The organism is Nostoc sp. LEGE 12447 (assembly GCF_015206985.1).
GTDB lineage: Bacteria > Cyanobacteriota > Cyanobacteriia > Cyanobacteriales > Nostocaceae > Nostoc.
On record NZ_JADEXT010000025.1, the window covers coordinates 1 to 57,671 of the forward strand.

43 protein-coding genes and 2 pseudogenes (1 of these 45 running past the window's edge) are annotated in these 57,671 nt (G+C 42.5%); 18 read left to right on the forward strand and 27 right to left on the reverse strand.

Annotation, left to right across the window (positions count from 1 at the left end):
* Nucleotides 1-245: 245 nt before the first annotated feature.
* The 3 genes from IQ274_RS22575 to IQ274_RS22585 form a co-directional block, all read right to left on the reverse strand.
* Nucleotides 246-2,177 carry an ABC-F family ATP-binding cassette domain-containing protein gene (locus IQ274_RS22575; protein ID WP_194143493.1) on the reverse strand — a complete coding sequence of 644 codons (1,932 nt, stop codon included), beginning with the start codon at nt 2,175-2,177 and terminating at the stop codon, nt 246-248.
* A gap of 71 nt (nt 2,178-2,248) precedes the next feature.
* Nucleotides 2,249-2,665, reverse strand: a complete 417-nt coding sequence (locus IQ274_RS22580; protein ID WP_194143494.1) for a DUF1824 family protein — start codon at nt 2,663-2,665, stop codon at nt 2,249-2,251.
* A 174-nt stretch (nt 2,666-2,839) separates the two neighbouring features.
* A complete protein-coding gene (locus IQ274_RS22585; RefSeq protein WP_012409195.1) occupies nt 2,840-3,688 on the reverse strand; it encodes a prohibitin family protein in 849 nt (282 codons plus the stop codon).
* Nucleotides 3,689-3,963: 275 nt separating this feature from the next.
* Here IQ274_RS22585 and IQ274_RS22590 point away from each other — a divergent pair, with 275 nt between their 5' ends.
* A complete protein-coding gene (locus IQ274_RS22590) occupies nt 3,964-5,505 on the forward strand; it encodes a phytoene desaturase family protein (protein ID WP_194143495.1) in 1,542 nt (513 codons plus the stop codon).
* Here the strand turns inward: IQ274_RS22590 and IQ274_RS22595 are convergent.
* The 4 genes from IQ274_RS22595 to IQ274_RS22610 form a co-directional block, all read right to left on the reverse strand.
* Nucleotides 5,492-6,166 (reverse strand): hypothetical protein, encoded by a 675-nt coding sequence (locus IQ274_RS22595; protein ID WP_163927424.1) that lies wholly within the window; start codon nt 6,164-6,166, stop codon nt 5,492-5,494. The genes IQ274_RS22590 and IQ274_RS22595 overlap by 14 nt on opposite strands.
* Before the next feature lie 500 nt (nt 6,167-6,666).
* Complete coding sequence (locus IQ274_RS22600; protein ID WP_194143496.1) at nt 6,667-7,128, reverse strand: hypothetical protein; 462 nt, start codon at nt 7,126-7,128, stop codon at nt 6,667-6,669.
* 23 nt (nt 7,129-7,151) lie between these two features.
* Nucleotides 7,152-8,990, reverse strand: coding sequence for a bifunctional serine/threonine-protein kinase/formylglycine-generating enzyme family protein (locus tag IQ274_RS22605; protein ID WP_194143497.1), 1,839 nt, complete (start codon nt 8,988-8,990; stop codon nt 7,152-7,154).
* Nucleotides 8,991-9,310: 320 nt separating this feature from the next.
* On the reverse strand, nt 9,311-10,114 hold the full coding sequence (locus IQ274_RS22610) for an ABC transporter permease (RefSeq protein ID WP_194143498.1): 804 nt from the start codon (nt 10,112-10,114) through the stop codon (nt 9,311-9,313).
* 695 nt (nt 10,115-10,809) lie between these two features.
* On the opposite strand from IQ274_RS22610, the gene IQ274_RS22615 reads away from it, so the two are divergent.
* The gene (locus tag IQ274_RS22615) at nt 10,810-11,895 is read left to right on the forward strand and encodes a glycosyltransferase family 4 protein (protein WP_163927420.1); all 1,086 of its coding nucleotides are present in this window, start codon (nt 10,810-10,812) and stop codon (nt 11,893-11,895) included.
* 153 nt (nt 11,896-12,048) lie between these two features.
* Here IQ274_RS22615 and IQ274_RS22620 read toward each other — a convergent pair whose 3' ends face one another.
* Nucleotides 12,049-13,680 carry a DUF655 domain-containing protein gene (locus IQ274_RS22620; RefSeq protein ID WP_163927419.1) on the reverse strand — a complete coding sequence of 544 codons (1,632 nt, stop codon included), beginning with the start codon at nt 13,678-13,680 and terminating at the stop codon, nt 12,049-12,051.
* Nucleotides 13,681-13,887: 207 nt separating this feature from the next.
* Between IQ274_RS22620 and IQ274_RS22625 the strand changes: the two genes are divergently transcribed.
* The 4 genes from IQ274_RS22625 (at nt 13,888) to IQ274_RS22640 (ending at nt 16,461) form a co-directional block, all read left to right on the forward strand.
* On the forward strand, nt 13,888-15,057 hold the full coding sequence (locus tag IQ274_RS22625; protein ID WP_194143499.1) for a cysteine desulfurase family protein: 1,170 nt from the start codon (nt 13,888-13,890) through the stop codon (nt 15,055-15,057).
* Nucleotides 15,058-15,061: 4 nt separating this feature from the next.
* The gene (locus tag IQ274_RS36680; RefSeq protein ID WP_228058308.1) at nt 15,062-15,253 is read left to right on the forward strand and encodes a hypothetical protein; all 192 of its coding nucleotides are present in this window, start codon (nt 15,062-15,064) and stop codon (nt 15,251-15,253) included.
* 112 nt (nt 15,254-15,365) lie between these two features.
* Entirely contained in the window at nt 15,366-15,542 is a 177-nt protein-coding gene (locus IQ274_RS22635; protein WP_163927417.1) for a hypothetical protein, read from the forward strand.
* 184 nt (nt 15,543-15,726) lie between these two features.
* On the forward strand, nt 15,727-16,461 hold the full coding sequence (locus tag IQ274_RS22640) for a DUF1995 family protein (RefSeq protein ID WP_163927416.1): 735 nt from the start codon (nt 15,727-15,729) through the stop codon (nt 16,459-16,461).
* 126 nt (nt 16,462-16,587) lie between these two features.
* Here IQ274_RS22640 and IQ274_RS22645 read toward each other — a convergent pair whose 3' ends face one another.
* Nucleotides 16,588-19,584 carry a zinc-dependent metalloprotease gene (locus IQ274_RS22645; protein WP_194143500.1) on the reverse strand — a complete coding sequence of 999 codons (2,997 nt, stop codon included), beginning with the start codon at nt 19,582-19,584 and terminating at the stop codon, nt 16,588-16,590.
* Between the two features lie 904 nt (nt 19,585-20,488).
* On the opposite strand from IQ274_RS22645, the pseudogene IQ274_RS38060 reads away from it, so the two are divergent.
* A pseudogene (locus IQ274_RS38060) lies at nt 20,489-21,079 on the forward strand (pentapeptide repeat-containing protein); the annotation flags it as partial.
* On the opposite strand, the gene IQ274_RS38065 reads toward IQ274_RS38060, so the two are convergent.
* Nucleotides 20,962-21,210: a hypothetical protein gene (locus IQ274_RS38065; RefSeq protein WP_416209846.1), complete on the reverse strand. Its 249-nt coding sequence runs from the start codon at nt 21,208-21,210 to the stop codon at nt 20,962-20,964. The pseudogene IQ274_RS38060 and the gene IQ274_RS38065 sit on opposite strands and share 118 nt — an antisense overlap.
* On the opposite strand from IQ274_RS38065, the pseudogene IQ274_RS38070 reads away from it, so the two are divergent.
* The 4 genes and pseudogenes from IQ274_RS38070 to IQ274_RS22665 all read left to right on the forward strand — a co-directional run.
* A pseudogene (locus tag IQ274_RS38070) lies at nt 21,092-21,883 on the forward strand (pentapeptide repeat-containing protein); the annotation flags it as partial. The gene IQ274_RS38065 and the pseudogene IQ274_RS38070 overlap by 119 nt on opposite strands.
* A gap of 165 nt (nt 21,884-22,048) precedes the next feature.
* The gene (locus tag IQ274_RS22655) at nt 22,049-23,119 is read left to right on the forward strand and encodes an LOG family protein (RefSeq protein ID WP_163927413.1); all 1,071 of its coding nucleotides are present in this window, start codon (nt 22,049-22,051) and stop codon (nt 23,117-23,119) included.
* Nucleotides 23,120-23,680: 561 nt separating this feature from the next.
* The gene (locus IQ274_RS22660) at nt 23,681-25,003 is read left to right on the forward strand and encodes a D-alanyl-D-alanine carboxypeptidase (RefSeq protein ID WP_194143502.1); all 1,323 of its coding nucleotides are present in this window, start codon (nt 23,681-23,683) and stop codon (nt 25,001-25,003) included.
* Nucleotides 25,004-25,317: 314 nt separating this feature from the next.
* Nucleotides 25,318-26,535 carry an HhoA/HhoB/HtrA family serine endopeptidase gene (locus IQ274_RS22665; protein ID WP_194143503.1) on the forward strand — a complete coding sequence of 406 codons (1,218 nt, stop codon included), beginning with the start codon at nt 25,318-25,320 and terminating at the stop codon, nt 26,533-26,535.
* Between the two features lie 168 nt (nt 26,536-26,703).
* On the opposite strand, the gene IQ274_RS22670 is transcribed toward IQ274_RS22665, so the two are convergent.
* From IQ274_RS22670 to IQ274_RS22695, 6 genes are all read right to left on the reverse strand, one after another.
* Nucleotides 26,704-27,606, reverse strand: coding sequence for an MBL fold metallo-hydrolase (locus IQ274_RS22670; protein ID WP_163927410.1), 903 nt, complete (start codon nt 27,604-27,606; stop codon nt 26,704-26,706).
* A gap of 11 nt (nt 27,607-27,617) precedes the next feature.
* Nucleotides 27,618-28,001, reverse strand: a complete 384-nt coding sequence (gene panD / locus IQ274_RS22675; RefSeq protein ID WP_012409102.1) for an aspartate 1-decarboxylase — start codon at nt 27,999-28,001, stop codon at nt 27,618-27,620.
* 136 nt (nt 28,002-28,137) lie between these two features.
* Nucleotides 28,138-28,650, reverse strand: a complete 513-nt coding sequence (locus IQ274_RS22680) for an inorganic diphosphatase (RefSeq protein WP_114084032.1) — start codon at nt 28,648-28,650, stop codon at nt 28,138-28,140.
* Nucleotides 28,651-29,004: 354 nt separating this feature from the next.
* Complete coding sequence (locus IQ274_RS22685) at nt 29,005-29,193, reverse strand: hypothetical protein (protein ID WP_114084033.1); 189 nt, start codon at nt 29,191-29,193, stop codon at nt 29,005-29,007.
* Nucleotides 29,194-30,099: 906 nt separating this feature from the next.
* Complete coding sequence (locus tag IQ274_RS22690) at nt 30,100-31,071, reverse strand: DUF362 domain-containing protein (RefSeq protein WP_194143504.1); 972 nt, start codon at nt 31,069-31,071, stop codon at nt 30,100-30,102.
* 104 nt (nt 31,072-31,175) lie between these two features.
* The gene (locus IQ274_RS22695; RefSeq protein WP_163927408.1) at nt 31,176-32,597 is read right to left on the reverse strand and encodes an aspartate ammonia-lyase; all 1,422 of its coding nucleotides are present in this window, start codon (nt 32,595-32,597) and stop codon (nt 31,176-31,178) included.
* A gap of 144 nt (nt 32,598-32,741) precedes the next feature.
* Between IQ274_RS22695 and pgsA the strand changes: the two genes are divergently transcribed.
* The 3 genes from pgsA to IQ274_RS22710 all read left to right on the forward strand — a co-directional run bounded on the left by pgsA (nt 32,742) and on the right by IQ274_RS22710 (nt 34,537).
* A complete protein-coding gene (pgsA, locus tag IQ274_RS22700; protein ID WP_163927407.1) occupies nt 32,742-33,269 on the forward strand; it encodes a CDP-diacylglycerol--glycerol-3-phosphate 3-phosphatidyltransferase in 528 nt (175 codons plus the stop codon).
* A complete protein-coding gene (locus IQ274_RS22705) occupies nt 33,253-33,489 on the forward strand; it encodes a type II toxin-antitoxin system HicB family antitoxin (RefSeq protein WP_194143505.1) in 237 nt (78 codons plus the stop codon). The genes pgsA and IQ274_RS22705 overlap by 17 nt, the downstream gene beginning before the upstream one ends.
* A 130-nt stretch (nt 33,490-33,619) precedes the next feature.
* Entirely contained in the window at nt 33,620-34,537 is a 918-nt protein-coding gene (locus IQ274_RS22710; protein WP_194143506.1) for a S66 peptidase family protein, read from the forward strand.
* Nucleotides 34,538-34,582: 45 nt separating this feature from the next.
* Here IQ274_RS22710 and IQ274_RS22715 read toward each other — a convergent pair whose 3' ends face one another.
* The 3 genes from IQ274_RS22715 to petH form a co-directional block, all read right to left on the reverse strand.
* On the reverse strand, nt 34,583-35,293 hold the full coding sequence (locus IQ274_RS22715) for a class I SAM-dependent methyltransferase (RefSeq protein ID WP_163927404.1): 711 nt from the start codon (nt 35,291-35,293) through the stop codon (nt 34,583-34,585).
* A 173-nt stretch (nt 35,294-35,466) separates the two neighbouring features.
* Nucleotides 35,467-36,753 carry a homoserine dehydrogenase gene (locus IQ274_RS22720; protein ID WP_163927445.1) on the reverse strand — a complete coding sequence of 429 codons (1,287 nt, stop codon included), beginning with the start codon at nt 36,751-36,753 and terminating at the stop codon, nt 35,467-35,469.
* A 245-nt stretch (nt 36,754-36,998) separates the two neighbouring features.
* Nucleotides 36,999-38,312, reverse strand: a complete 1,314-nt coding sequence (petH, locus tag IQ274_RS22725; protein WP_163927403.1) for a ferredoxin--NADP reductase — start codon at nt 38,310-38,312, stop codon at nt 36,999-37,001.
* 1,217 nt (nt 38,313-39,529) lie between these two features.
* Between petH and IQ274_RS22730 the strand changes: the two genes are divergently transcribed.
* Together IQ274_RS22730 and metK are read left to right on the forward strand one after the other, a co-directional pair.
* Nucleotides 39,530-40,534, forward strand: a complete 1,005-nt coding sequence (locus tag IQ274_RS22730; protein WP_012409283.1) for a phosphoribulokinase — start codon at nt 39,530-39,532, stop codon at nt 40,532-40,534.
* A gap of 348 nt (nt 40,535-40,882) precedes the next feature.
* Nucleotides 40,883-42,157, forward strand: coding sequence for a methionine adenosyltransferase (metK, locus tag IQ274_RS22735; RefSeq protein WP_163927402.1), 1,275 nt, complete (start codon nt 40,883-40,885; stop codon nt 42,155-42,157).
* A gap of 464 nt (nt 42,158-42,621) precedes the next feature.
* Here metK and IQ274_RS22740 read toward each other — a convergent pair whose 3' ends face one another.
* From IQ274_RS22740 to IQ274_RS22755, 4 genes are all read right to left on the reverse strand, one after another.
* Complete coding sequence (locus IQ274_RS22740; RefSeq protein WP_194143507.1) at nt 42,622-44,028, reverse strand: family 2B encapsulin nanocompartment shell protein; 1,407 nt, start codon at nt 44,026-44,028, stop codon at nt 42,622-42,624.
* A gap of 207 nt (nt 44,029-44,235) precedes the next feature.
* Entirely contained in the window at nt 44,236-45,642 is a 1,407-nt protein-coding gene (locus IQ274_RS22745) for a family 2B encapsulin nanocompartment shell protein (protein ID WP_194143508.1), read from the reverse strand.
* Between the two features lie 96 nt (nt 45,643-45,738).
* Entirely contained in the window at nt 45,739-48,000 is a 2,262-nt protein-coding gene (locus tag IQ274_RS22750; protein ID WP_194143509.1) for a family 2 encapsulin nanocompartment cargo protein terpene cyclase, read from the reverse strand.
* A gap of 1,114 nt (nt 48,001-49,114) precedes the next feature.
* Complete coding sequence (locus IQ274_RS22755; protein WP_163927398.1) at nt 49,115-49,996, reverse strand: DUF4231 domain-containing protein; 882 nt, start codon at nt 49,994-49,996, stop codon at nt 49,115-49,117.
* Between the two features lie 590 nt (nt 49,997-50,586).
* Between IQ274_RS22755 and IQ274_RS22760 the strand changes: the two genes are divergently transcribed.
* Entirely contained in the window at nt 50,587-51,756 is a 1,170-nt protein-coding gene (locus IQ274_RS22760) for a homocysteine biosynthesis protein (RefSeq protein WP_114084048.1), read from the forward strand.
* Between the two features lie 100 nt (nt 51,757-51,856).
* Here the strand turns inward: IQ274_RS22760 and IQ274_RS22765 are convergent, their stop codons facing one another.
* On the reverse strand, nt 51,857-52,882 hold the full coding sequence (locus tag IQ274_RS22765; RefSeq protein ID WP_194143510.1) for a hypothetical protein: 1,026 nt from the start codon (nt 52,880-52,882) through the stop codon (nt 51,857-51,859).
* Nucleotides 52,883-53,261: 379 nt separating this feature from the next.
* On the opposite strand from IQ274_RS22765, the gene IQ274_RS22770 reads away from it, so the two are divergent.
* Nucleotides 53,262-54,155 carry a tetratricopeptide repeat protein gene (locus tag IQ274_RS22770; RefSeq protein ID WP_163927396.1) on the forward strand — a complete coding sequence of 298 codons (894 nt, stop codon included), beginning with the start codon at nt 53,262-53,264 and terminating at the stop codon, nt 54,153-54,155.
* 104 nt (nt 54,156-54,259) lie between these two features.
* Here the strand turns inward: IQ274_RS22770 and IQ274_RS22775 are convergent, their stop codons facing one another.
* From IQ274_RS22775 to IQ274_RS22785, 3 genes are all read right to left on the reverse strand, one after another.
* Nucleotides 54,260-54,880 carry a TMEM165/GDT1 family protein gene (locus IQ274_RS22775; protein ID WP_194143511.1) on the reverse strand — a complete coding sequence of 207 codons (621 nt, stop codon included), beginning with the start codon at nt 54,878-54,880 and terminating at the stop codon, nt 54,260-54,262.
* Nucleotides 54,881-55,482: 602 nt separating this feature from the next.
* Nucleotides 55,483-56,445, reverse strand: coding sequence for a protochlorophyllide reductase (locus tag IQ274_RS22780; protein WP_163931646.1), 963 nt, complete (start codon nt 56,443-56,445; stop codon nt 55,483-55,485).
* Nucleotides 56,446-56,973: 528 nt separating this feature from the next.
* Nucleotides 56,974-57,671, reverse strand: partial view of a succinate dehydrogenase/fumarate reductase flavoprotein subunit gene (locus IQ274_RS22785; protein ID WP_194143512.1) — the 3' end only. The gene runs 1,030 nt beyond the window's last position; 698 of the gene's 1,728 nt are visible here — the last part of the coding sequence; the start codon falls outside the window, past its right edge; it ends in the stop codon at nt 56,974-56,976.

A 57,671-nucleotide genomic window follows, 5' to 3' on the forward strand; every position in this document is an offset into this window, starting at 1 on the left:
TGTAAAATCTCAATGCCCGTACCAGCCACCACCGAATCTAGCGCAGCGTTCCCCAGTTGCGTCAATGTTCACAGTTCCAGTTTTTTGTTAACGATCGCACTTGACATTCAAGACAGTCGCTACAAAATGTAATGCAACATTTTAGTCTTGCCACGCCAGTAAGGTGTGTTACGCGTAACCCCGTAACGCACCACAATAGATATTTAAATGCTGCGTTGCACTTTGTGACAACGCACCCTACTTAATTAAGACTCCATCTCTGCTAATTCTAACCAGCGTTCAGTTGCCACATCGATCGCGTGCTTGAGCTTTTCCACATGATCATACAATTTCTGCACTTCGCTGTAATTCCCCGGTGAAACATTCCCTAGTGTTTTCTCGGCTTCTTCTTTCTCAGCCTCTAACTCGGCAATTTTACCTTCCAACTGCTCAAATTCTTTCTTTTCCCAATTGGATAATCTCCGCCGCTTGGTATTCTCTACATCCTTGGGTGAAGCCGCACCATTATTTTGAACTTCGACATTTTTGGGCTTCTCCTTAGTGTTCGCAGCTTGTTGCTGTGCCTCTTCAGCCTTCTTATAGTCCAGATAAATCGAGTAATTACCTGGATATTGCCGGAGATTACCGCCTTCTTCAAAGGAAAATACTGTGTCGATGGTGCGATCGAGAAAGTAGCGATCGTGAGAAACTACAATTACACACCCGACAAAATCCTCTAAATAATCTTCTAATACTGCCAATGTCTGAACATCTAAATCGTTTGTCGGTTCATCTAAAATTAAGACATTAGGCGCACTCATCAAAACCCGCAACAGAAATAAACGGCGTTTCTCACCACCAGAAAGTTTATTAATTGGGGCATACTGTTGATTACCAGGAAACAAAAACCGCTCTAACATTTGCGAAGCAGTAATTTGAGTCCCATCGGTAATTTTGATAAATTCACCTTCTTCTTTGATGTAGTCAATCACGCGCTGATTTTCGTTTAAAGCTGTCAGCAATTCTTCCGAATGCTGGTCAAAATAACCGATGTGAATTGTAGTCCCAATTTCTGCAACACCTGAATCTGGCTGAATCTGACCAGTGATAATATCCATTAAAGTGGATTTACCAGCACCGTTAGCGCCGATGATGCCGATGCGGTCTTCTGGACTAAATTCGTAGGTGAAATTATTAATTAAGGTGCGTCCATTGTATGCCTTAGAAACGTTCTTTAATTCAATAACCTTTTTGCCAATGCGACGACCAACTGTAGAAATATCAACTTTACCCTGAACTTCTTTAAATTCAGTATCTCGCAGAGCATGAGCGCGGTCAATTCTAGCTTTTTGCTTAGTACTTCTAGCTTTTGGCCCTTTTTTGAGCCATTCTAACTCGCGTCGCAATAAGCCTTGATGTTTCCGTTGACTACTGATGGCAGATTCTTCAGCTAAAGCTTTCTTTTCGAGGTAATATGAGTAGTTACCTGTATAGGTGTAAATGTCGCCTCGGTCAATTTCCACGATCCGATTAGTGACACGATCCAAAAAATAGCGATCGTGGGTGATCAGAAAAAGTGCGCCGCGATAGCGATTTAAATAACTTTGTAACCATTCTACAGAAAGAGCATCAAGATGGTTTGTCGGCTCATCCATGAGCAAAACATCTGGTTCTGCTAGCAAAGCTGATGCTAAAGCAATGCGCTTGCGATAGCCTCCAGATAAAGTACCTATCTTGGCATCAAAGTCAGAAATTCCTAATTTTGTGAGGATGATTTTAGCATTAGTTTCTAGTTCCCAAGCATCATTTGTATCCATCTTTTGCATCACAGCAGAAAGGCGAGACATCAGTTGGCTATCATCTGGATAGTGAGCTAATTTATCTGAGAGTTCTTCATACTCACGCACCAAAGCTGTATGTTCGCCACTGTCAGCAAAAACTTGCTCTAAAACGGTGTGATTTTCATCTAAATCTGGCTGCTGGGGTAAGTAGATGATTTTAGAACCGGAGTTAATTATAATTTGACCGCTATCAATGGATTCTAACCCGGCAATCATTTTTAATAGGGTTGATTTTCCCGAACCGTTAGTACCAATTAAGCCAACTTTATCGGTAGCATCAAGGCTAAAACTGGCATCTTTTAAAACTTCTTTAATGCCAAAGTCTTTTTTAACCGACTGGAGTGTAATAATACTCATAAAATCTAGTAATTTTTCATTGATCGTTAGTTAGTAGGTAAAGCACATACCTTACCTACATTCGCCGAATTCTATACAAATAAATCCAAAGGTAAATGTCCATACATTTCGTTGATTCCGTCTTCGTGGTAAGACTGACAAGATACTAGTACTCCACGATGATGTCCAGCATAAGAATCAAGATAGCACAAGCCATTTTTACCATTTAATTTGATATAAACTGGCCCTTCAGGTGTGAGCAAATTGTTTGGTGGTTCATAACCCAAAGCCAAAGAGTAGGTCTTCATAGCCAGTATTCCTTCTTCTGCTGTATCGGCACAAATTCCTAAAATTTGATAATCAGCAAGTTTAGTTACCAAAATTAGGGCATCACGAATTACTGCTTTTTCTGATGGCTTGAGAATAGGCGCAATGTCTAGACAGTTAAATTTATTCAGTAATTTTTTCGCTTCTTCGGCGGTGAGATTGTGAGGATTGGAGGTTGACATAAACTTTGATTGATGAGCTTGTTGGTTTTTCTGTTGTGTTTGAGTTGGGACTAGCCCAACTTATACTATTGTGGATTTTAGATTTTAGATTGCAAATCGTTCAAGTATTGGAGAATTTGTCTGAAAGTCAGAGCAAATTCCATAATAGAGAGATTGTTATCTAATGCCAACTACTTACGGTTGATTTGGGACATTTCCCAGATTGAATATGAAGGGTACACCGCTTTTTGAGTCGCCACCCATAACGAGGACTTTGGGCATTTGAGCGCCGCCACTCTTCCAAGCTTCAATTGCTTCTTTTTGTAAAACTAACTGTCCTCCTTGGGCTTTGAGTGTCTCTGCTAAAAGTCTTTGAGCTTCTGCTCTACCTTTGGCGCGATTCACATCTGCTTGTGCTTCTTGTTCTGCTTCCCGTGCTACATAAACGGCTCTTTGCGCCCGTTGTTCAGCAATTTGTTTTTCTTCCACTGCTCTGGCAAATTCTGGTGAGAATGCTAAATCAACTACGCTAGTATCTAACACAATTATCCCATATTTGTCTAAGCGATCGCCTAACGCTTGATCGAAGTCTTCTTTTAATTCACTTCTTTTAGTAATTGCTTCTTCTACTGTTCTTCTAGCTGCTGCAATTTTAAATGCTTCTTGTGTCTGAGGTGCAATGATTTTTGATACTATATTTGCTAAGGTTCCTTGTTTTCTTCTAACTTCAACTACTTTGATAGGATCGAGGCGAAAGTTGATCGCAAATCTCGCAGATAAATTCTGCAAATCTTTTGTAGAACTCTCGGCTGGCACTTCAAATTTTTGAACAGTTAAATCATACACATCTATCACTGAGATAAAAGGCGGTTTCACGTGAATCCCTTCTAATAAAGCGCCATCTCTAGCTTTACCTAAGATGCTGATGACTCCTGCTTCCCCTGGGTTAATAATGATAAAGGAATTTAGTCCCAAAATCACTAGTGTTGCTAACACAATTCCTAAAACTGTGGTTTGCCAATTTCCAAATTGCTGATTTTTCAAATTCCTTTCTCCAATAAGAATTAGTCATTTGTCATTTGTCATTGGTCATTTGTCATTGGTCATTTATCATTGGGCATAATTATTCCCCTTCTCCCAATTCCCCATTCCCAATTCCCCATTCCCAATTCCCCATTCCCAATTCCCCATTCCCCATTCCCCATTGTCCATCCTTAGTGATGATATTAACCAATTAGAGCGGTTTCTGGATGGGGGAGTGAATGATATTATCCAAGTTTCCACAACTGTTTTAATTTTTTGTCGCAAACATCAGGGATATGCAAAACACAGATATAGTTGTTATTGGTAGCGGTATTGGCGGTTTGAGTTGTGCTGCTCTTTTGGCACGGTATGGCTTTGATGTGATAGTCTGCGAAAGCCACTCTATTGCTGGAGGCGCTGCTCATGGTTTTGAGCGCAATGGTTTTAAGTTCGACTCTGGCCCGTCTCTCTATTCTGGACTATCTTACAGCCCCTCTGCTAACCCTTTGCGACAAGTGTTAGATGCAATTGGTTCTGAATTGCCATGCGTCACCTACGATACTTGGGGTTGTTGTCTACCAGAAGGTGATTTTGACACGGCGGTTGGTGCAGAGCAATTTTGTGAAGTGCTAATGAAATTCTGTGGTGGTGATGCTGTTGCTGAATGGCAAGAACTCCAGCGCGTTATGGAACCATTTGCTAGGGCTGCAACTTCCATACCACCAGCCGCATTACGCTTTGATTTTGGTGCAGCGAGAACTGTGGGCCCGTTTGTCCCATCTCTGACAAAAAATGTGGCAAATATAATCAAGCTGACGGGTCCCTTCAGCCGGATTATGGATGGGGTTGTTAAAGATTCTTTTACCCGAAACTGGCTAAATTTGCTGTGTTTTCTACTTTCTGGATTGCCCGCAGATGGTACTAGCGCCGCAGAGGTAGCATTTATGTTTGCAGACTGGTATCGCCCAGATGCAATTCTGGAATATCCCATTGGTGGTAGTAGTGCTTTAGTTGACAGCCTTGTACAAGGATTAGAGCGTCACGGTGGCAAGCTGATGCTAGGCGCTCATGTAGAAGAAGTGCTTGTAGAAGGTAATCGGGCGGTAGGTGTGCGTCTGCGCGATCGCTCCGAAATCCGGGCGCGGCGAGCAGTGATTTCTAATGCCTCGGTTTGGGACACACTAAAGTTATTACCAGAAAAGGCAATACCCAAACAGTACCGCAGCAAAAGACAAGCTACACCTGAGTGTGATAGCTTTATGCACCTGCATTTAGGCATTGATGCTCAAGGATTACAGTCAAATTTGCGGTGTCATTACATCGTAGTCAATAACTGGGAATTGGGCGTAACAGCACCTCAAAATGTGGTGGTTATTTCTATCCCTTCAGTTCTCGATCCATCTTTAGCGCCAGCAGGTAAACACGTGATTCATGTCTATACACCTGGTAATGAGCCATACTCTTTCTGGCAGGGAATGGATAGAAGGAGTCAAGAATATGCCGAACAAAAGCGATCGCGTGCAGAAGTAATGTGGCAAGCGCTACAGCGGATAATTCCAGACATTCGCTCTCGCTGCGAAGTCACACTTGTTGGTACACCTCTAACTCACGAGCGTTATCTCCGCCGTCACCAAGGTTCTTACGGCCCGGCAATTCAGGCTGGAAGCGGTATGTTTCCTGGCCCCAGCACACCCCTACCAGGATTGATGTGCTGTGGCGACTCAACATTTCCCGGTATTGGTTTACCAGCAGTCGCCGCTAGTGGGCTGATTGCTGCCAATACCCTTGCACCAGTTAATAAGCATTTAGCAATGCTTCAAGATATCAAATACATTTGATTTTTCGAGTATAAAATCTAGTTGCCAAGAGAGCCGCACCTGCTGCCAAAACTGCTAGCACACTATCAGGTTCGGGTACGGCAGCAACTTGAGCATCAATTCGTGCAGTTCCAGCAAATAAACCTGTCAAGTCAGGGTTCCCTAGTATTTTTGCAAACTCTGGAGAAACCAGCAATTTGACATCAGGGATGGTTAAATTTTGACCATCAAATACCACAGGTTCTGAAATACTCAAATCAAACAAAACTGTATTTAAAGAAAGTGTGTCTCTTAAAAAAAATCCGCTAGCATCATTAACAATACGTTCTGGAGCAAAACCAATTGAAAACTCACCAACAGTAATTTGATTATTGAAGGTAACAGTGCCAGTATGCTCGATTGTACCTGAGAGCGGAGTAAAACTGTCTTCGTCGCTAAATGTAAAGTTAGTAGCTGAGTCGATGTTGAAGCCAACTAAATAATTGCTGGGAATTGGTGCAACTGTATTATTGCTACCTGTCAAGTTTAGCCCGATACTTTTGAGAATATCCTCATGATCGCGATCAATGCTAGTAACTCCTGAGATCACTTTAAAAGTTGCAGCTTCTACCTGCATTGGTGCAATTGATATAAAAGCTGCGGTAGTACAACCAACAATCCCTGCAAACTGAGAAAAACGCATATATATCCCTGATGATCTTTGTAGTTTATTTTATCTAATTTTTTTTTATTTGTTAATTTACAAACTTATATATTTCCACTAAATAGTTACTCTCAAGAGATAAAAAACACTTTTTTAAAGATTAGATGAGGGAAGTGTCAAGGTAATACCAAACTTTAAATCATACAGTTATAAATGCAAAGTAAAATACGTGGGTAGAAATAAATTTCACTGCTTAAAATGAAGTATAAGATATAAGGAGCAAGGCATTATAGATAAAATAATATAAAAATATAGTTACGTTTAATCATGCCTAACCTCAATTATTTAGCCTTAAATCTAGTAATAATGATGTGGTCAAAGATAAATTTTTCCTGTAATTATTGATAAGATTAGGTTAAGAGGATGTTTGAAAAGTTTTATTGTCGGTATCAAAATTTTTAATACTCCTAAATCCCCCGATAAATTGGGGGATTTTGATCCGGGTTCCCCCTTTTTTTAAGGGGGGATCTCAAGTTCGTTCACAAACTTGTTCTAATCCACCAGCTTATTTTCTCCAAATTAGAATCTATTTCCTGCCAAAAGCTTGCTGATGAATGTTCTTCTCTTATTGCTGCGAATATTTGAGATATACTGTCGAAGTTTTTCTGAATTAACTGTTTCTCTAGTTTATGAATATCTAATTTGAGATATTTCAAACGATTGGGTAACTCTACTACTTCTTTGGTCGGCAAGTTAGTAATCTGCTCAACTTGTTCCAAAACTTTATCTATCGATGCGACTACTTCTTCAATACTCGGTTTTTTAAGTTGTAATATTAAATCTTTTTCCTCAAAATATTCTTCTTGATTATCGAACTTTACTATTACTATTTTGACAAAGAAAATATTGTAATCAACCCTACTAACTTCACCTATTTGATGATGATATTTTCCAATTTTATTAATAAGTACTATGTCTCCTCTCTCAATTTTCTCTTTCATAATTTCTACTCTAAATTAAATTGCTAAATAATCTCCTCTACAGAAAATACTACTCTAAAGCCACAAACTCTTAGCCCACCGTCTGACTCATTCCAGCTACGACTGGCGCTGCGACACAGTTCGGCATTGAAACTCCAAGAACCACCACGTAGCACTCGGCGATTAATATCACCGCCAACTTCCCAGGCTGTACCATCTGAAGGTGCATCACTGTAATTGTTGTGCCACGAGTCAGCGCACCATTCCCAAACTAGCCCGTGCATATCGTATAATCCAAAGGCATTGGCGACTTCAAAACTACCGACGTTGGTTGTTTCTCTACGAAATTTGCTTGCTGTTTCAATAGTGCAACTGACTAACTCAGAGGTAATGGTTTCGCCAAAGTGGAAGGATGTTGTAGTTCCAGCCCGACAAGCATATTCCCATTCAGCCTCACTGGGTAAACGATAGTCGCGTCCAGTTTTTTCTGATAGTCTGAGACAGAATTCTACAGCCTCATACCAAGATACATTTTCTACTGGTCTATCTAAACCTTTAAATTTTGATGGATTGGGATTTAAAGCTTGTTTGATTTTTGGTAAAGCTGCTACTACTCTCCACTGTGCTTGAGTTACGGGAAATTTTCCCATAAAAAATGGTTCGACGGTAACTTTATGCCGAGGACGTTCATCAGCATCTCCTTCAAACTCCGGTGAACCCATCATGTAAGTACCGCCAGGAATCGATACCATTTCTAAGGTGACAGATTTACCCAATTCTTCCGCAAAGAAGTTGGCATTACCACTCATGCGGTTTACTTCTCTACCACCTGTGTCTACTGTCACTACGTCAAATTCAAAAGTTTCTAAGGGAGGTAATGGTACTATTATTTTTTGTGGTAGCGGCGGTAATATAGGTTGAGACATCGAAACGATTTTCAGGGCAACAGGTTCAATATTCGATGTTGCAAATTTCAAATCATTGATAACTTCTACTGCTGTTTGATATCTTTCACTGGGTAGATGTTTTAGTAACTTCTCTAAAATTTTCCCTAAGTCGTCGCTAATAGTAATACCTTTTTCTTGTAATTTTTCGCGCCACAACCATTTAGCATTCATGGCATCATAAATAGGGTCATTAACCTGTCCAGAAGCATCCTGCAAAGGTAAACATCGAGTTAAAAGACGCACACAAGTTACACCCAAAGCATACAAATCACTACCGTGACAAGCAAATCCAGCCATTTGTTCGGTTGGGGCATAACCAAGGGTATAAATTACTGTTGCTTGTCTTCCTAAACTGGTTTGTGTTACCTGTTTAGCACCGCCAAAGTCAATTAATACGGGTTTTTTATCACTTGCACGGCGGATAATATTTTCTGGTTTGATATCCCGATGAATGACGTTATGGGTATGAATAAATTCCAGAACTGGCAATAAGTCAGCTAAAAGTTCCCAAATCTGTTTTTCACCATAGATTTGCTGCTGAACTTCTTGTAAGAGAGTTTTTCCTTGAATGAATTCTTGGACAAGATACAAACTAGCACCTTGCTCAAAATAAGCTAGTAATCTAGGAATTTGGGTATGATTCTCTCCCAGTTCATACAACCGAAAAGCCTCTTCTTTAAAAAATTCTGCTGCTTTGGTGCGTTGTCCGGTTCCCTGAAATTGGGGGAAAAATTGCTTGATGACGCAAGGCGCGTTTAGTCTATCTACATCCTCTGTAGCATAGGTTCTACTAAATCCACCTTCACCTAAGAGTCTTAATACGCGGTAACGGCTTCTTAGAAGTTTGCCAAAGCTGCTTTGTCCGCAACTCACGCAAAATCTATTGCTATCAGAGTTGAATGGATTTGAGCAATTGGGATTTTGGCAGATTTGCATAATGAGGGGGAAATAGCATTTTCTCCAAAGTTAGCCCCAATATTATCTAATTGAAAACAGTTATGTAGAGAAGCGAACACGGAAGTTTATTCATGTGCTTAAACTTCTTTCAACCCGAGAACAAGAAGATGAATAAATTTTATATATTTATTTATGTTGGGACGTTTTTAACTATTGGTAAATACAAATACATAAGTATGAATAATGTAGAAGAGTTTACATTGCAACGTCTCTTTGAATATAGCTTTTTTTCCCATCCAAAAAAGTTCACGGAGAACCAAGTTATCCATAATTTTGATTATTAATTACAAGTTTTATTTTTAGCTTTTATTTTCTCCAGAAGCGCGAATTAATTCAGCTATGAATGCAACGATCGCAGATACTGAAATCAACATGACACTCAAAGCGTTAATATCAGGCTTGACTCCTGTTCTAATCCGACTAAAAATTTCCATTGGTAGGGTGTTAGAACCGCTACCGGCAGTAAAACTAGAAATGAGAAAGTCGTCTAAGCTGAGGACAAAGGCCAAAAGACAACCAGCCAAAATACCAGGCATCAGTTGAGGTAATAATACTTGAATGAAAGCTTGGATTGGTGTAGCGCCTAAATCTAGTGCTGCTTCTTCTAAATGGGGATCTAAATTGGTAAGTCGTGAAGCAACTACAAGTCCTACGTAAGCTAGACAAAACACGATATGCGCTGCAACTATCGTCCACAAACTTAGGGGTATGGCAAAGGCGGCTAGACAAACTAGGGTTGCCACTGCGATCGCAATATCGGGAATAATTAATGGTAAGTAAGCAACACCCCGATACAATTTCTTGCCAGGAAATTCGTAACGCGCTAACCCAACCGCCATCAAAGTTCCCAGCACGGCTGAAACCCCAACTGCACAACCAGCAACTATCATACTGTTTTGCAAAGCTGATAAGATGCGATCGTCGCTGAACAACTTGCGATACCAATCGAGAGTGAATCCTTGCCAAGTTGCGCTATAGGGCGACTGATTGAAGCTATAAAAGCTAAGTACCAGTATAGGCAGGTACATGAACACAAATATTACTAGTGAGAAAACCGCCTGCCATGAGACACGCGGTTTTTTGAGAGATGGAGAGATATTCACGTTTATATATATGATTTTTATTGATGGCAATATAAAATATCATGTTTTATGTAATAAGTCAATGACTTAACTCTGCTTTCTCCCTTTGGACTACTAGGAATCTAACTCATGGAGGTAGAAAAATTAAATTCTCGTGACTTCTTATTGCCTTTAAATAAGGTTAATAGGAACAGAAATGATTCTTACCTTGAAAAACTTGGATAGAACTTCTAACAAAATTGCTGTTTTTGATTTCAAAATACCTAATTTACCAAAATCTGTCTTTTGGACGGCTACAGTTTATCTTTTAGAGTACGGAAAGCCGTCCAAAGAGTACCTACACGTTTTATTATTTAATTAATATTTGTAAATCCGATAGTTGATAACCTAAATTGGATATTTATCGCCTAATATGACTATTTAAAGTGAGTTTTGGCAATTTTACAAAGTTATTACTTATCAAAAAATCTATATTCAAAATTACACCAAACAACCAAAAATTAATATATAGGAATGTATTTACCTCTTTAGGAGTGGGTAATTTCCGTACTAGGATAGACAAGGAATATAAAAGAAAGAGCATAAGATTTGAAGGAAATTGTTAATAAATTTAGTATCTGAATTTACTTTCTGATGCCAAGTGAATCAATTACAAGCACTACAACAATAGAAGTAAAAAACTTCTAATTCTAGTTTTATTTTTTAGGAGGTTTGTGATGAGAATTGCTCAAGTAGCTCCATTATGGGAAAGAGTTCCACCTCCAGCTTATGGAGGTATAGAGTTAGTAGTGGGGTTACTGACCGATGAATTAGTCCGACGCGGACACGAAGTAACTCTATTTGCATCGGGAGATTCTATCAGTCTGGCAAAGCTTGTGTCAGTCCATCCCCGTGCCCTCAGACTCGATCGCACTATCAAAGATTACAGCGTTTATGAAATGCTGAATCTCGCTTCAGTGTATGAACGCGCAGAAGAATTTGATATTATTCACTCCCATATCGGGCATGGGGCACTGGCTTACGCAAATCTCGTCACAACCCCTACGGTTCATACGTTGCACGGTATTTTTACCCCTGACAACGAAAAGATGTTTAGTTTTGGTAAAAAACAACCCTACGTCAGTATTTCCGATGCACAACGAGAACCAAGGTTAGGGTTGAACTGTATAGCAACGGTCTACAACGGTATTAATGTCAGCAGTTATAATTTTCACGCTCAACCAGAAGATCCGCCTTACTTAGCGTTTTTGGGTCGGATGTCTCCTGAAAAGGGAGCGCATTTAGCAATAGAAATTGCAAAGCAAGCCGGGTGGTGCTTGAAAATGGCAGGTAAGGTAGATGTCGTTGATGTGGAATACTTTGAGAAAGAAATCAAACCCCACGTTGACGGAGAGCAAATTCAGTACTTGGGTGAAGCTAATCATGCTCAGAAAAATGCTCTCATGGGAGGCGCATTTGCAACTCTGTTTCCCATTACTTGGCGGGAACCCTTTGGATTAGTCATGGTTGAGTCAATGGCTTCGGGTACGCCAGTGATTGCGATGAACTTGGGATCTACTCAAGAGGTAATTTCCCACGGTAAGGCGGGTTTCCTCTGCAATAATCTTCAAGAGTGCATCAGTGCTGTGGATCGGGTAATAGAGTTAGACCGCTATACTTGTCGCCAATATGTCGAAGACCTTTTCAGCGTTGAGCAAATGACTGATGGCTATGAAGCGGTTTATCAAAAAATAATAGCAGAACGATTTTCTCGGAATGGGCATTCACGCAGTTTGATTAGTTTAAGTAGCGATCGCATTTAATTTGTGTGCCTAAGAGGTTGTTTGAAAAGAAGTTGGCTGTGATTTTAGATACTCATTGATCCCCCCTAACCCCCCTTAAAAAGGGTGGATCGGAGTCAAAGTCCCCCTTTTTAAGGGGGATTTAGGGGGATCTTATTTTTTAAACAAAGACTGCTACCAAGTTAGGCGATCTTGCCATTTTTCCAATGTCTTCGCCTTAACCCCTGGAACTCTTTCTAAGTCTTGTAAAGATGTAAATTTTTGCTGTTGACGGCTAAGAATTATCCGTTGTGCTAACTTCTTACCCACACCGGGGAGAGTTTCTAATTCTGCCAAACTTGCAGTGTTAATATTTATTTGTTTAATTGCTTGTACTTCACTTGATGAAGAACTTTTTATCTGGGGACAGCGTGTTTGTTCTAATTTAACTTTTTCTTGAATTGCTGGTGGTAAGCCGGGTTTAACTTTGGTATAAAGACGAGCAAATTCTCGCACATAGTGAGCCGCAACTATGGGATTTTCAATTACTACAAGTGTCTCATCATTACCATTATTGGCAGCATCTGACCAATTATGAGAACCTGTAATTACTGTTTGGCTATCTATTACACCAAATTTGTGATGCAATAAATCGCCTTTAGGTAACACAGGTACACCTACAGTAGTAATGGGATTTTGCCAAGGATGGTTATCAACTTCATATTTACATTTATTACTGAGAGCAACTCCCATCATATCTAAGGCTTCACTGTAGGGACGATATGCAAATTGTGGTTCAATTAAAGCGCGAATTTGCACATTTTGTTGATGGCGATTTTCTAAGATATTGGCAAGTCGCTGATCGGAAAAGACAAATAAGGACATGTCAACAGATTTGGTTGCTGAATCTAAAGTTTTACCAATTAAGCCATTACTACTGTTACTCCAAGATTGAGTTGGAGAAGTTGGCGAAAATTGCACAGTAATTGTGGTTTGATTTAATGTAATTTTTTTAGGCGAACGCATCGGTTTTTGTAACCCAAATCGACTATCTGGCTTACCTTCTGGCCCATCTCCCCACATAATATTAAACTCTTCTGTAAATAAAGATGCTAATTCTGGGCTGTCAATCTGCAATAAGTTATTGGCATTGCCTAAAGTATTGGAATTTGTAAAATCACCAGATGTATCACTTAGCGTAAAATTCGCTGAAGTGATAATTACAATGCGATTATCTACAATCACAAATTTATGGTGCATCAAGCTGCTACCTGCTGAACCATCTGCTCGATCGTCTATCCAGGGAATTTTAGCATTCTGCAAAATTATCAAAGCATCTCTTTGATTGATTTCTGCTGGGCTGAGTTGATTATCTTGGTTAATATCGATAAATTTTCGAAATTCGTTGTAGCGTTCCTGTTCCCTTTTCTCTAACTTACTTACTTCAGCAGATGTTAAACTACTCCAAGGTCTGCTGTAAGTATTTTCTAAAATTATCCTGACTTTTACCCCAGCTTTTTGTCTATCAACCAGTGCTTGGGCAACTTTGGGTAAACGTAATTCTTGCACCGCCACATCGATCGTAGATTTAGCGTGCATAATAGCATTGACAATTTCTTTTTCTAAATCATCCCCGAAGCGAGTTTGCTGACGGTAAGATTCTTTGTATTCTGAAGACTCAGAATGGTTAAAGTAGACTTGAACTAAAGGGTCTTGTGGTAAAGGTGCTGGACGCTCATTATAAGACTGGACTCGTTGACAACCAGCGAGGGAGAATATTAGTAAAAAGATATATGAAAAATATCTTTGTCTAGAGATAAGTTGCACTGTAATCTGTTAAAAGTGGATTGGGAGTGGACAGATTTATCATTCCCAAAATTTTGTGTTCTGAATTAAGTAAAAAAATAACTTTCTAAACAAAGGGAAAAATCCACTCCTAGATGCAGAATTACAAAGATTTTTTTCAGGATTTATCCACATTCTGAAAAGATCACCAGCCTATTACCAAAGTGTGTTCTCACCATTATCGGCTATATGCAAATTTATCTAGATTACAGCGCTACTACTCCCACTCGAAAAGAAGCGATCGCAGTTATACAAACAGTCCTGACTCATCAGTGGGGCAATCCCTCCAGCTTACATGAGTGGGGACAACGGGCTGCAACGGTTGTAGAACAAGCCAGAGTTCAAGTTGCTGGTTTAATTAACGCTGCTAGTCCTGAATCGATCGTTTTTACCTCCGGCGGTACTGAAGCAGATAATTTAGCGATTATGGGTGTGGCTCGGTTGTATGCTGTTCCTCAACATCTAATTATCTCTAGCGTCGAACATTCCGCAATTTCTGAAACAGTAAAGTTGCTAGAAATGTGGGGTTGGGAAATTACGCGCTTGTCTGTAGATGTTAAAGGTAGAGTCAATCCCCTAGATTTAAAGGCGGCGTTGCGACATAACACAGTTTTGGTTTCCATAATTTACGGTCAAAGTGAAGTAGGGACAGTGCAACCGATCGCAGCATTGGGTAAAATTGTGCGATCGCATGGAGCTTTGTTCCATACAGATGCAGTGCAAGCTGCGGGACGCTTACCTATAGATGTGCAACAACTAGACGTAGATTTACTTAGCCTTTCGAGTCATAAAATATATGGCCCGCAAGGTGTAGGGGCGCTGTATGTGCGTCCTGGTGTGGAATTGATGCCTTTACTCAATGGTGGTGGGCAAGAAATGGGACTGCGTTCTGGTACGCAAGCAGTACCGATAATTGCGGGATTTGGTGTAGCAGCAGAATTAGCAGCCGAAGAATTGGCTACAGAAACACCACGATTAATTGAGTTACGCGATCGCGCCTTTGCCCAACTAGCTGAGATTCCTGGTTTAATTCCTACAGGGGATAGCTGCGATCGTTTACCTCACCATGTGAGTATGTGCTTAGAAAATGCCGACGGGAAAAAACTTAGCGGTAAAGCCTTGGTACGGCAGCTAAACCTTGCTGGCATCGGCATCAGTGCTGGTGCTGCTTGTCACAGTGGTAAACTTAGCCCTAGCCCGATATTGTTAGCGATGGGTTATTCCGAAAAAGCTGCCTTGGGGGGAATTCGCATCACATTGGGGCGTGATACGACGGAAGCTGATATAGATTGGACGGTAATGGTATTGAAGCAAGTTTTGCAAAGGCTAACACCAGATTTATCTTTAGTTAAGCGTTAAATTATTGGCAACCCTACTAAAATTTAACCCGTGTAAAGTCAAGGAATTCTTCATTGTCAGTGCAGATGGAAAAAATATGGATATGCTGATTGCTTCTCATGCGCTGAGTTTAGGAGTTACCCTCGTCACCAATAATGTGCGAGAGTTTTCTCGTATTTCTACGCTCCTATTAGAAAACTGGGTTGAGTATTTGTGAATAGGCGAGGTGTTCGGTATTGTTAAACGAGTTTTTCCTAAAAGGTAATATTTTGAGTCATAAAGGAGTTCAAGCACGACTTAATTTTTATGACTTTTGAGGCTTTTATTGAATGAATAAATTCATCATTGGGATTGGGATGTTCATTGGCTCTACGATTGGCAGCTACATCCCAGTCTTGTGGGGTGGAAGTTTGCTATTGTTCACCTTAATCTTCTTTAGCGTTATCGGTGGTATTGCAGGGATTTTGCTTGCGTATCGCGTATCAAAATATCTAGATTTTATCTGATCGGCGCTCTATGCCATTGTCGCTGAAAGTTTTAAACGAGTCTTTTTCCAACAGGTAAAATTTTAACTGTGTCTTCTATGCGATCGCACTCTAAATTTGGGATGTAAAACAGCTTTGTGTTTACTCCCTCAATCATAGCCAATACTGGAACAATGGAAGTAATGCTAAAGCGACATAAAAAACTATGAGTGAACTTCCTAACACCCTTGAAGATGCGATCGCCCAATCTCGTACAGCCGTCCAAGCTGCCCTTGCAGATGGTTGTACTCGCATACAGGTTGAGTTCCTGTTTCCAGAACTCAAGTTTATGCCGGTGGCGGAACAATTTCTGCCACTGTTTACAGAATACGATTCCCGTTTGAAAATTTTCTTTGCTGACGCAGGTGCTGCGGCTTTAGCCCGTCGCAATTGGACAGATGCACCATTTCAAATTTTGGATATTGGTACGGGAAGGACTGCTTCCTTGCAAACCAAAATTCAGCCAGAGGATGAAATTTTCTTATTCATCGCCCCCACTTCCGTAGAAGTACCGCAGGTGGAAAAGCTATGTCAAGAAATAGGCGATCGCCCTGTAGTCTTTTTAAATCCCCGCCTAGAAGATTCTGGAACTGTGGGTATTGGTTATGCAGCAAGGCAAACTCGCCTGCGTTTCACCAATACCATTGAATCTTGTTATTACCTGCGCCCCATAGACGAGCAAAGCGCCCTATCTCGCTGCTATCCAGGACAGTGGGAAGTTTGGCTAGAAACCGACGGCGAATATCAAAGAATTGCTGAATTACCCACAAAACCATCGGGTGATGACTTGGATCAAATTCTTTTAAAAGGACAACCGCAAACAACAACGGACACTGCACCTGCGAGAAAGCCCAATGTATTTAAGAGTTTGCAACGGTTTTTAAAGGCGTTGAGTAGTTAGGAGAAAGCAGAGGTAGCAGGAGGAAACTCGCTTATCTGCTGCCTCATTTTGAGTTTTTTATTTCTAAAACAGAAACTTGATGTATTTTGCCAAAGAGACGCGATTAATCGCGTCTCTACAACTTTTTTAATTCGCTTGCAACGGTGCATTCAAGACTTTCTCGATGCGATCGCGTGTTTCTAATAAATGCGCTTTAGTGTATTCATCCTCAGAATTAACTCCCTTGAGTTTCTCATCTAGTTGTTTTAGTTTATACCAAGCCAGAGTCCGAGCATCTTCTGGGACATATTCTTTTCGCAACACCATATTAGTCAAAATGTCCAGGTATTGGCGCTGCAAGCCTCGCCGTAAACTGGCAATCTTCATTGGTTTACCTTTTGGTTTAATTACTTCTGTCCAGATACCTGATTGCAAAGTGTCAAATAGTTCCGGTAGAGTCAGTGCATTTTCCGCCTTAGTTTTAAGTTCAATATCTTTGAGGCGAGAGAGGCGATCGCCTGAGAGTAAATCTCGCAATACAGAACCCTGCATGAGCAGCACCAAGTCATGAATAGGAAAATCCAAACGACCAACTTGGGGAGAACTACCCCAATGTCGCCAACGGGAAGGTGCTAATTTATTCAGTAGTTCTGGTGAAAAGCTCAGAGCATCTTCTGCAAACAAATATTTTTGCAAGGTTTCTAAAGCTTGTCGTTGTTCTTTAACTGGTACTGCTTCAAATGGTAATCGCTTTTGCCCAACTCCAGAGGGGATTTCGCTAGGGTGAATGCGATAAAAAGACTGTCCGCCGATGTATTTAGTGGTGTAATATATTTGTTGAAAATAGTTACCCAATACTGTGCTAAAACGCTCGCTGACATCGCTGTAACTATCACCAGCTAATGGATAACGCTTATCGAGACGTTCCCACATCACCCGCGAATTATTCAACTGCCACTGTGAATAAAGCAGCACATTTCCACTGTTATCCCAAGCATCAGCAGTTGGATCAAGGTCATAGACATCTTCATCTGTAGAATAACTTAACTCTGGCTTATAGGATTGGGCAGCAATTTCCTCCAAAATTGGCTTTTCTGCTATGGGAGTTGATGTCTTAATTGGAATATAGCCGTATTTAATCGCCCATTCATCATAAGGCCCCACCATACTAGGAAAATAATCTCCCTGTTTTGTCCCTTGAGGGGCAATATTTGGGGGAATGTAGTCCATTACGGAAGTTGTCAGACCTTTATTTTTGGTAATTTCTGTATTATTCATCTCCTCTGGTGCTAGCAGAGTACTACCACGAAAGTTATGACGTAAACCAAGAGTATGTCCAACTTCGTGAGCGATGATTAAACGTAAATATTGATTGATATATTCTTTCACCTGATCTGGAGTGGCCATGGTATCTGGCAATAGTGACATCGCCAGGGAACCAAGGGCAAACTGGTTAGCAGCTTCCATCCCATAGCATAAATCGTACTCGCCTGCCATTTTAGATAAACGGTTCAACAACTCTTGTTGCCCTGGCATCTGCTTGGGTACACCATTGTTTTTGCCATCTAAACCATTGGCGCAAAGTAGACGATTTTGCATCAAAGCTGATAAGGTCGTCTGGCTTTGGGTTTGGCTGGGTTGGACTATTTTGCGATACTCATTTTTAAGCGCCCGGACAAAGCTGGCATCTACGAGAATGTCTGCATCTAAAATTTCTCCAGTCAACGGATTAACGCGGGATGGCCCCATTGCAAAATAACCATCGACTGTGTTAATCCAGCGAATTGTGTTGTAACGAATATCTGCTGGGTCCCATGTTGCGTCATCTGGCATCTGGCGGACTTCAATTGCATCCTTGAATCCCGCTTTGAGAAAGGCTTTGTTCCACATTAGGATGCCTTCTTTCATCGCATCGCGGTACTCTAAGGGCACAGCGTTATCAATCCAAAAGACAATCGGTTTTTTGGGGCGAGAAATTAATGCTTTTGGGTCTTGTTTTTCCAAATCCCAGCGATTTATGTAACGGACAAAAGAATCGCCCTTATCGTCTTTGGATAAATCTTGGTAAGCGGTGATGAAATACCCAATGCGATCGTCAGCAAAGCGCGGTCGATAATCTTTTTCAGGTAGCTGGGAGAGACTATAGTGGACGCGCAAGGTATAGCCACGGTTATCAGCTAACGAGCCAAAACTTGGTGTTTCGCTGTCACGATCGCTGCTACCAGAGAAATTTAAAACTGACTCAATTTCTAAGTTTTGTGGAAAAGCTTTAGCAGTACCAAAATAGGACTGGTCTGTGGTTGCTGGGACTCCTAAACTTGCAGATAATCCGCCTAAATCTGTCAGTAATAAATCGCCCAAATCGATGAGAAGAGTTTTGCGTTGGGGATGAATGCTTTTTATGGAAATGCTGTAGAGTACAGAATCACTAAAAGACCGAGCTAGCGATCGCACTTGAGGATCTCCCTCACGAGTGCGAAAATTAACATTACGGATGACAAAGTTTAATTTATCATCTACCCGTTGGAAATAAAACAAAAAATCTTGTAGAGGCATACCACTGTAAATACCCCGTTCACCAATGCCCGATTCTAGGGTTGCCGTAGCGAGGTAATTTTTATTAAGTTGCTCTGGCTTAATTTCTAGATAAATTTTATTCTTTTCTTTATTGCGATAAAGAGTGAATAGCCCCCCTGACTTTTGGGTGTCTTTCACTACTTCATCAAAAACCTCTAAATCATCCTTTGCTGCTGGTGTTTTGGTAGGCTTAGGCTTTTCTGCGGGTTTTGCAACTTGTAAAAATGGTTGCTGTCCTGCTTTTTTAGAATCTTTTACTACCCAAATAAACGGTTTAGGCTGTACGTGTTTATTTTGATTAACCACCCAAACTTGCCCTGACGGTAGTCTCTGTTTCTGAGAAATATTGATATTATTTAGCGATAATGCTGAGATTTTAGTTGAAGAAGTTTCTGCCGTTAACTGATTATTGGCTGTAACTACGCCTTTTACAACCCCCACAGCCTTATGGTTCGCTGAAAAATCTGGATCAATTCCATTGACAAATGGTGATTTGGCGTTAGCTGTTGTTATTCCTAAAAATAAACCATGTAACAAAATCATATAAAAAGTTAATCTGTTGTTCATCGCATCAATCCCCCAATAACGATTCGGTAGTTAATTTTTAACTTTTGCAAAGTTATGTAGCCTGCTTTTTCTGATTCTTTTAGCTGCTTTATATAAAGCAGTAAAGTTTAGACTTCAATTTTAGTTGCCATTTTTCCGCAATGTTCACGCTGTTATACAGATGGATTTTTCCTAACAATTGCGTCTCTTACAATGAGTAAGTATTATTTTTACATCAGACTAGTAAATATCTGGGGAAAAAAGTATAACAAATCAACCAAAATCGGAAAATTACTTGATTTTTGAAAGATTTTTTCCGATCACACTTATTTACATCAAGAGAAGAAGCTTGACGTGACTAAGGGTTAGCGAAAAGCCACCCTTCAAAAACGCCATCAGTGTAGCCCATCATAGATATCGACAACGCATGATATTTTTCGTGTAGTATTTATTGATACTATTTATTTTTCGCAATGATAAGCAAAGTAACAAAGAAAAAATTTTAGTTCCAGATTATCAAAACAGTAATTTAAATGTAACAACGGACACAGAAATGTCAACATATTTATCTCAAGTTTGGCAACTGCTGAGAAATTATGTGAGGGATATAAGCTTACAAGAGATGCCAAAGACCACATCGGTGGAAACTAAAGTCGGTTTATCTCCAGGAAAAAGTATTAAAGTAAACAAAAGCGTTAAATTTGCTCAAGGTAATTTACAGGAAGATTTATGGTTTCAAAGACTGCAAGAAAGCTTAGAAAAATGGACAATATCAAATAGCAGTTTGACTTCTAAGATAGGCGATCGCATATCGGGGCCGCTACCATCAGAGTTATGCTTAAAAGTGCGCGACCGCCAGATGCATGAAGAGATTTATGATTTACTAGGCAATGGAGCGCTGAAATCAGAAATAGTCAACCAAATAATGGAATTGGTTGTGACTAGTCAAAAGATTGACCCAGAAGTGCTTTTTTGGCGGCTAGAAGATTTTTATCGTCGCTGGTGTCAGGGAGAATTTATTGATGCCACACCAGATGATAACCTGCCTCAGAAAACAAAATTAAAGCTAGCAACTCAAAATATTGCGATCGGGCTGAGACAGGTAGACATCTATACAGGATTGAACGTACTGATTTTACTGTTAGAGTTACACCGCTACGCCCAAGAGCAAGATGAACTCAAAGAAAAAATTACCTTCTATCCATCAGCCCAACCAGATACAGACAATTTTTTCACATCCCAACTGCTGCGGATCATTAACTATAGCGATGCCCTAGACATTGGCAACTTTAGCAGTATAGTCGGGCAATTCCTCAAAGGTGGTAACTTTTGTAGTGCTTACTTGGGAGATGCCAACCTCACCGGGGCAGACTTTAGCGGTGCTGACCTCAGCCTTGCTTATCTCGGCGATGCCAACTTAACTGGCGTAAACTTCATAGGTGCTAACCTTAGCGGTGCCAACTTCGGCGATGCCAACCTCAGTGGGGCTAACCTCACTGGTGCTAACCTCACTGGTGCTGACCTCAGCAGCACTAACCTTAGTGGTGCTAACCTTAGCTGTGCCAACCTTAGCCGCGCCGACCTGAATCGTGCCGACCTTAGCAGTACCGACCTTAGCCGCGCCGACCTCAGTCGCGCCGACCTCAGCCGCGCCGACCTCAGCAGCACCAACCTCAACCGCGCCGACCTCAGCAACGCCATCCTTTTTGGTGCGAATTTAAGTGAAGCCAACCTCAGCAACGTCAACCTTAACCATGCTGATCTCTGCCGCGCTGACCTCAGTGGTGCTGATTTGAGTCATGCCATCCTCAACGGTACTAACCTCAGCGACACAATTCTTTTCAGCACCAACCTTAGTGATGCCATCCTCATGGCTGCTGACCTTAGCTATGCCAAACTTAATGGAGCCAAACTAAACAATGCCAGACTTAACGGTGCAATGTTCTTAGGCGCAGACCTTAGCGGTGTAGACCTGAGTCGGGTAAGCCTCAACGAAGCTGACCTCAGTGGGGTAATTCTCAGCGAAGCCGACCTCAGTGGTGCCGATCTCACCGACGCGATCCTTTTTGGTACAGACTTCAGCTATGCCAACCTTAACAGTGCTAACCTCAGTGGCAGTAACCTGAGTGGTGCGATTCTCAATGGCGCGAATCTCAGCCACAGTAACCTAAGTTACGCCATTCTCAGTGGTGCAGACCTCAGCGATGCCAATATGGAAAAAATGACTTGGGGTAAAAAACAGCAATGGGAAGGTGTGCGGGGATTAAAGACAGCAGTTAATGTCCCGGAGGCATTGAAAGAAGAACTGGGGTTGAACTGAGGGGACGTGGTGACATCTTTATTTATGTCCTTCGCGTCCTCAGAATCTCTGTCGTTTTTAAATTATTCAGATGCTACGGGATATTGATATTCAGGGGGCTATATCCCGCTTGCTAGAGTGTAAGTCATTCACGTAGAATATAATGCCATTGTTGCGGCAGTTCTCATGACTTCATCTGCGTCGTTTGACACATTAGAGTCTTTACAGGCGGATATCGCTGAATTGATCGCTCGTTTACCGACATTAAAAAATCGGCAGCTTATTCAGCAAGCACTTGCTACTATTGTTCGTCTAGCTGATACCGAAATTGAGCGTCTCGATTGGAAAATATTGTCGGCTGCGTTAGCAGATATGGAGCGAGGTTTCCAGCTTTTTTATGATTACCGACACGTTCGCAAAGTCACCATCTTCGGTTCTGCTCGTCTAGCGCCAGATACGCCAGAGTACCAAATGGCCCTTGAGTTTGCTCGCGCTGTTTCTCAATTAGGATTTATGGTGATGACCGGCGGTGGCGGTGGAATCATGCAGGCGGGTCACGAAGGTGCTGGGCGAGAAAATTCCTTTGGATTAAATATTCAATTACCCTTTGAACAAGAAGCAAACCCTTTTATAGAGGGCGATCCCAAGCTAATTATTTTCAAATATTTCTTTACTCGCAAGCTTTTTCTCCTCAAAGAAAGTGATGCTGTAGCCTTATTTCCGGGAGGCTTTGGCACTCAAGATGAAGCTTTTGAATGTATGACATTAAGCCAGAATGGTAAGTTTGGCCCAGTACCTCTAGTTTTAATTGACCATCCTGGTGGTGATTACTGGCGGTCTTGGAGCGAATATATTGATAAGCAATTAGTCCAAAATGGTCTTGTCAGTCCTGAAGACCCCAGCCTTTACACGGTGACAGACAACCTGGATGTGGCTTGTGACGCTATTACTCGTTTTTACCAGGTTTATCACTCCTGTAGATATGTAGGCGAGCAATTAGTCATGCGTCTGAAGACAGATATATCAGACTATCTTGTAGAGCAACTCAATGCTGATTTCAGTGACATTATTGTTAAAGGACGGATTGAAAAAAGTCAGGCATTACCTCAAGAAGCACAAGATGAAACGGTTGAACTACCACGCCTCATTTTGTACTTCAATCAACGCGACTTAGGGCGTTTGTATCAGATGATTGCCACAATTAACCAAATGGGTAATGTTTCATCAGAAGATGCAGCACACCCAGAAAGAAAGTAGAGTTTAGGGGTGGATTTTTCCACCCGTATCCCAATATTTTTGACAGCCTTCACAGGCTTATTGCCAGTTTAATATCTTTTGGATCGCTAAAGATTTGACTCTATGAAAGCGACATAATAACGCAGGCGATCGCAACAAACTTCTCACCACTCCAATGTCCTTTTTTCAGTTTATCTCAGGCTAGATAGACGAAAAAAATGTTGGATGATTTTGATGTCTTCATAATTTAACTTAGCTGATATGTCTGCTTTAGGATGACTTTGAAAGAGGTATTGAAGAGGAATTTACAATGTATCTAAATTATTGTCAATTTTTTAATAAAAAATGATGAAATATGAAGAGTCAATTCGCTTTGCCTCCTTTATACTGGCTTTCAAGAGACGTGGCTCTTAGAGTCAGTCTTTTTTTGTAAAAAGTATAACGAAACTCATGTGATTCACCTTACTTTCAGATGTTTAATGCACCAGTTATTGTGACTCAATGCTGATCTGCATAAAAAAGCGTGTATATTAGCACAGGAAATAATATAGAACATCCTAAACACATATAGAGGAATAAAATATGCTGGAATTATTGGGTTCAGGTTTGGTGTCACTCTGGCTGGAAATGGCCGGGGTACAAATCAAGCCTCTAGATGCCTTAGATGCTTTAACTTGGCAAAGTAGCCCTGGCTTAGTTCTTGCCCCCGATCCCAATCCAACTGGGGCAACTACGGTGCAAGAATATCTGAAAAAGCTCATCACATCAAAAGTGGTGGCGCAAAATCTGGCTGAGAGTCAGGGCATTTGGATGCAGTCGGGGCCAATGCTGATGGCAAATCACCAAGGTACGACACCTCTCCCTGCTGCCTCTTTAACCAAAATTGCCACTTCACTAGTTGCTTTGAAAACTTGGGGCCCAGATTACCAATTTGATACTTTGGTGAGTATCACCGGGCCAGTGGTAAATGGAGTTGTGCAGGGCGATTTGGTGATTACAGGCGGTGGCGATCCTTTGTTTGTTTGGGAAGAAGCGATCGCTCTGGGTAATACTCTTAATAAAATGGGTATCAAGCAGATAAAGGGAAATTTAATCATTAATGGCAGTTTTGCCATGAATTTCCAACGGCAGCCGATGCTGGCGGGTATGATGCTCAAGCAAACGCTAAATCGTGCAACTTGGGGCCGCCCTGCTATTTACACACACTCAATTATGGCTAAGGGAACGCCCAAGCCTCAAGTAGTCATTTCGGGTACGGTGAAAGTTGAGGCACAACCAAACCCCCAACAAACTTTGTTACTGCGTCATCGTTCCTTACCCTTGAAGCAACTAATCAAGGAAATGAATGTTTACAGTAACAACGATATGGCAGAGATGCTAGCAGATTCAGTGGGAGGAGCAGCTGTAGTCCAATCCACTGCTGCTAACCTTGCTAGGGTGCCACAAGTGGAAATTCAGTTAATTAATGGTTCTGGACTAGGCCCCGAAAATCGCATTTCCCCCAGGGCTGCCTGTGCGATGTTTATGGCTATTCAAAGTGAGGCATCTGCCCATCAGCTAAATCTGGCTGACTTGTTCCCGATGTCTGGGTTTGATCACCGAGGAACGCTACACTCCCGACACATTCCTCTGTCTACTGTGATCAAAACTGGCACTCTTAGAGATGTGAGCGCTTTAGCTGGAGTGATGCCCACACGCGATCGCGGTTTGGTTTGGTTTGCTATTATCAACCGTGGGACAAATGTTTGGGGTTTGCGGACTGGACAAGACCAACTACTGCAAAGTGTTGTTAAACAATTACAACTACCTCTCACCGTTCCTGTTAACCTCACTCCCCACTCAGCCATCAACTCTTTACCCCAGCTAGGTGCAATCAGTCGGAATGAAATTTTATTCAAAAGTTAGTTCATCATCCGATCAGGTTTTGAACCAAAAGTGAGTATGGGTGTCCCACATCTCCTTTTATCGGTGTCACTACTTTGAAACTTCTAGTTTTATTAGCAATCCAAAAGTTTTATTGATGGGTAAAAACCGAACTTGTAAAGGGTGAATGTCCATAATAGCTTTTGGGTTAAATTTTCCATTAACTTGATTATAGGTAACTCGTAAAATGCCCTAACCACAGGATTGCTAAGGCAGGCGAAACCTGAAGTAAAAATAACTGTAAATAGATTTGTCACGACTAAGCAACAATTAAGCTTATAAATTAGGTTGTGATTATGCGATTTCCCAAATTACCCAGATCCATACGTCAACTCAGTAGTTATGTTTTAGCGATCGCGCTCGGAGTTGTGCTAACGGTTAGCACATTGCAGGTGTTGCCCTCCCAAGCCGAACCCGCACCCCCAATAACAGATACAAATACTTCACAACTGATTGCCCAACGACAATCACCAGCCACAGGTGCGATCGGTACTAGTAGCTTTGTCACCGCAGCAGTGAATCGTGTCGGTTCAGCAGTTGTTCGCATTGATACTGAGCGAACAATTACTCGTCGCGTTGATCCATTTATGGAAGACCCATTTTTCCGTCGGTTTTTTGGTGATGGTTTCTCTCAACAAATGCCGCCTTCTGAGCAGTTACGCGGTTTAGGCTCAGGTTTCATTATTGACAAGAGCGGCTTAGTTATGACTAACGCTCATGTGGTCGATAAGGCTGATAAGGTAACAGTCCGACTCAAAGATGGCCGCACCTTTGAAGGCAAAGTTCAAGGCATTGATGAAGTTACAGATTTGGCAGTAGTCAAGATTAACGCTGGTAACGATTTACCAGTCGCACCCTTGGGTTCTTCCACTAATGTCCAAGTCGGAGATTGGGCGATCGCAGTTGGTAATCCTTTAGGATTTGATAACACCGTTACTTTGGGAATTGTCAGTACTCTCAAACGTTCCAGCGCCCAAGTTGGCATTAGCGACAAACGCTTAGACTTCATTCAAACTGATGCCGCCATTAATCCAGGTAACTCTGGCGGGCCACTATTAAATGGCCAAGGTGAAGTGATTGGCATTAACACAGCGATTCGTCCCGACGCGATGGGTATTGGTTTTGCCATTCCTATTGATAAAGCGAAAGCGATCGCAGCGCAACTGCAACGTGATGGCAAAGTTGCTCACCCCTATTTAGGCGTGCAAATGCTAACTTTAACACCCGCTCTTGCCAAGCAAAATAACACCGATCCCAACTCTCCTATTCAAATACCAGAAATTAATGGTGTTTTTGTAATGCGAGTAGTCCCAAATTCTCCAGCTGCATCTGCCGGTATCCGACGCGGGGATGTAATTCTGCAAGTTGATGGTAAAGCTATTACCAGCGCTGAACAATTGCAGAACGTTGTGGAAGACAGTCGTCTTGGTCAAGTATTACAGGTGAAAGTGCAACGGGGTAATCAGACACAGCAGCTTTCAATCCGTACAGCCGAGTTGCAAAATGCTTCGTAGGAGTTAAAAGGGCGGTTAGAAACCGCGTCTACACAAACAAAACCCACCTCCGTGGGTTTCAAACCCTTAATTTTTTCTTAGTCCGCGGAGGCGGACTTTGCGTGTTTAGCAGCGAATTCCATTCGCTTAAAGCTGGGGTAAATTTCCATTTTGCCAATAGAGCCTAAATCACTTCCCAACAGCTAAAACTAGACCTTCATGGGCTAATACTGCTTCAGGAAAGGCAGATTTAATATCGACTTGAACCCGATCAAGAAAATCATCGTGGTCATCCGGGTGATGATGAGAAATAGCTAGCCGTTGCACACCAGCATTCAGAGCTGCATTCACCGCAGCTTGCCAGAGTAAATCAGCAGAGTCATGGTTGTGAGACGTAGGGGGAGTGTATGTGGCATTGGCAATCAGCAAATCAACGCCTTTAATAAACTCTAAAATCCGCTCTTGCTCCACTTGCTCGGCATTCTGGTGCAAATCCGTGACGTATGCAACACTATAATCTTGCCAACTAACTCGGTAGCCAACTGAGCGCTGAGTTTGATTGATTAATGCGGTTGTAATGATGACATCATCTAGCTTTACATCACTGTCTGGAATGAGATTATAAAACTGCAATTCCGACTGCATTACCTGTAAAGGATAAGGAAAGTGGGGCTGGAGCATCTGATCGTACAAACATTGTTTGATTGAGGCTCCATTTGAAGCAGCTGTGCCGTAAATATGAAAGCAATTTTCTCCAATAAATGCAGGAGCAAAAAAGGGAAACCCTTGAATCCGATTTGATTGACAGTTGGTAAAAAATAAATGGGCTTGTATTGGCTGTTGTAGTTCTTGCCAAGTTTTACCTAGTATGCGTAAGCCAGTACCGCCATCAAAAATCAGGCGTTGTCCACCTACATATATTTCTACACAAGCAGTATTACCACCATAGCGGTTGGTGCTGGTGTCTGGGGTAGGAATCAAACCCCGTACACCCCAAAATTGCACAATAAACTCACCTGCTGGGCTACTTGGCAGGGTAGCAGACTTTTCAGGTATGTAGCTCTGGGAATCCGACAACTCAAAATTTGACATTTTCCTTCAAATTAGACCTTAACGAGCAGGTCATCGTAGCGCCGAACTTCCAACAGCCTGTTTTTTTCGTCCACAATGACTACCGTAGGAGAGTAATTTTTTAACTCTTCTGGAGTGAACTGCCCGTAAGTCATTATAATCAAGCGATCGCCAATAATGCCTAGACGTGCCGCACCCCCATTTAGCTCAATTACTCCTGAATGGGCTGGAGCCGGGATCGCATAAGTAATAAAACGCTGACCGTTGGCACTATTAACTACTTGAACTTGCTCATAAGGTAAGATCCCAGCTTTTTCCAAAAGGATTTCATCGATGCTGATACTACCCACGTAGTTGATATTCGCCCCCGTAAGGGTGCAATTATGAATTTTTGCCAAAAGGAGAGTACGCTGCATTTTGGTTTAGGATTTGGTGGCAGTTTCGTAACAAATGAAATTTATGAGTAGAGACGCGATTAATCGCGTCTGTAAAGGAGTTAGGATTGAGGAATAAAAATTTATAACTCTTAACTCCTAACTCCTAACTCTTCTATTATCCTCTATAAGCTTTGACGGATTTTTCTACTAAAGCTGCAACCTTGTCCACATCTTGCCAACCGAGAATTTCAGTCACCTTTTTTTCCAAATTTTTATAACTACGGAAAAATTCGGCAATTTCATCTAAGCGGTGTGGCGCTACGTCTTTCAGGGATTTTACCTGAGTGTAACGAGGATCTTTGTCGGGAACACAAAGGATTTTTTCATCGCGATCGCCACCGTCAATCATCTCCAAGAAGCCAATTGGTCGTGCAGCAATAATACAGCCGGGAAAGGTTGGCTCGTCAATTATGACCATACCATCTAGGGGATCGCCATCTTCAGCTAAAGTATTGGGTACAAAGCCGTAGTCATAAGGATATTTTACCGAGGAATAAAGTACTCGGTCTAGAGCAAAAGCTTCTAGTTCCTTGTCGTATTCGTATTTATTTTTACTTCCGCCAGTAATTTCAATCAGAACGTTGATTAAACCGGGTTTCGGTTGGGCAGGAATACGAGATAAATCCACAAAAAAGTCCTCTGATAACAGTGAATCATGGGGGCACTCAGTCAGCTTCGCTCCCCGTGTAGAATTTTAGGGCAATATGGATCTCTGATGGGGAATTGGGAATTGGGAATTGGGAAGAGAATTGTTCAATAATTCTTCGTCTCCCTTGTCCTCCTCATCTCACCACTCCTATGAAAAATGGAAAAAGCGTTGCGAAGTTACTTCGCAACGCTTTTTCCAAGAGTGTATTATTTTCTCCCGCCCTTGATTGCTGTTGGAGGGATTTCTGCCCCTACTCTGTCAAGGCACCCGAAACCTGGAGTCACACTATACAAATTCAGGTTATTCCTGATGAAATGCTACTGGAAAACTTTATCAATCTTTACTTCCTTGTAGGTTTTGGATCAGGGGTTGCTGGTTATTTTGAACATTAGTTGAAGAATAGTGGGCGATGACAAATACGGGTAGGGTAAGAGTCAATAGAGCGATCGCAGTTCCCACAATGTCTGCCAAACGTTGGGAATATGTGTCGGTAGAATTGGCAGACTGGCTATTTGAATTCATACAAAGTTGAAGTTATTCGTAACACTGTGTAGGTCTACTCTCTGATTGAGAGTCTTAATGCTATGTTAGCTATTTTTAAACTGTAAAATGTGTAGCATCTTACAATCTAAACCAGTTATACAACTGTCATAATAGCCTTTTTATACATGGAGTTCTTAATACAAAGTTACAACTAAACAAATTATGTTTTATTTTGTAATTAATATTTTCAGATGTTTCCCTGTATGGTGTAATGGTTTGCATACGCAAACCCAACTTTGAGAGCATCATAAATTACATTTTTTCGCTGCTTAAAGATTAATTAGCAAAACATATTTGTCTGATACTTCATGATTATAACATCCTAAAATGCCTTTGATAAGGTCATTTTACTGGAATTGTTAATTTGTGATACAGGACACCAAACCGCAAAAGCACTGAATATCTATCAATGGTTTCGATTGTTATCCGGTAGTTATACACACAAATATTTGACACCAAAGAAGGAATAATAGGAATGTTTTTTATAACCAATCATAATTACCGAAGAAATACAGATACATTAACTGTGTTAGGCTGCATAGATTCAGTGATAACACTAAACAAATATTTCAGAATTTAAATTTTCAAATCTGTGTAATATCACTGCATTTTTGTCAATCTATATATAGGTAGAGTAAATAATATTTTAGAAGCAGGCGTATCAGCTAAAAAAACCGCCACTAAATATAATAGGGCGGTCTGGTTAAGCAATCGGAGGGTAATTACAGATTACTCTGCTAATAATTGAAATTGCTGTAACGAAGTTTGCATTAGATTGGGCATTGGGCATGGGAAGAGGCAGAGGGAAATGAAGAAGCAGGGGAGCAGGGGGAAAAGGGGAAACTTTCTCCCCTGCTCACTTGCTTCTTCACCAGTTACCAGTTCTTAGTTCCTTCCATAAACACTAATTGGTTCTTTGATAAATCGGGTATAAAGATGCTTAAAGGTAGACTTAATTACGCGGGGCATACCAAAATCAATGGGCATCAACTTGTCTGGTAACCGCCAATCTTCTATTTTTAATAAGTCAGGATTTAAATGTGGAAACTCTATGTCAGCTAGTTCTGGACAAACTCCTAGCCTTTGAGAAGCTGCAACTGTGGGCACTTGTTCAGGAGGAACATTGAGGATTTCTACCATTGCCCGATCTAAAGCAAATATATCTGATGCGGCTGCTAAAATTCCTAGTTGGCGAGGTTCACCATTACTAGGGCCATTTCCTTCATGACCAATGATGCCATCTAATATGGTTAAGTTAGGGTTAATAGCCCTAGCAGTTTCTATTAACATTTCACCAAATCTATTCGCATCTTTTCCGGCTTCCATGTGCCACCAAGCTTTCATTTTACCTGGGACGCAACCAAACAAGTTTTTTACGCCCAGTGTCAATGTCAACTGGGCATGGGATTTAACTTTAGGTAGATTAATTACTACATCTGCTTCCATTGCTTCTTTAGACAGTCGCAGATGGTTAAAGTTATCACTAATTGTTTGGTAACGCTGACCTTGAAAATCGATGATGGGAAGATTGAGTTCTTCTAAAATAGGCAGATAGCCGTTTGCTATTGCTACGCCCTTGGCACTACCAAAAGCAGGACTATCACCCAAAAAGGGTTTACCGCCAACTTCAATTACCATTTGGGCAACTTCGTAAACTAGTTCGGCACGGGTGATACACTCTTTACCAGGACGCGACCCTGTAAGTAGATTGGGTTTGAGTAAAACACGATCGCCTTTTTTCACAAATGCTGCTATTCCTCCAAAAGGTTCTAGGAGAATTACTAAGGATTCTCGTAAAGCCTCTCGTTCATAAGATGTAGCCCGAATGAGACTAACAGATGGTTTTTGAGTCTGCATAGATTAGGGAATGGGGAATGGACAATGGGGAAGAAGCAAGGGAGCAGGGGGAGAAGAACTATTAATTATTGTCCAATGCCCAATGCCCAATTCCCCATAATCTATTATTCTGTTTTGAGCGGTAAGATACCACTCATTTGTTCTAGATTTAACACTGTGGCTAAGTCTGTTTCACTCATTAATCCCCGTTCTAGAACAATTTGCCGCAGGGATTTACCAGTTTCTAAAGATTCTTTGGCGACAGCAGCAGCGTTTAAGTAACCGATGTGGGTATTTAGTGCGGTTACTAAAGCTAAACTGCCTTCGGCATAAGCTAAACAACGTTCTTGATTTGCAGTAATTCCCTCGATGCAGCGTTCGGTGAGTGCAGCGATGGTATTACCCAGAATTTCGATGCTGTGAATCAAGTTATAGGCAATTAGTGGCATCATCACATTTAATTCTAATTGTCCAGCTTGTGCGGCTAATGCGATCGCACTGTCGTAGCCCATCACCTGAAAACAAACCATTGATGTCATCTCTGCCATGACTGGGTTATATTTCCCTGGCATAATCGAGGAACCGGGTTGCACTGGGGGAAGTTGAATTTCTTTCAAACCAGTTTTTGGCCCCGAATCCATCAGTCGCAAATCATGAGATATTTTGACTAAATCCTGCGCTAAGTTGCGTAAAGCACCGGAAACATTTACAAATGGGGCCATACTCTGCATGGCTGCCATAAGATGGGGTGCAGGTTCTAAAGGAGTGTCAATCAATTCTGAGAGAACCTCTACCACACGGGCGCGATAAAGAGGATGAGTATTTAACCCTGTTCCGGCTGCACTACCTCCCAAACCCAGCACCATCAAATCACCAGAGGCGGTGTAAATCCGGTTTTGATGTTCTGCAAGAATTTGCGCCCATGCGCGAAAATTTTCACCCAAACGCACGGGTACAGCGTCTTGTAAGTGGGTTCTGCCAGATTTGACGATATCTTGAAATTCTACAGCTTTGTTTTCTAAAGATGCGATCGCACTATCTATTGCTGGGTGTAATGTCTTGGATAATGCCAATAATCCACCAATCCGAATTGCGGTCGGAATCACATCATTGGTAGACTGTCCATAGTTAACGTGATCGTTAGGACTAACACGTTTATAATTGCCCTTTTCTTCACCCAGAATTTCTAAGGCGCGATTTGCCAAAACTTCGTTGATATTCATGTGGTGAGATGTTCCAGCACCCGCCTGATAAACATCCACGACAAATTGATCTCGGAACTTCCCAGCTAGGATTTCATCAGTTGCTTGCACAATCGCCTGACTAATATCTTGAGGAATGCAATTCAGTTCTCCATTGACAATTGCCGTAGCTTTTTTAATGATTAATCCAGCATCTACGTAGGTAGCTAAAGGCTTGATGCCGCTAATGGGGAAGTTTTCGATTGCTCGTAGCGTTTGAATGCCGTAATAAAAGCTACTAGCAATTTGGCGATCGCCCATCGAATCGCGTTCGATGCGAAATTGAGAGTCTGTGTGTTCAGTCATAGTATTGTTTTAAGAGAGCTACAGAAAACAGATTTTCCCACGCAGGCACACTCAGATACACTAATCTGCATAGATTTTGCATATTTGTTTGGCTGCTTGTTGCTTTACAGTTGTTAATTTTGAAGTTGATTTTTTGAATTCCCTATGACCATACCCAACTGGATTACCTTCTCTCGCCTATTGGGGATACCATTTCTGCTTTATGGTTTATATAATCCCACACCTGAAGCTCAGTGGATATGTTTGGCGATTTTTCTCGTTGCTGCATTGACTGATTGGTTAGATGGCTATTTGGCACGGAAACTCAACCAAATTAGCGAGTTGGGTAAGTTTCTCGATCCCTTAGTGGATAAACTTCTAGTACTTGCGCCGTTGCTGGTTTTTATTGAACTAGGAAAAGTGCCAGCTTGGGGAGTGTTTTTGATTTTAGCGCGAGAATTAGCGATCGCTGGTTGGCGGGTGAATCAAACGACGATTACGGGGGCGAATATTTGGGGTAAACTCAAAACTGTTAGTCAAATAGTTGCGATCGCACTTTTGATTGCGCCTCTGGGTGAAGTGTGGCGAACTCCCTCTTTGCTTGCCTTTTGGATTTCTGTCGCCCTGACTTTAATCTCTGGAGGTATTTATCTTCTACCGCAAAAAGCTAGGACTAATGAAACGGCAATATAGTATTGTAATTCAGTGGTCTAATGAAGATAAAAAGTACATTGTCAGCTTACCTGAGTTTGGCCCATACACACATACTCATGGAAATACCTACGCGGATGCTCTCAATAATGGTGAGGAAGTGCTGGAACTTTTGATTGAAGATTACCAAGCACAAGGAAAACCATTACCAGATCCTTTGACTGCTAATGTTTCCTTTCAGTTTGTGCAATCCTCACCGTAATTATAGGAACACTCAATAATTTCAAAAATAATTCAATAAAATTTGATCGGAGTTCTAAGATATAGTCTTTATTCTTAACCTCTTGTACAGACGCGATGAATCGCGTCTCTCCTCACCCCTAACTTTTTTCATGCCATCTAAAACCTTACCACCGCCCCTGAAACCTGGAGACTTACTGCGAGTAATTGCCCCTAGTGGTGCTTTGCGAGAATTTGAGGCATTTGAACGGGGTTTAGAAATTTGGCGATCGCGTGGTTATCGCATAGAAATCAGTCCTCAGATAGATGACAAATGGGGTTATCTGGCAGGAAGAGACGAAAGCCGCCGTCAGCAATTAGCAGCAGCATGGCAAGATCCTGATTGTTGCGGTATTCTCTGTTCTAGAGGTGGTTTTGGCAGCACCCGTATTTTAGAAGATTGGAGTTGGCAACAAAATTCAGCCCTTCCCAAGTGGCTTATAGGCTTTTCTGATATCACAGCTTTATTGTGGAGCCTTTATATAGCAGGAATTTCCGGCGTTCATGCTCCTGTGCTGACGACTTTGGCAGATGAGCCAGATTGGTCAGTTGAGCGATTATTTGATTCGGTAGAAGGTCGTCCTCTCTCACCTCTCAAAGGTTGCGGATGGGGTGGCGGCGTGGTGACTGGTACTTTGCTAGCAGGTAATCTCACCGTTGCTACTAACCTTTTAGCTACACCAATCCTGCCACATCTGGATGGTGTAATACTGGCGTTAGAAGATGTCACAGAAGCACCTTATCGCATCGATAGAATGCTGACACAATGGCGTTTGAGCGGTGCTTTGTCTCAAGTCTGCGGTATTGCTTTAGGCGGTTTTACTCGCTGTGAAGCGCCGCCAACTGTGTCTAGCTTTAGTGTAGAAGAAGTATTGCGCGATCGCTTGGGTGATTTAGGTATTCCGATTGTCTCTGACTTACCTTTTGGTCACGATAGTCCCAATGCAGCTTTACCAGTGGGTGTAGAGGTAACTTTAGATGCGGATGCGGGAATACTAGCGATGCCTACGGCGACAAACTACGCGCCATAGTTTACCGCAAATATTCCATCACCTAGATTAGTCTCAAAGATTAATTTACTTCTCTATTACAACTAAATAATCCCGATCCAAATAAAAGTTTTTTCCATTTGGACTGGACTCTTTAATTACTGTCATTTGCGCCTTTTCTATTAACCACTTAATTGCTTCTGGTGAAGTGGGTTGATACAATATCTCATCATTATCGTATGCAGCAAACCTTGCCCAACCATTTGGTGTAGTTATATTAGTGGTATGAATAAAAGCCTTTCCACCTGACTTGAGAGTTGCATAAATACCGTTTAAGTATTTCCAAATTGTTTGTAAATCTAAATGTACAAATACATCGAATGAATATACAAAATCAAATTTTTCGCTAAACTCAGGTTCAAATTGAGGATTTTTTATTAAACGAAACTCTATTTGAGGATATTCCATAAGCGCTGCTTCAGCATTATCTAGCATTTCTTGTGCTATGTCGAAACAGTATAATTTTTTGACGTTTTTAACTACTTTTGCGGCAATCCTACCACCACCAACACCTATTTCTGCAACTGTACTGTCTTGAGAAATAAACGGTGTAATATACTCACTCACAATATTGACTGCATCTTCTACTGTCGCCCATTCATCACCTAAATAATTGACGTAATTATCTCTTTCATCATCTGTAATTTTTTGATTACCTAGAATAACTTGAGATTTATCCCATGTTTTGGCATAATTGTTCCAGAATTCTTTATTAATTTCAACGTTGGATGGCTGCATTGGTAAATCCTGTTAGTTGTAGCGGTAATATCTAAAGTCATAGGGCTAACCTCACGCATGAGTGAGGTTTGTTCTTGATTTTAGCAAGCACAGACGTAAAAAAAGAGCTAAAAAAATTACGTATTTTAGCTTATGGAAACCCCTGAAAGCGATCGCTCGCTAAAATATTAATCTCAAAGTACACGCAGTAAGCTGGGAATGCTTTCAATCGCTGACAAATCCCGGATTTCTGCCAAAGCTTGCCTAAAATTGCCTTCCCGCACATCATGGGTAACAACCACAATTTCTGCTAGTTCCCCTTGAAAGCCAGTTTGGACAATTGACTCTAAGCTAACGCCATAGTTACCAAAGCAAGTCCCCAATTTCCCGATAACTCCCGGTTGGTCATTGGTAAGGAAACGGGCATAAAACCGAGTTCTCAATTCTACCATCGGCGCAATTTCGCAGTATTCCTGATGCCGACAAGTTAATAATGGATTTGCAACTGCTGTATTGGTTTTGAGGACAGCAACTAAATTTAAGATATCTGATGTAACAGCACTGGCGGTTGCACCAGCACCAGCACCGGGGCCGAAAAACATCACTTGCCCGATGGGTTCTCCTTCGACAAGAATGGCATTGTAAACGCCGTTGATGCTAGCCAAAGGGTGAGCTTGGGGCACTAAAGTCGGATGAACTCTGACGGAAAGTGGTGATGAGGGAGTATCACGTTTAGCGATCGCTAACAATTTAATCACAAATCCCAATTTTTCAGCGTAGGCAATATCTGTTTTGCTCACTTGCCGAATGCCTTCGGTATAAACATCTTGTAGGTTGATGCGTCCACCAAAGCTTAATGATGCGAGGATGGCAATTTTATCTGCTGCGTCTAAGCCATCAACATCGGCTGTAGGGTCAGCTTCAGCATAACCCAAACGTTGGGCATCAGCTAAGACATCGCTGAAGTTGCTGCCTTCTGTTTGCATCCGCGTCAGGATGTAGTTAGTTGTACCGTTTACAATGCCTGTGACAGTGTGAATGCGGTTAACACTCAAAGACTGCTTTAGGGGTTGAATCACCGGAATCCCACCACCCACAGCAGCTTCTAGCATGACGTATACGCCGGCTTGATTGGCAGTTGTGAAAATTTCCGCCCCAAAGCGGGCGATCGCTGCTTTGTTGGCGGTGACTACGTGCTTACCATTACTCAAAGCTTTGAGAATTAGCGATCGCGCCGGCTCCAGTCCGCCCATCACCTCGACAACTATATCTACCGCCGGATCGTTGACAATGGATTCTAAATCTGTAGTTAAGACTTCTGTAGATAATTCTACTGCCCGAGGTTTATCGAGCGATCGTACTCCCACCCGATAGATTTCTATCTCTTGTAACAACGGGTGCCGTCCAGCCTTATCTTGCAACAACTGCACTGTCCCCGTTCCCACAGTGCCTAATCCGAGTATTCCTAGTTTCACACCCACAATTTTTGCACCCAATTTATTCTTTAAGTGCTGAGTGCTGAGTGCTGAGTGCTGAGTAGTTATTAGTATTTAGTACTTGACCACACAGAACTGAGAACTCTTTCCTCAGCTATTTACAATATTCATAACAAAACAATTGTAGGTAGAGCGTTTGCCCTACCTACTGATTATCCTGCTTCCTTTGTCATTTGTCCTTCGTCCTTTGTCTAAAACTAATGACTAATGACCAATGACTAATGACTAAATTAGTAAGTTTCTACGTGCCAGCGACCGGCTTTCTTTAGTTGCTTCTGGTAATCACTCCAGGTTACGCCTTCCTTAGCAGCAGCAGCAGTTAAGGCTGCATCAATACCTTCTTCCATACCCCGCAAACCGCAGATGTAGGTGTGAGTTTTTTCATTTTTAATCAACTGCCACAATTCATCAGCATGTTCTGCTACGCGGTCTTGAATATACATTCTACCGCCTTGGGGATTTTTCTGTTCGCGGCTAATGGCAGCAGTTAGGCGGAAGTTATCAGGATATTTTTGTTGAATTTCTTCCAGTTCTTCCTTATATAAAAGGTTTGGAGTTGTTGGTACGCCAAATATCAGCCAAGAGAATCCTTTAAATTGGTATTCTGGGTTAGCGGCTCTTTCCGCATCTTTAAACTGCCGCCACAGATAAGCCCGCATAGGAGCAATACCTGTTCCAGTCGCCATCATAATGACATTAGCTTCAGGATCTTGGGGTAACAACATTTCCTTACCCACAGGCCCTGTAATTTTTACCTCTGCCCCTGGTTCCAAGAAACACAGGTGTGTAGAGCAAACACCGTAGACTGTTTCGCCAGTTTCTGGGTGCTTATACTCCAACTGGCGGACGCACAGTGATACTGTCTTATCATCTACATCATCGCCATGACGAGTTGAGGCGATGGAATACAGTCTCAGTTTCTCTGGTTTACCGTTTTTGTCTAATCCTGGTGGAATAATCCCAATACTTTGACCTTCTATATACTTCAAATCCCCACCAGATAGGTCAAATTTAAGGTGTTGAACAATACCAATACCACCTTCTTTAACTAGTGGTTCATTAGATATTACCTTGCCAATAAACGGAGCATTGGGACGGTAAGTGTTAACAGGAACGTCACCGTGGTCTTTTTTGGCTTTCGCTTGAGTCATGGTGTTGCCTTTCTTGTCCTTGTTCTGTTCTTCAGCACTATGAGTATTTACAGGTGTGGCTTTACCATTCCCTTCACTGTTAGCAGTTTCCCCAGATTTAGCTAATTCGCTGACAACGCTTGTAGCATTCCCAAATGAGGCTTTACCATTAACTGGCTCTAGAGCATTTATATGCTGGATGCTAACAATTGTGCCGCCTAGACGAGTGATACGTCGCATTTCTTGATTCATGCGGTTGTAAGGCACTCTGATGAACACACTGCCACTTTTCCGAATTGGGTAGTTAGTTTGATCAGTTTCTTCGCTCTGACGCAAACCCACTACTTCATAAACGAAGACGCGGCTACCTAATTCTGTGTTGGCAGCACCCTCAACAGCACCTTGATTGTACATTCTTTCTACCACTCCGATAATTTACTTAACCGTTTTTCAAAAAAAACTATTCCTATCCCATGCCAGCTTTAGTTTACCGGATTTTCGTTTCACAAAACTGGCTCTCAAGGAAAAACGGCATCATTAAATTAATGCCTTGCTAAGTACACTCACCAAAGACATGCAGGCATAGCAAAAAACACACCTGTTCACCTTCTAAGGTAAATGATAAGTCTTGTGGAGAATGTTAATAATGAGTCAATTTAATCTTTTTTTTGTTAACTACCACCCACATCAGCGAGATAGTTTTTTACTTGACTACCCAACGAGCAACTCACAATAGCAGATATTGATAGGAGAACTAGTTTGATTGGTGGAAGCTACCACTCAGTTGACCTCCAAAATTTGCCGTTGTGTTTACTTACTTCGAGGACTTAAATCGGGGAATACCAATCCCGGAAAGTTTTCTTTCCGTTGGTTTTCATTCACCAAATCTACTGCTCTCTCGAAATGTTGTTAGCTATATTTTATGACCTGTCTAGAGATAATTACATGAATATTACAACTTCAGCTACAAACATAGCAATCGAGAGAACCGTGATTTAAGTAACTATAATAAGTTTCACTTGATGTGAAAAATCTGTCAACCTCTATTCAGTACTTTGCCATAACCCAAACGCTTGTATTTGACCATATACATAAATTTACAGCCAATAATTTGACTAATGCGAGTTGTTGGCTCATTCGTTGGGTAGATTTTTGCTTTGAATATCTTAAGTATTGTCGAGTAGGAATTACAATTTAAGAACACAAAGGAAATTCGCGGCAATGCGACAATAATAAATTATACCTAATCATCTTAATTATATAGAGTCACAAGTAGCAGTCTAATAAAGTTGCAAAGCTGATGGGCAGTACTGATCCCCATTTTTAAATTAACAACTAAATGATCTAAAAATGATTCATGAACCACGCTAATTCTTCTTGACAGTAATCTTGTATGGGATACCCCCTTCTGTTAAAATCAAATATACCACTAGGATTAAATACTTACCGGCACCAACATTCAGGCTAGTCCGACGAGTAGCAACTTAATTACTTTGTTGCCTACCCGCTTGGTGTCTTATAGATGTGCTAGGTAGCAAGAACGCAGGATAAACCAAAGAGGTAAACTCCTGGCTTCAGAATCTGCTGTGTGAAAAAATATTGACACAATTTTAGTATTTTAGAGGGGATTTATGACAAGTAAGCCGGAACGCGTGGTACTGATTGGAGTAGCCGGAGACTCTGGGTGCGGGAAATCTACGTTTTTGCGTCGTTTGATAGATTTGTTTGGTGAAGATTTGATGACAGTCATCTGCTTAGATGATTATCACTCCTTGGATCGCAAACAGCGTAAAGAAACTGGGATAACGGCACTAGACCCCAGAGCAAACAATTTTGACCTAATGTATGAGCAAATTAAAACGCTCAAAAGTGGTCAAGCAATTGATAAGCCGATTTACAACCACGAAACTGGCTTAATCGACCCGCCAGAGCGGGTAGAGCCGAATCACATTATAGTTGTTGAAGGACTGCATCCTTTATATGATGAGCGGGTGCGATCGCTAATCGACTTCAGTGTTTATTTTGATATTAGCGATGAAGTCAAAATCGCCTGGAAAATCCAGCGAGATATGGCTGAACGCGGTCATCGCTACGAAGATGTCTTAGCGCAAATCAATTCCCGCAAACCTGACTTTGAAAAGTTTATCGAACCACAAAGAGAATTTGCTGATGTAGTTCTCCAAGTATTACCCACCAACTTGATCAAAAACGACACAGAGCGCCGAGTCCTACGAGTACGTATGCTCCAACGGGAAGGTAAGGAAGGCTTTGATCCAACCTACCTATTTGATGAAGGCTCAACAATTAATTGGACTCCCTGTGGACGCAAGCTGACCTGTTCTTATCCTGGTATGCAACTATACTACGGTTCAGATGTTTACTACGGTCGCTATGTCTCAGTACTAGAGGTAGATGGTCAATTTGACAACTTGGAAGAAGTAATTTATATCGAAACCCATCTCAGCAATACATCCACCAAATATCAGGGTGAATTGACTCATTTGTTACTCCAGCACCGTGAGTATCCAGGTTCCAATAATGGTACTGGTTTCTTCCAAGTACTTACAGGTTTAAAAATGCGTGCTGCCTATGAGCGTTTGACAGCTACGGAAGCAAAGCTAGCGGTTCAGGTTTAAAAACAGCAGTACTTGTGTCAAAGTTTGTGGGGGCGCTTCTGGGTGCCCCTTTTTTTGTGTTATTAAATACATTTAGTCTACGAAATAATTACCATAAATTTATTTTTTTTACAGATACTTACCTTATAGTGAGTGGTTTTTATCAATATCAACAAGATACTAACTACTGAAGTATAAATATTGTTATGATTTCATAAATTAATGTGAGTTCGACGGCTCCTAGGAAACTAAATTGTTTCTCTCAAGGCATAACGAATGCCGTTCGTTGGAAGCACACGTTAAATTTAGGTAGTTGAACTGAATACCACATTTAGTCAGCAAAAAAACTCAAGTCAGGAGGAATTTGCTTTGTCTCGTCGATATCTATTTACCTCCGAGTCAGTAACCGAAGGTCATCCAGATAAAATCTGCGATCAGATTTCTGATACCATTCTGGATGCCCTACTAACACAAGACCCTAGCAGCCGTGTCGCTGCTGAAGTAGTAGTTAACACTGGTTTGGTGCTAATCACTGGTGAAATAACCACCAAAGCAAATGTGAATTTCGTCAATCTCGCCCGTAAAAAAATTGCCGAAATTGGCTATACCAATGCTGATAATGGCTTTTCTGCTAACAGCACCAGCGTTCTGCTGGCTTTAGACGAACAATCACCTGATATTGCCCAAGGTGTTAACACCGCTCAAGAAACGCGCCAGCAAGATAGTGATGAGCTATTCGACAAAATTGGTGCGGGCGATCAAGGTATAATGTTCGGTTTTGCCAGTAACGAAACACCAGAACTGATGCCCTTACCCATCAGTCTCGCCCACCGCATTGCTCGCCGATTGGCAGCAGTTCGTAAAACAGGCGAATTGTCATACCTGCGTCCTGACGGTAAAACCCAAGTAACTGTGGTCTACGAAGATGGGCGGCCAGTAGGTATTGATACTATTCTAATTTCCACTCAGCATACAGCCACTATTGGGGAAATTACGGATGAGGCGGCTGTACAAGCCAAAATTAAACAAGACCTCTGGTCGGCGGTAGTCGAACCTGTTTTTGGCGATATTGACATTAAGCCTAACGATCAGACGCGTTTTTTAGTTAACCCCACTGGCAAATTTGTCGTTGGTGGCCCTCAAGGAGACTCTGGTCTAACAGGACGGAAAATAATCGTTGACACCTACGGTGGTTATTCACGACATGGTGGCGGCGCTTTTTCTGGCAAAGACCCCACGAAGGTAGACCGTTCTGCGGCTTATGCAGCTCGCTATGTGGCGAAAAACATTGTCGCTGCTGGGTTAGCAGAAAAAGTTGAAATCCAGCTATCTTATGCAATTGGTGTAGCACGACCAACAAGCATTTTGGTAGATACCTTTGGCACTGGCAAAGTGGATGAAGAAACCTTACTGGAATTAATCAACAAACACTTTGAACTGCGTCCAGCAGGGATTATCCATACCTTCAACTTACGTAACTTACCAAGTGAACGAGGCGGACGTTTTTATCAGGACGTCGCGGCTTACGGTCATTTTGGGCGGGCTGATTTAGACTTGCCTTGGGAACAGACCGATAAAGCCGAATTGTTGAAGCAAGCAGCAAACGAGTCACTTTCGGCAGTAGTTGCTCAAGCACTAACTTAGACTTATACGCGACTGCAAAAACTTAGTTTATATATCTGAGGGTATAGGCAACTTCAAAAATTGCCTATACCTTTATTTCTCTTTCAATTGTCGCACGAAAGGTGGGAGTATCCCCAATACTTATCGGTTAAGGGGAAAAGGGGAAGGGGAAAGAAAAAACCTTTAACCTTTAACCTTTACCCAAAACCCAATTCTGAGTTAAAAATGCTTAATCGAGCAGTATTGGGAGTATCCCAACCGTTTTATTGTGTTGCGTTCAGACAAAAATGAGAGAATGAACAAAAGAACCACAAAGAACGCAAAGGTAAGAGGTTTGTAAAGAGCTTTTGTGTCAGTCAAGTGGTTTTTGGAAAAATTGGATGCTCTCCGAAAGCTGAAATTAATCATGTTAAGGTTTTAAGCCAGCACCTTGGATGCTAACTGGTTTTTGGTCATCTCCTTAGTGTCTAGATGCCCGACTCCCCTCAGCGACCGATTTCGACATCTTCAAGGATGCCGAGTGCGTCAGGGACAAGGACAGCTGCGGAGTAGTAGTTTGTAACGAGGTAGGAGATAATGGCCTTTTCGCTGATGCCCATGAATCGGACAGACAAACTGGGTTGGTATTCATCCGGGATACCAGTTTGATGTAAGCCAATCACACCCTGATCTTTCTCACCAGTGCGGAGTATGAGGATAGAACTGGTCTGGTTCTTGGTAATCGGAATCTTGTTACAGGGAAAAATCGGTACATTGCGCCACGTGATTATTTTGCTCCCATCCATATCGATGGTGTCTGGATAGATGCCTTGACGGTTGCACTGGCGACCGAAGGCTGCAATAGTGCGGGGATGAGCCAGGAAGAACCTCGACTTCCGCCGACGGGTGACTAATTCATCAAGGTCATCGGGAGTGGGGGGGCCAGTGCGGGTGTAGATGCGCTGTTTGAGGTCGGCGTTGTGCAACAATCCAAATTCGCGGTTGTTGATCAACTCGTATTCTTGACGTTCCCGCAATGCCTCAATCGTCAGCCGCAATTGTTCTTCCGTCTGGTTGTATGGTTGATTGTACAGATCCGCAACGCGAGTATTCACTCGCAACATAGTCTGAGCAATGCTTAACTGATATTCGCGGGGTGAGAGTTCGTAGTCAACAAATGTTCCTGGTAACGTCGTCTCTGTGCTATGACTGGTTGACAACGCGATCGCAGCTTCTCCATACTTGTTTTGTGGAAGTTCTGCACGAATCCGAAACTGCTCAAGTTGAGCCTGTAAGGCCTGCGACTGGTTGAGCAGTTCCCGAAATGCCTGTTGTGGTAGTGCTAATACGGTGCATCGGGTCACAGCTTTGACTGTGAACTTCCAATTGCTTTCTGAATCCACCAAAACGCGATCGCCAAAATAATCACCGTCAGCTAGCATATCCAATAGAGGCTGCTCGTCATATTTGCCAATACCAATCTTGTTCGCCTTGCCATGTGCAATCAAGAAAAGCTGATTGGCTGGCTGACCTGACTGGACTATGATGTCACCAGGTGCGAACTCCTGCTGAACAAACCGACTTGCCAACGCCCTCAGCACCTCGATGTCTTCAAACCCTCGCAGCAAGGGCAACTCACCGAGTTCTTGGGGAATCACCTGCACCTCGGCTCCGGTGTTGGAGAAACTCAACCGCCCATCACCCACGGTATAGGTCAACCGACGGTTTAGCCGATAAGTGCCACCTTTGGTCTGCACCCACGGCAACATCTTCAACAACCACCTTGAGGTGATTTCCTGCGTCTGTGGTGCAGATTTGGTGGTCGTGGACAAATTACGCGCAGCATCTTTACTCAAACTCAGTTGAGGTTGTCCACTCTCAACATTTAAATTTGATTCAATAAAATCCGTCATCACCCCATCCTCTAGTTACTAATAAAAGTGCATGAAGAGTGCTGAGTTCCATTAGCGGATAGCTAAGGTTTAGCCCGTGCTGAGTTAAAAAACCGCCCACTTTCTTGCGGGGTATCAACAGTCAGCCGTAATTTTTACTCACTCAGCACTCAACACTTAACACTCAGCACTCAGCACTCAGCACTCAATATTCAGCACTCCTGATATTTAGCGCCCGATTTCAACATCTTCGAGGATGCCAAGTGCGTCAGGAGTAAGGACGGCTGCGGAGTAGTAGGCGGTGACGAGGTAGGAGATGATCGCCTTTTCGCTGATGCCCATGAATCGAACAGACAAGCTGGGTTGGTATTCATCGGGGATACCAGTTTGATGTAAGCCGATCACCCCTTGTTTTTCTACACCAGTGCGGAGCAAAAGGATAGAACTGGTGCGGTTATTGGTGATGGGGATCTTATTGGAAGGAAAGATAGGTACGCCGCGCCAAGATGTAACCTGAACGCCGTTGACATCTACGCTTTGTGGATAGAGACCAAGGCGGTTGGCCTCACGACCGAAGGCAGCTATCGTGCGGGGGTGAGCTAGGAAGAATCCCGGCTCTTTCCATACTGTCGCCAACAGTTCGTCCAAGTCATCGGGGGTGGGTGCGCCGCTACTGCTGTAGATTCGTTGTTTGAGGTCGGCATTGTGCAATAACCCGAATTCGCGGTTGTTGAGCAACTCGTGTTCTTGACGTTCCCGCAATGCCTCGATAGTCAGCCGCAGTTGTTCTTCTGTCTGGTTGTACGGTTCATTGTACAGATCGGCTACCCGCGTACTTACTCGCAACACCGTTTGAGCAATGCTCAACTCATATTCCCTGGGTTTGAGTTCGTAATCGGCGAAGGTTCCCGGCAACTCAGCCTCTTGGGGATGATTAGCTGCTAGCTCAATGGCAGCTTCACCTTGAGGAGTCTGTGGTTGGTTCAAGCGGGTGCGGAACTGTTCAACATGGGTTCCTAACGCCTCAGACTGAGCGATCGCCCTCTCAAACGCCACTTGGGGCAGTGACAAAACGATGGTTCTAGTAATCGCCTTGAGGGTGTACTGCCAAGTATCCTCGGACTGCACCACAGTTTCATCGCCGAAATGGTCGCCGTCAGCTAGCACATCAAACACGATCTGCTCGCCATACTTGCCAACACCAATCTTGTTTACCTTGCCACGAGCAATCAGAATCACGCGATCGGCAGGCTGGCCAAGTTCGACGATTACATCATCTGGGGCGTACTCCTGCTGAACAAACTGGTTTGCTAACCCGGTCAACACATCAAGGTTGTTAAACCCTCGCAGCAAGGGCAACTCAGTAAGTTCTAGGGGAATCACCTGCACCGTTGCTCCAGTATTGGTGAAAGTCACTCGCCCATCACCGACGGAATAACTCAACCGACGGTTGACTCGATATGCGCCACCTTTTGTCTGCACCCACGGCAATAACTTCAATAACCACCGCGATGTAATTTCCTGGGTTTGCGGTGCAGATTTGGCTGTTGTTGCCAAATTACGCGCCGCTGCTGTACTTAAAGTTAAATGGGGCTGCTGATCTTCTACCAAATTGGGGTCGTTAGAATACGTCACAACTTAATCCTCCACTTTTTAGTTACTAAAAAAACCGATATCACGCGATCGCATACTGACCTTGAAAACTCTATTCACGGACAAAAAAACCTAATTTCATTGACCGAGTAATGACCTTAGACTCCCCTCACCAATCAACGATCCAATACGCCTAGCAGAAGTCCCCAGCCCTCTGGGCCCACTAAGTAGCCGCCCTGCTAACGAATTACGCAATTCAAATTCCTTATAGCGGTCTACCGTTATATGCCACTTGAGGACACCGCACATCCATTGCTCTAGTTTCTTGACGTATCCAAGCAGTTTCTCGCGGGTACTTGCATCCAGGTCGAAATCATCGAAAAGAACTGGCAGTTCGGTGGCGACGATAAGTTGAAACTGGAGCGCCCTAGAGGTCATCAGGTTGTTGACAACTTCAACGGCCTGCGGCAAATCGCAGTTGAGGAAATTTTGAACGACCAGCACACAGTTATGGATTTCGCCCTCGAATTCGATTTCTTTCTGATAGGAAAAGATATCGTTGGTTAAACAGGCGTAGTCGGCGGCGGAATTATCTAGTGATCGCATCGTTCGGGTGCGGTAAATCTCCTGCGGGATCTCGTTGCCCTGAGCTAGTCGTGACAAGCTCATGGTCAGATCCGAGCCAAAAGTCTTACGGCGCATCTCAACATAATCGATCGGGTCGGGAATCCGATTTTGAATCTGGTTGGCGAGTTCCCACACCCAGCTGTCAGTCATATCCTGGATTGCGCGGCGGAACTGAGTCCGCGCGTTGGCAGACATGGGGCCAGCTGTGCGAGACCAAATATCTGCCAAGCCCGCTTCTACAGGATTGGTCGGAACCTCGCTGGAGGTGGAGTCATCTAGAGGCATGAACGCCGACAGTCGGGCGTTGAATACTTTTGCACCAGCCATGTTGCGGTTATTCCCGTAGAGCGCTGGGAAGTAATCATCGGCATAGGTTCCCCAGACAAGCCAGCACGCTGTCAGATTCAGCTCATGACCAGACCCATTCGGATGGATCAACGCACCACAGAGGGCTACGTCGGCAACATCAAACTTGTGGTCATCCCAGATGACGGCATCAGGAATCCCAGGTAGTGATTCCAGCATCCCCATCTCGCGCGCCCATTCCTTGGAATGCTTCCGCGCAGCATTCAGATGGGGATTCAAGCTTGTAGTGAAGGGCATGTAAAACTTCGGCAGTGTTACTGCTCCCACAGCCTGGTATGGAACGTGAGTGAACCTCTTGAACCTTCCTAAACCCAAGGCCGTATATAACGATCCAATCCGCGCCGCCGATGCGCCTAGCCCTGTGGGGCCTCCCAGAAGTGTGGATGTCGAAGAATTGTCTCCTCCCTTGTTCATGTAACGGCTTGATCGCATGTGCCACTCGTGACCGCCCGATTGCCAGTCCTGGAGTCCTTTGATGTAAAGGAGAACGTTCACACGAGCTACTGGGTCTAGTCCGTACTCCTCAAAGAGGGGGGGTAACTCGGTGACGGCAGTGTTATCAAACTGGTATAACCGCGAGGTCAGCAGTTCGTTTGTGAGATTAGCTGCCTCCTGGGTACTCACATTCAAGAAGCGCTCCAAGACCAACACGCAGTTGGCATTTTCGCCTTCATCCTCCACTTCTCTCTGGTAGGAGAACAGGTCATTGCGTAGATGTACTCCATCGGCAAATGTGTCTTTGAGTACACGCATTGGACGAGTCGAGGCAATGTCAGCCGGAATCTCTATAAACACGGCGTGTTCGACGAGATCCGCTGACCACGGAGCGCCACCAACTTTGCGGCGCATCTCAATGTATTCGATGGGGTTGGCGACCCGATCCTGGTTAATATTGGCAAGTTCCCACAGAGACTCTTCAAGGAGGTTCTTGGTACTCTCGAAGAACCGAAGTCGCCAGTCCACAGATTTAGTAAAGGCAGTGCGAGACCACAGGTCAGCCAAGCCGCGCTCTACTGGGTTGGTTGGAACGGAAGGGGTATCAGTGGGATGCACTGGCATAAACGCTGGCAATCGGTCAAGGTATTCCTTTGCCCCAGCCATGTCTTGGGTGCGCTTATAGATTTCCAGGAAATGATCGTCGAAAAAGAACACCCAAACATACCAGTCGGTTACTAGGTCAAGCTCCGCTCCCGGCGCATCTGGATGGGTATAGGAGCAAAGCAAGGCGTAGTCGTGAGCATCAAATGTGCGCTCGTCCCAGATAGGGGAACTTTCGGCTTCCTCTTGTGAGCCAAGTATCCCCATCTGGTAAGCCCAGGCTTTGGAATGCGATCGCGCCGCTTCCAGGTTTGGATTCAGCCGCGCGGGCCAAGGCATGTAAAATTCTGGCAGTTCAAAGGGTTGCATGATCTGCGCGTAACCTCCTCTGGAGTCTTCTTGCTGTCTTCATTTCGTGGCTGAGATTGGCAATTGATGAGCATCTTCACCAATCGCGCTATGTCCCCACGTGTAGTTTTCTGGTGGTAGCTCGTAATTAAGGGAATAATTTGAAGAAGAAATGAGAATTCAGGAGCAAAGCTAAAGATACTCCGCCTTTGGTCAGAATCAATCAGTAAGCAATTCAAACCCGCAACTGATAGCGCAGTTTCTCGTAGAGAATTCAGAGAATGAATTCTGACTCCTGAATTCTGTTTTGATAAAATGCTCTTCAGTCCAGATAAAAAGCTATGTGAGTTTTAGCTCAAGTTTTCTATACCCAAAGATAGGAGATTTGAAAAATCTGTTTGAGTTATTACTCATTTCAGATGATGGCAAATGAATGTTTCTTAATTTATGGTGTTCTCATAATCTTTCATGGTTATAGAAAAAAAGCAATACGTAGGCTCAAGCATTTAAACAGATAGTTAAATTCAAAGTTGAACAATTAGAAGACAGTTAAGACAGTTAAGCGGATAGTTAAATTAATTAGAAGACAGTTAAGACAGTTAAGCGGATAATTAAACTATTTAAGACAGTTATTAAACAATAATTACTGATTGTAAATCTTTGCAACTAAAGCAATATGGCTCAGTTCATCCACAAACAAATTAGAGGCTGTAAACCCAAACCTATATAAGTCAGCCCAATGATGATATATATGAAAAAACTGTGGTTTCGCTAGATGCTTTAGACGTGATGTCTTTCTATTAAATTTTGTTTTTGTTTCAGTACACAGAAACCAAAAAACTTTAAAAATCACAACTGCGATCGCTGCTAGAATCAAAAAAACATTCTAACTAGCACTTTTAACCACAAACCCAGCTAGCAGATTAGATTTATTACAGAATTTAGCAAAATGGGAAAGGGTTAATAGAAAGCTCTTTCCCTCTCTTACAAAAGCTACACTTGTGTGAAATAATAATAAGATTCCGCACTTTTTTTATAAATTGGGAATCTTAATCTTTCCAGTTAGTCTGAACAAATCCTAATTGAATCAATACTTGACTAATTTGCGATCGCAGTTAACTAATTAAGTATCTTTCTACTTCGTTACCTCTGCTCCCGCTTTGTTTGACTCATTAGATGAATAAGTAGATTCTGTTTTCTCTGATTGCGTTTCACTCGTTTGTTGCAATTGGTTGAGATGAATGTTGTTCACTTGAACAATAAAGTATTCTAATGCTTGACTTGCCTTTTGTTGCTGTTGGCTTTCGTCAGACACATCATAACAACGATAAGGTGGAGTTACACCCAATATAAATTTCTCTTGTTCAGCTTCTAACAATTCAACTGCTGTGTTAGCAGCAAGAGAATTCTTCTGAAAAGGAAAAGAGGTAACGATACTGGCAACTATAGAAGCAATAGCTGGGCAGAGTACAGGCAGCCATTTGAGCCAAGCTTGTCCTGCTTCTAATTTGTCTACCAGAACTAAAATTGGTGTGACTCCTGATAAAATAACTGTCGCAATTTGCAAACTATAGTAAAGGTTCCTTGATACACCTCTAATTTTTTTATAATCGTCAATCAAGTCTTGGCTGTATTGTAAAGCCTTTCCTCTTGTTAGAGTCAGGGTTTCTTTATCCCAAGAATTAGGGTTAGTTAATAGATAACTATACAGTTCAGCTTTTTTGGTGAGTTCTGACTGATAAGCTGCCTTCTTATAGTTCTGAAATACTTGTCTATTGATAAGTAACAAAAAAAATAAGAAAGTTAGAGCTACTGCTCCAGAAATGACAACTGTTTTATCTTCTGAAAGAAAAACAATAAAGAGTGCAGAAGAAACAAAAGCTGCAAGTAATAAATATTCAATTACCTTCAAGTTAAATAACTTTTTCTCATCTGATTTAGAGGATAAATTTTCAATCCTATCGGAAACTTTCTTTTGGTTTATTTGATTAAGATTAGGTAGTTCAGAAGTAGTCATTGCCTTTTACTCAATTCGTTATCGGGTGAAATGTCGCAACAAAATGAATAGCAATAAATAGAATTAATTGTGCTGAGGGTGTAGAAGTCAGAACAATTTCGCAAATATATAGAGTCCTAACTTTTGCTTAGATATCCCTTATATAATTGCTCTTAAGTAGCTTCTCCCTTAGCAAAACCTTCTAGCATCTACTATTAGCTCCCATTTTGTGATTGACTAGTTGGCTGAGATGCTTTACAAAAGCCAGAAATGTTTCTTTCTGTTCACGTAAAATTATCTAGACCCAGCAAGTCTAATTAATCCTAACCATACATACATTTGATTGATAACACAAGGCTTTTTTTGATAGTAATTTTACTTAGCCAATAAAACACTTTTAATACATTTAGCGTACTTATTCCAAAAAATATATGATTTGGACTTTGCAATAGTCGAATTGTTTTTTGGGGAATTTTAAGCCTATCGGGGGTGTTAAGCTGTCGTATCGAGATTGGCAGACAACTATTTCGACAGGAAATTATGCAAGATTCTCTGATTTATCAAGATATCCTTCAGAGAGGAAGATAGCAGGAAGCGCTAGCACTGATAAGATGCGAACAATTGCAGAAATTAACGAGAAAATCATCCGCCAACGTGCAGTAGTGTTGACAACTGAAGAGTTAAAAGCACGAGTTGTAGAAATTGGTGTTACTAAAGCGGCTAAAGAAGTTGATGTAATTACCACTGGTACGTTTGAGCCGATGGAATCAAGCGGTGCAATTATCAATCTCGGACACACTGACCCTCCGATCAAAATTCGTCGTTGCTGGTTAGATGGTGTACCAGCATACTCTGGTTTTGGGGCAGTAGATTTATATTTGGGTGCGAGTTGTGCCGTGGAGACGACAGACGGAGAAGAAGTCCGAGAACGTGGCGGCGGTCATGTAATCGAAGATTTGATTGCTGGTAAAGCTATACATGTAAAAGCGCAAGGACAAGTAACAGATTGTTACCCCAGAGCAAGTTTTGAAACTACAGTTACCCGTGAAACGATTAATCAGTTTTATTTATTCAATCCGCGCAATCTTTATCAAAATTTTATTGTTGGTGTAAATGGTGGTGATCGCCCCCTGTTCACCTATCTGGGCCCTTTACAACCGCGTCTGGGGAATGCTGTTTACTCTAATCCCGGTGCTATTTCACCCTTACTCAACGATCCTGATTTGCAACTCGTTGGTATAGGGACTCGGATTTTTTTAGGTGGCGGTATTGGTTATGTCGCCTGGGAAGGCACTCAGCACTTCCCCTTACAAAAACGTTTAGCTAATCGTACACCAATTGGGCCTTCTGCGACTTTAGCTTTAATTGGTGATGCCAAACAAATGGATGCTCATTGGGTGCGGGGTTGTTACTTTAAAAGTTATGGCCCCTCATTGATGTTAGGTGTTGGTGTTCCACTCCCTGTATTAAATGAACAAGTAGTTGAACACTGCGCTGTACAGGATAAAGACTTAGTAGCCCCAATAGTAGATTTTTCCATTCCCCGGCGCGTTCGTCCCACCTTTGGTTTGGTGAGTTATGCCCAACTCAAATCTGGGAGGATCACTATTGAGGGCAAAGCTGTACGCTCTGCCCCCTTAGCGAGTTTGTTTTTTTCTAGGCAAGTCGCCCTAGAGTTGAAAAAGTGGATCGAAGCAGGGACATTTACCCTCACAGAACCAGTTTCTCCAATTCCGATGGAGCGATCTTTTCTACCCCAAGACCGTCGAACGGATTTTTGATCTTGGGGAGCAGGGAATAGGGTGAGCCGGGGAGGCAGAATAATTAATGACTTCTGATTACTGAGCCATGCCCCATGCCCCATGCCCAATTCCCCATTCCCTACTCTTGAGTCGGTTTCGGTCGCTTGATGGGTTTAGGAGCAGGCGTTTTTGGTATAGGTTTTGACACCACTGAGGTGTCGCCGCCTGCGCCTGTTTTCTTGATGGGACGCGGAGTTTCGCCACTGCGTCTGGGGGGGAATGGTTTTCTACCACCAGCACCACCGCTACCGCCAGCACGAGGGCCACCTCTGAATGGTGGTTTGCGTTTTTTGGGCAAGTCAGCGATCGCTTCAGCTTTTTCTACTATCAAAACATCAGCTTCTCGCTTGGCTTGGAAATCCCAGAACTTTCCTACCGCTTTGGTGGTCAGGACACCTCTCAATTTCAACTTGAAATACTTGGGTTTGTCAGTTGGTTTGCGTGCAGCCTGCCTAATTTTGACTACCAAACTCTTAGCGTCAAAAGATTGGTAGACTACCTCACCACGAACAGAAAAACCACCATCAGCTACTTCTGATGAGGGGATCGTGGGAATTGTGCTTAATTCAGAATTTTCGGATAAGCCATCATCAAGTGTCTGTGACTCTTGCAACTCTAAATCTGACTCGTCCTCATCTGTTGAGCTTTTAGCCAGATTTTCTGGCTCCCAAACTCCGACGATTTGGATGTGCAAGGTGTCATTTTCTTGCCTTGTACGTGGATATACTACCCATAAATGTTCTTTTTCTAAGTCTAGATGATTCTTGACTAAGCTCATAATCCGGCCTAGGAGGACGGCATTGAGTTCTACACCATCTGTGGTTAGCAGTGTACCTTGAGTAAATTGTTCGCTGCTAGCATGATAGCGACCCCGGACTAATCCAATCGCTCGGTACTGCATCGGTTCGCTGGGAGGCGGAATCGGTTGCTGTCGATTGACTAAGTTCCCATTTGAGTCAGTCTCGCTGGGGTTGACAGGCGAATTTTCAAATTTAGAGGGCTTGGGTACTATGTGAACATTAGAGGCAGCCTCTATTTTATTTGGGCCCTGGTTAGAGGCAGAAGAATTGGAGGATTCAGGCAACGGCATCAGGTCGGAATTCATAAAAACTCCTTGCGGCGGAGACACATCCCATTGTGGGATTTTATAAAGGTAGCTGGAAAGAGCATTTGTGCGACTGATGAAAGTATATTTGCTTTTCACAAAGTCACACTAGGGTACTCTATAACAATACTAAAGGCGCTAAATTGAGTGTATAAACACTAAATGTGTAATTTAGCGCCTTTACACTAGTTTCGGAAGCATATCATAGCTACAATTCTGACGGCTCCTCCTAAAGTCATCACTTACTTTAGCAGTGTAAATAGTTAATTGTTATAAAATTCACAGGCAATTGGCGGTATTCCGCAAAGTTTTGGAAATTTTTAACTTTACGATTTGTGTAAATGATAATGTCATTAAAATTTAGGAGAAAGACAAAACTGTGTCTCAACCGCGCAATCGTTGGATAGTTCAAATCGTCTTGGCGCTGGCAATTCTTGCTTTTGTGGGTGTTTCGGTGATTCCCATAATTGGAGCATTTAATAATACGCCACCCTCAAACCAGAATACTGCTAGCACCAGAGGCACTTTGACCTCTGCTGACCAAAAATCAAAATTGGAAGATGAAGTACGGGGTTATGAACTGGTTTTGCAAAGGGAACCAGAAAATCAGACTGCGCTTAAGGGCTTATTGCAAGCGCGTCTACAACTACTGAGTCAAAAAGAAAAAAGTGAGGTTAAACCAGCAGATATCCAAGTCGTCATTGAACCCCTGGAAAAGCTAGCCAAGCTGAATCCCGAACAGTCAGAATATTCAGTGCTACTAGCTCAAGCTAAACAGCAAATAGGCGATCGCGAAGGAGCCGCTCAAGCTTATCGCGCAATTTTGTCTACCAAACCTGGCGATTTGAAGGCTTTGCAAGGAATGGTGGCTTTGTTAATCAGTCAGCAACGCCCGGAAGCAGCTATTGGTTTGCTGCAAGAAACCCTCTCGAAAGCAGCCCAAGCAAATACAATTCAGCCTGGAAGTGTAGATACAGTAGCCGTGCAGGTGTTGTTAGGTTCTGTTCATGCTTCCCAGAAACGCTACGCTCAAGCTAGCTCTGTATATGACCAGGCAATTAAGAAAGATCCTAAAGATTTTCGCCCCGTTGTGGCAAAAGCGATGCTCTTGAAACAACAGGGCAAAGATGCAGATGCAAAACCTTTATTTGATAGTGCCGCAGCTTTAGCACCTGCTCAATACAAAGACGAAATTAAAAAGGCAGGAATGACTTCCCCCATTCCTAATTCAGCCGTATCTCCCGCGCCTTCATTGAAAAGTACGCCTAAGTAATGGGCATTGGGCATGGGGCATTGGAAAGAGGCGAAAGAGGGGAAAGAGCTAATTTTATTATTCTCCCCCTGCCTCCTCTGCCTCCCCTGCTCCCCCTGCCCCCCTTATGCTCCTTCAATAGCAGCTACGACACCAAAGACTAAAAACAGGCATCCGCCAACAAAGGTGAGTTGACGCTCAGAAATGCGTCCGGCAATCATTTTGCCACCAATAACTGCGATCGCAGCACAAATGGCATGTCCTAAAATTGCACCTACTGTGACTCCAATGGGATTATTACCTGCGGCTAGGGCAATGGTGGCAATTTGGGTGCGATCGCCCCACTCTGCCATAAATGTCAATATAAAGGCTTCTATGACAATTGCTAATGAAGTCTTTTTCTTTGGTAACTCCAAATCTGCTTTTTTCACCGCAGCTTCGGCTTCTTGTACAACTTCCGTATCACAAGCAGCCGAGGACATCTTACTCGCGTCATATAACAGCTTGATACCAAAGGCGATAAACAAAACTATTTCGGCGTAATGAATGTAAGCTTTTGGCAACAAAGATACCGCTTGTCCAAATAGCACCGAAAGGATTGTCATCGCGGCTAAAGCAGCTGTCACACCTATAAATACCAGCCGCCGTGGGTGGTGCATTGCCAAAATCACGGCAATAAAAAATGTTTTATCGCCTAATTCCGAAACTGTAATTAATAATAAACCTGCGGTAAAAGCTGTTAACACTCTCTCAAGCTCCTGAAGAATCCTTTACCGATGTGAAGCTTGATGAGAACCAAAAGACCTCACCAAGTTTACACTTTTCGGTGTGAACTTAGTGAAGGTCTCGCTTTCAAATATTTATTATTCGCCACCTGAACCAGGCTCATCGCCAGTATGTTGATTCAGATGTACTGGCTTTTATTTTTTTGCCAGCAGCTACTCCCCTTCAATGCGAATCTGATCGTACATCTGTTATAGGTAAAAGTCAAGAGTGGGGAATGGAGAGATATAACTTTAGCCTGACTTACATGTTCTTTAGGTTTTAGTAAAGTCAACATATTTTAGATTCTCTGATGACCAGTTTTGATCCTACATTCTGCACTTCAAAATGTAATGCTTAATAATTCAAAAATAGTTACTAATAATGCTTATATTGTTAAGTATTTTGCTACCGATAAGAGGACTTTTCAAACATCCTCTAAGCTAAATATAGCTATCAATAAAGTCAGAGGTGACTTAATAATCACCTCAACAATTAGTTACCTGCATATAATGCCGATTCCTTCAAAAAAACGGATTGATGAATCGATGAATCATGCACAAGGTTAACGCCAAATCCTATCCCATCATGCAAGCCCGACCAACTTAGCACTTAGTTGCCACATGCGATCGCCTTTGTCATCATCGCGGGCTTGAGGAGAAACCTTTTGAACAAAGGATTTACCATCTTCCTTCTGGCGATTTCCCCAACTCCAATACACACCGGATTGATTGTACTCAGGATCGGCAACCACCGCCGCAACTCGTTCTCCCGCCAACTCCTGAGACACATATCCCTTAGTGATGTACTTCTGAAATAATGGAAAGATTTTCTGAAATAGGGGATAGTGGTTTCTAAATAATGGCGTTTCTGCAACACATCCCGGATAGAGAGAGTTGAAGACGATACCAGTTGACTCGTGATAGCGCTGATGCAGTTCCCGCATCGTCAGCACGTTACAAACCTTGCTGTCTTTGTAAGCTTTGACTGGTTCAAATTTCTTGCCATCAATCATTGAGATCGGCTCTTTAAACCCTTCTGCAAAGCCCTGTAAATCGCCCAAGTCTGGACGCGGCGGAATCTTCCCACCCAGTTCGTCTGGATTGTGGGTAACAGTTCCCAAAATTACAAGCCTTGGCTCTGAAGATGACTTCTTCAGATCCTCTAGCATTAGGTTACACAAAAGGAAATGTCCTAGGTGATTTGTGGTGACAGTTAACTCGTAACCTTCTGGACTGCGTAAAGGCTCTTTTATTAAGGGCATATAAATTGCGGCGTTGCACACCAAAGCGTCTAGGGAGTGGCCGCTTGCTCGAAAGTTATTCACAAATTGTCGAACGCTATCCAAAGAGCCAAGATCGATATGCATGATAGTGTAGCTGCCCTGATGCGGGATTCCCACAGATTGGGCTGCCAGTTGAGCTTTGGCTACATCCCTACAGGCCATCACTACATACCATCCCCTTTCAGCAAGAGCTTTGGCAGCGTACAAACCAACCCCTGAAGAGGCACCTGTGATTACAACCGTTGACTTCCTATCCTGTACCATTCTATTCAGACTCTGTTAATCACCTTTTTCTCTCTTCAGGATTTTACCTCACTGAGTCACCACCTCTGATTATTCGAGGTGTTATGGTTGGCGATCGCTTCTCACTCAGCTTCATTGAACTTCTATCTTGCTTTTAGGATTGTCTATATCAAAAGAATAAGGTTGTTGTGTAGTAGATTCACAACGACTCATCAAAACTTCTCAATGCGGCCCTAAACGCTTCTGCCTTTTTTCTATGTTTAAAATATACTGCTTTAGTTCAATATTTATTTGGTCATCGGGTTTAGGTTCTGCATCATAGAATAAATACTAAATCTATCTATCACTAAAATCCATCTGTTTTTGTTTTATAACCTCGCTGAGTTTACTCAAAGTCTTAGGTCCAGCAGTCCCATCAATAGGTGATACTCCATAGTTTTTTTGAATAGAATTATGACAAAGGTAAACTATTTGTTAATCGAGGTAGACAAAATATTTATAGTCCCCTCGATTTATCTACCAAGAAAAGAGGAAGAAGTTTTCTTTTGGTTAATATCTCCGCTCTTTTGGCTCAAACATAGTAATCGCCACCGGACGATATTGAATGTCAATTCCTGCTGGTGAATAGTAAGCCATTGTGTGTTTCAGAAAGTTGGCATCATCTCGCTCCGAATAATCTTCGCGGAAATGAGCGCCACGACTTTCTTGACGATTCAGCGCTGATGCCAAAATAGTCTGTCCCACTATCATCAAACTTCGCAATTCTAAGGCTTCCACGAGTTCTGTATTCCAGCAACTACCTTTATCATCTAAATAAATTTGTGGATATCGCTGTTGGATTTCTTCTAGTTTGTGCAACCCTTCACTCATTAATGCCTCTGTGCGGAAAACGCCACAGTACTCAGTCATACAATCCTGGAAGGCTTGACGGACTTGGTTAATGCGATACTCTCCTGGTTGTTCTAGCAAAGCTTGAATTTCTTGCTGGGCTTGGGTTACATAGCGTTGCTCATCTACAGAGGGCAACTTCCGTTTTTGGACAAATTTGGCGATCGCTGCCCCAGTTCTCTTGCCATAAACGACACATTCCAGCAGAGAGTTACTACCAAGGCGATTGGCACCATGTACGGAAACACAAGATGTTTCACCAGCCGCAAAGAAAGCATCAACTAAGCCATCACCACTACTGCGGACTTGCCCATCGGTGTTAACTGGGATACCACCCATACAATAGTGAATTGTCGGAC

What these genes read in the sequence shown, in the direction of transcription:
- IQ274_RS22575 (WP_194143493.1), bottom strand. Translation starts at nt 2,177, where the DNA reads ATGAGTATTATTACACTCCAGTCGGTTAAAAAAGACTTTGGCATTAAA.
- IQ274_RS22580 (WP_194143494.1), bottom strand. Translation starts at nt 2,665, where the DNA reads ATGTCAACCTCCAATCCTCACAATCTCACCGCCGAAGAAGCGAAAAAA.
- IQ274_RS22590 (WP_194143495.1), top strand. Translation starts at nt 3,964, where the DNA reads ATGCAAAACACAGATATAGTTGTTATTGGTAGCGGTATTGGCGGTTTG.
- IQ274_RS22595 (WP_163927424.1), bottom strand. Translation starts at nt 6,166, where the DNA reads ATGCGTTTTTCTCAGTTTGCAGGGATTGTTGGTTGTACTACCGCAGCT.
- IQ274_RS22600 (WP_194143496.1), bottom strand. Translation starts at nt 7,128, where the DNA reads ATGAAAGAGAAAATTGAGAGAGGAGACATAGTACTTATTAATAAAATT.
- IQ274_RS22605 (WP_194143497.1), bottom strand. Translation starts at nt 8,990, where the DNA reads ATGCAAATCTGCCAAAATCCCAATTGCTCAAATCCATTCAACTCTGAT.
- IQ274_RS22615 (WP_163927420.1), top strand. Translation starts at nt 10,810, where the DNA reads ATGAGAATTGCTCAAGTAGCTCCATTATGGGAAAGAGTTCCACCTCCA.
- IQ274_RS22625 (WP_194143499.1), top strand. Translation starts at nt 13,888, where the DNA reads ATGCAAATTTATCTAGATTACAGCGCTACTACTCCCACTCGAAAAGAA.
- IQ274_RS22635 (WP_163927417.1), top strand. Translation starts at nt 15,366, where the DNA reads ATGAATAAATTCATCATTGGGATTGGGATGTTCATTGGCTCTACGATT.
- IQ274_RS22640 (WP_163927416.1), top strand. Translation starts at nt 15,727, where the DNA reads ATGAGTGAACTTCCTAACACCCTTGAAGATGCGATCGCCCAATCTCGT.
- IQ274_RS22645 (WP_194143500.1), bottom strand. Translation starts at nt 19,584, where the DNA reads ATGAACAACAGATTAACTTTTTATATGATTTTGTTACATGGTTTATTT.
- IQ274_RS22655 (WP_163927413.1), top strand. Translation starts at nt 22,049, where the DNA reads ATGACTTCATCTGCGTCGTTTGACACATTAGAGTCTTTACAGGCGGAT.
- IQ274_RS22660 (WP_194143502.1), top strand. Translation starts at nt 23,681, where the DNA reads ATGCTGGAATTATTGGGTTCAGGTTTGGTGTCACTCTGGCTGGAAATG.
- IQ274_RS22665 (WP_194143503.1), top strand. Translation starts at nt 25,318, where the DNA reads ATGCGATTTCCCAAATTACCCAGATCCATACGTCAACTCAGTAGTTAT.
- IQ274_RS22670 (WP_163927410.1), bottom strand. Translation starts at nt 27,606, where the DNA reads ATGTCAAATTTTGAGTTGTCGGATTCCCAGAGCTACATACCTGAAAAG.
- panD (WP_012409102.1), bottom strand. Translation starts at nt 28,001, where the DNA reads ATGCAGCGTACTCTCCTTTTGGCAAAAATTCATAATTGCACCCTTACG.
- IQ274_RS22685 (WP_114084033.1), bottom strand. Translation starts at nt 29,193, where the DNA reads ATGAATTCAAATAGCCAGTCTGCCAATTCTACCGACACATATTCCCAA.
- IQ274_RS22690 (WP_194143504.1), bottom strand. Translation starts at nt 31,071, where the DNA reads ATGCAGACTCAAAAACCATCTGTTAGTCTCATTCGGGCTACATCTTAT.
- IQ274_RS22695 (WP_163927408.1), bottom strand. Translation starts at nt 32,597, where the DNA reads ATGACTGAACACACAGACTCTCAATTTCGCATCGAACGCGATTCGATG.
- pgsA (WP_163927407.1), top strand. Translation starts at nt 32,742, where the DNA reads ATGACCATACCCAACTGGATTACCTTCTCTCGCCTATTGGGGATACCA.
- IQ274_RS22705 (WP_194143505.1), top strand. Translation starts at nt 33,253, where the DNA reads ATGAAACGGCAATATAGTATTGTAATTCAGTGGTCTAATGAAGATAAA.
- IQ274_RS22710 (WP_194143506.1), top strand. Translation starts at nt 33,620, where the DNA reads ATGCCATCTAAAACCTTACCACCGCCCCTGAAACCTGGAGACTTACTG.
- IQ274_RS22715 (WP_163927404.1), bottom strand. Translation starts at nt 35,293, where the DNA reads ATGCAGCCATCCAACGTTGAAATTAATAAAGAATTCTGGAACAATTAT.
- petH (WP_163927403.1), bottom strand. Translation starts at nt 38,312, where the DNA reads ATGTACAATCAAGGTGCTGTTGAGGGTGCTGCCAACACAGAATTAGGT.
- IQ274_RS22730 (WP_012409283.1), top strand. Translation starts at nt 39,530, where the DNA reads ATGACAAGTAAGCCGGAACGCGTGGTACTGATTGGAGTAGCCGGAGAC.
- IQ274_RS22740 (WP_194143507.1), bottom strand. Translation starts at nt 44,028, where the DNA reads ATGACGGATTTTATTGAATCAAATTTAAATGTTGAGAGTGGACAACCT.
- IQ274_RS22750 (WP_194143509.1), bottom strand. Translation starts at nt 48,000, where the DNA reads ATGCAACCCTTTGAACTGCCAGAATTTTACATGCCTTGGCCCGCGCGG.
- IQ274_RS22755 (WP_163927398.1), bottom strand. Translation starts at nt 49,996, where the DNA reads ATGACTACTTCTGAACTACCTAATCTTAATCAAATAAACCAAAAGAAA.
- IQ274_RS22760 (WP_114084048.1), top strand. Translation starts at nt 50,587, where the DNA reads ATGCGAACAATTGCAGAAATTAACGAGAAAATCATCCGCCAACGTGCA.
- IQ274_RS22765 (WP_194143510.1), bottom strand. Translation starts at nt 52,882, where the DNA reads ATGAATTCCGACCTGATGCCGTTGCCTGAATCCTCCAATTCTTCTGCC.
- IQ274_RS22780 (WP_163931646.1), bottom strand. Translation starts at nt 56,445, where the DNA reads ATGGTACAGGATAGGAAGTCAACGGTTGTAATCACAGGTGCCTCTTCA.